The following is a 57,671-nucleotide window of genomic DNA, read 5'->3' as shown; positions in this document are numbered from 1 at the left end:
ATTGTTGGGCTGCTTTAACAGCTTCCGCTTTATAAGCCCCTTCTAAAGAAACAGGAACAGAACCACCTACAACAATATTGTATATTTGAACTAAAGCTTGTTTTTGATCAGATACAGTCATTGGAACACGCTTATCAGCTGCTGCTCCGGATAATGTCATGTTTGATTCAAACTGAAAATGACGAGACATTTTTCCATTTTGTGGAATACGTCCTTTTGCATATCCAGCATCATATCCTCCTCCTTGCCAGTCTCCTAAGAAATCAGCACCTACAGATACAATTAATGAAGCTTTTGAAAAATCATAATCAACTAATGCTCTTTCTCCATAAACTGTTTCAAAAGCATCCAAAGCATCAGATGAAGAAACTGCGTCATAAACAACATGCTTTGCATTTGGGTTTTTAGCAATAAATTCCCCGATCAACTTTTCAGTAGATGGGCTTGCTAAAGTATTTGTCAACAATACTACTTGTCCTCCTTTTACTTTGGCCTCTGCAAGACTTGATTTGATTTTCAAATCAACAGCAGACCAATTACTATTTTTTCCTTCCAATTTAGGCTCTTTCAAACGCATACTATCATATAAAGATAGAATAGATGCATGAATTCTAGCATTGGCTGAAAATTTAGCTCCAGAAATAGTATTGTTCTCAATTTTAATTGGACGACCCTCTCGAGTTTTTACTAATAAGTTAGCAAAATCAAAACCATCAAAAACAGTTGTTGCATAATAATCAGCAACACCAGGAATGATTTGTTCCGGTTGTAAAACATAAGGTATCGATTTGTGAACAGGACCTTCGCATGCAGCAAGTGTAACAGCTGCAGTACTAAACCCTACGTACTTTAAAAAGTCACGACGTGAAGTTCCAGATGAAGCTAAGACATCTGTATTTCCTAAAAACTCATCAGTAGGAATTTCTTCAACAAACTCGTTATTTCTAAGCGCCTCAACAATAGAACTATTTTCTAGTTCTTCAACACTTTTCCAGTATTTTTTGTTTGATGACATTGTATATAAATATTAAAATCTTAATAATTCGATTAATAGTGGCATTTACCGCATTCTAAACCTCCCATTTGCGCTGCAGTTAATTTCTCTACACCGTATTTTTTAGAAAGTTCAGCATGAATTTTATCATAGTATGCATTTCCTTCCATCTTAACATCCGTTTTTCTATGGCAATCAATACACCATCCCATTGTTAATTTAGAATATTGCTTCATGATTTCAAATTCCTGTACCGGACCGTGACAAGTCTGACATTCAACTCCAGCAACAGTAACGTGCTGTGAATGATTAAAATACACAAAATCAGGTAAATTATGAATACGAACCCATTTTACAGGCTTAGTTTTTCCTGTATATGATTGTTTACTTTTATCCCAACCTACAGCGTCATATAATTTTTGAATTTCACCATCATAAAATGCTTTGCTATGCTCAGGAGTAGCGGTAGCTTCAGCAACCTCAGAGATGTTTTTATGACAGTTCATACAAACATTTAAAGAAGGAATACCAGCTGTTTTACTTACACGTGCAGCAGAGTGACAATATTTACAATTGATCTCATTATCTCCAGCGTGAATTTTGTGAGAATAGTGAATTGGCTGAATTGGCTCATAATTTTGATCCACACCAACCTGCATTAAAAATCCATATACAAAATAACCACTCGCTAAAAGCAAAAATATAGAAGTAACTAATACTAAAAATTGGTTTTTAGCAAAAGCTTTCCAGATTGGAGTTCTAGCTTCTTTAGGAGCAACTACAATTCCGTTATTACTTGCAATTTTAGTCAAAACTTTGTTCACCATGAACAACATTACAACTAAAATAGCCATTACAAGAGCAAGTGCGGCTAAAATAATATTATTAGATATTCCACTTGTACCTTCCTGATGACCTATCGGCAAAGCATTAGCTCCAGTAACAGGCTCAGCTTTCACTTCAGAAGTATAAGCAATAATATCATCAATATCACCTTCAGATAATTGAGGAAAAGCAGTCATTACTGACTTATTGTTTTCTTCAAAAAGTTTAACAGCAACTGGGTCGCCTGATTTAATTACTTCAGAGCTATTGTGTACCCACTTATAGATCCAAGCCATATCATGTTTACCAGCAACACCTCTTAAGGCAGGACCAGTTGATTTAGCATCTAATTTGTGACATGCAGCACAATTTGCATTAAAAAGTTCTTTCCCTTTTGCCGGATCACCTCCTGCAGTTGCAGCCGGAGCAGCAGCTTCAGGGGCTGCGGGAGCAGCAGCAGCATCTTGAGCAAATGAAGTTAGGGAGAAAATCAGCGTTAGCGATAAGCTAAGCAGCAATTTTCTTGAGATCGAATTATGGTTACCCACCTTTTTCATATAGTATAATAATTATCTACTAATTTTTTGGTATGGTTTTTTCTATATTAAATAAGTTAAAACCGAATACCCTCTTTTAAAACTTGCACAAAAATACAATTTAAGTGCTATTCTCAAAACCTTAAAATAGTCTTAAATATCAATTTATATCAATTCTAAATAAAAAGAACATTTCACATATAAACTTTAAATACTACTTTTGTATAAAAACAATCACATTATGAGAATTTTAACCCCGTCAAAAAAGTTTTTAATATCATTATCCATGTTTGGTTTAGCATATAACATTAATGCACAAGATCAGAATATTACTTTGAACCAAGATCCGAAATTTGAGCAATTACTGAATGACAAACGTAAAATTAACACGTCAATTAGTACCAACGACACTTACAAAATTCAAATTTTTAGCGGTAAAAGTGAGGAGGCAAAAAAAACATTATCTAATTTTAAAAGAGAGTTTAATCCCATAGATGGAACTATAATTTTCAATACTCCAAATTACAAAGTTTTAGTTGGAAATTTTAAAAGCCGAATTGAAGCCGAACGAAATTTAGACGAAATTAAAAAAAAGTACAAAAGCGTTTTCCTTGTTAAACCAAGCAAATAAATTCAGGATAACAAATTCCAAAGACCACTTAAGAGTGGTCTTTTTTATACCCAGGATTAAGAAAAATCAAAATCACAAACATCACCCGTTATCTGCCAATTTAAATCAATTTCAGATGTTAAAATACTAAAAGCAAATATTTACTCCTATATAACGTTTAGATATCTTAGAAACGAAAAAAGTCCCAATTTTCATTGAGACTTTTAATTTTATCATAAAAGAATTATTTCAACTTCTTCTTGATTGCTACTTCATGATATGCTTCAATAACATCTCTTTCTTCGATGTCATTATACCCCTTAATTTGGATACCGCAATCATAACCTTTAGAAACTTCTTTAACGTCATCTTTAAAACGTTTTAAGGCAACAAGTTCACCTGTATGCACTACTACTCCATCTCTAATAACTCTAATTTTAGAAGTTCTCATGATTTTACCATCCATTACCATACAACCAGCGATTGAGCCTACTTTAGAAATTTTGAAAATCTCACGAATTTCTGCAGTTCCTAAAATTTCTTCTTTCATTTCAGGAGCTAACATTCCTTCCATCGCATCTTTCAAGTCATCAATAGCAGCGTAAATAATAGAATAATAACGAATATCGATTTCTTCTTTATCTGCAAGTTGTCTCGCATTTCCGGCCGGACGAACATTAAATCCGATAATGATCGCATCAGAAGCAGAAGCCAACATAACGTCAGTTTCAGTAATTGCCCCAACACCTTTATGAATAATATTAATTTGAATTTCTTCAGTAGAAAGTTTAGAGAACGAATCTGATAATGCCTCAACAGACCCATCTACGTCTCCTTTAAGGATTACGTTTAATTCTTTAAACTGACCAAGTGCAATACGACGACCGATTTCGTCAAGCGTAATATGACGTTGTGTACGTACAGATTGTTCACGCATTAATTGAGAACGTTTAGAGGCAATTTGTTTTGCTTCTTTTTCGTCTTCAAAAACATTAAATTTATCACCTGCAGTTGCTGCACCATCTAAACCTAACACCGATACCGGAGTCGAAGGACCTGCCTCTTTAACTATATGTCCACGTTCGTCATGCATAGCTTTAATTTTACCATGATGCTTTCCAGCCAGCATATAATCTCCAACTCTTAAAGTTCCGTGTTGAACTAAAATTGTAGAAACGTATCCTTTTCCTTTATCTAAGAAAGCCTCAACTACAGTTCCCTGTGCAGCTTTGTTTGGATTTGATTTCAAATCTAAAATCTCAGCCTCTAATAATACTTTCTCCAATAATTCTTTTACACCTGTTCCAACTTTTGCAGAAATATCATGTGATTGAATTTTTCCACCCCAGTCTTCAACAAGTAAATTCATGCTTGCTAAACGCTCTTTGATTTTCTCAACATTAGCATTTGGCTTATCAATTTTATTGATTGCAAATATGATTGGCACTCCCGCAGCTTGTGCGTGAGAAATTGCTTCTTTTGTTTGTGGCATGATATCATCATCCGCGGCTACAACAATAATAGCGATATCGGTAACCTGAGCTCCACGTGCACGCATCGCGGTAAACGCCTCGTGACCCGGCGTATCTAAGAATGCGATTTTTTGACCGTTATCTAATGTTACTCCGTAAGCTCCAATGTGCTGCGTAATACCTCCAGACTCACCAGCAATAACATTTTCTTTACGAATATAATCCAGTAAAGATGTTTTACCATGATCTACGTGTCCCATTACAGTAACAATTGGCGCTCTAACTACTAAGTCCTCTTCTTTATCTTCTACTACCTCAATAGCTTCTTCGATATCAACAGTGATAAACTCCACTTCGTAACCAAATTCATCTGCTACGATAGTTAATGTTTCAGCATCTAAACGCTGATTCATTGTTACCATGATACCAAGCGACATACACGTTCCAATTACTTTAGTAATCGGCACATCCATCATGATGGCAATTTCACCTACAGTAACAAATTCAGTAACTTTAATCGTTTTACTTCCTTCGTCAAGTGCTCTTTGCTCTTCATCAGATTTTTGACGGTGCGTATCTCTTTTATCTCTTCTGTATTTAGCAGCTTTAGATTTCCCTCCTTTACCCTGAAGTTTTTCAAGAGTCTCTCTAATTTGGTTTTTTACTTCTTCTTCAGTTGGCTCAACTTTAGCTACAATTGCAGGGCGATTTCCTTTGACAAAACCAGGTCTTGCACTTCTGTTAGCATTAAAACCTCCACCACCAGTATTTGGCGTAATTTTATTAGGATTTGGAGTTCCCGGAGCATTTCCTGTAGCAGTTCTTGGTGCGCCAGGAGTGCCTGGCTTAGGAGCAATTCTCTTACGCTTATTTTTGTTAGCGTTATTGTTTGCACCCGGAGCACCCGGTTTATTAGGAGTTATCTTTGGATCTTCTTTCTTTTTCTTAGGCTTATTAAATTGAGACAAATCAATTGTTTGTCCTGTAAGAGTCGTTCCAGATAATTTTTGATACTGTGTAGTGATAGTCTCTTCAGCAGTTTCAGGATCAGTTGCAACAACTGGTTCTTGTGCAGTTTTTGGACTTTCAGCTTTAACTTCTTTTTTCTCAGTAATAATAGGTTTTTCTACTTTGTCTTGAGTTACCGGCGCTTCAGATTTAACCTCAACTTTTTGGATTGGTTTTTCAACTTCCGCTTGACTGACAACTTTTGGTTCTTCAGTTTTGGCTTTAACCGGCTCCTCTGAAGGAGTAGGAACAGCAACAGGTTTTTTCGGATTTAAATCTATCTTACCTACCTGAACAGGTCCGGTCACAACAGCTTTCGCTTTTATAATTTCCTGTTGTTTTTGGCGCTCTTCGTCTTGCCTGCGTTTGTCCTCAATTTCTTTCTCACGCTCAACACGTAAAGCTTCCTTTTCTTTTCTTTTCTCTTCTCCTACCTCTTTAGAAGCTTCCTTATTCCCCTTATCGCCCGCAAATTGGCTTTGTAGGATATTAAATTCGCTATCAGAAATTTTTGCATTCGGATTTGCATCAATAGCAATTCCCTTATCTTTTAGATAATCAACAGCTCTTTCTAACGAAATGTTTAATTCCCTTAAAACCTTGTTTATTCTTATTACTCTCTCTTCAGACATATAACCTTTTTATTATTACCTTTTTCGTTGTGTTGTTAGAGTAGATAATTAGTTATCAAACTCTTCTTTTAGTATTTTCATAACGTCAAGAATAGTTTCCTCTTCTAAGTCCGTTCTTCTTACTAAATCTTCTACTTCTTGCTTTAAAATACTTTTTGCAGTATCCAAACCTATTTTAGCAAACTCTTCAATTACCCAGTCTTCGATTTCATCAGAAAATTCTGTTAATTCAACATCGTCTTCATCAGCCGTTGCACCTGCAACATCGCCTTCACGGATAACATCTAATTCGTAACCTGTTAACTGTCCCGCTAATTTAATATTGTGGCCTCCTCTACCAATTGCTTTAGAAACTTCTTCTAATTTCAAAAAAACTTCAGCTCTTTTATTCTCTTCATCAATTTTGATTGAAGAAACTTTTGCCGGGCTTAAAGCTCTTGTAATAAACAATTGAATATTGCTTGTATAGTTGATTACGTCGATATTTTCATTTCCTAACTCACGAACAATTCCGTGAATACGAGATCCTTTCATACCAACACAAGCTCCAACAGGATCAATTCTATCATCATAAGAATCTACCGCTACTTTTGCTTTTTCACCCGGAATACGAACTACATTTTTAACTGTAATTAAACCGTCAAATACTTCAGGAATTTCTTGTTCAAACAATTTCTCTAAAAACTTCTCAGAAGTTCTAGACATAATAATTTGCGGTTTGTTTCCTTTTAATTCAACGCTTTCAATAATTCCGCGAACATTGTCTCCTTTACGGAAAAAATCAGATGGAATTTGTTTTTCTTTCGGAAGTACAATTTCGTTTCCTTCATCATCCACTAAGATAACTACTCTAGGACGAACGTGATGTACCTCTGCCGTATAAATATCACCAATAATATCTTTAAATTGTTTGTAAAGATTTGTATTATCATGTTCGTGAATTTTAGAAATTAAGTTTTGACGCAATGCCAAAATAGCCCTTCTTCCTAAGTCGATCAATTTAACTTCTTCAGAAACTTCTTCTCCAATTTCAAAATCTGCTTCAATCATTCTTGCTTCAGTCAAGGTAATCTCTTCGTTCTCAAAATCAAGATCTTCGTCAGCAACGATTACTCTTCTTCTCCATATTTCCATATCTCCTTTATCAGGATTTATAATAATGTCGAAGTTGTCATCAGAACCGTATTTTTTCTTTAATGCATTTCTAAACACGTCCTCTAAAATTGCCATAAGCGTTACACGATCAATAAGTTTATTATCTTTAAACTCTGAGAATGAATCGATTAATGCTAAATTTTCCATGCGAATTCTTTAATTAAAATGTTACTGTAACAATTGCCTCTTTAATTTCTGTATAAGGTATTTGTTGCTCTTTTTGAACTGTTTCTTTTCCTTTTCCTACTTTTTTCGGTTCTCTTGCTTCCCAAGACAAAATTATAAAAACATCGTTAGCTTCTACTAATTCTGCCTCAATTTTTTCATTATTTGTAGTAACAATCAATGTTCTACCTATATTTTTTATATATTGCCTTGTAAATTTCAATGGTGAACCTACTCCTACAGATGCCACTTCAAGCGAAAAATCCTGTTCTTCACGATCCAAATTGTTCTCGATTGCACGACTGATATCAATACAATCCTGAAGCGCTACTCCATTATCCCCATCTAAACCTACACTAATTTTAAAAGAATCAGAAATACTCAAATCAATCAAAAAGATTGATGGCTTTTCCAGAAGTGCCTCTGTGATTAGTTCGTTTACTTTTTCTTTAAATGTCATAATTTTATAAAAAGAGGGGACACTTAGTCCCCTCATTATTTAGATTTTAATAAATAACGGTGCAAATATAGTGTTTTTTTTATAAATCAAAATAATTAGATTGCCCTAATAACATTTCTTATCTTTATGAGCGCATCAAAATACAGGATGATTCAAATTTTAACCTCAAAAACAATTGAACAAATTCACCCCACCTACTTCATCTAATACCCATAAAGACACATTGAAAGTCAATGCTTAATATCTCAAAAATGTTAATATAGAAATCGCTTCGCTTTACATTTGTGAATACAAAATCACAGAATTATTGCCGGACCAGGCATCACTTAAGCAAGATATGACTTAAAAAAGAAATCCATTTTAAGATTAAAAATGGATTTCCTTTTTTACATTGATTTTCTGGTTGACTCTCGTTCTTTTAATTTTGTTTTAATAACGATTGTCTCATAATCAGAAGTCTCGTCTTCACCTTCCTCCAATCTTGAAATTAATCGCTTAGCCGCAACTTCTCCAATTTCAATTCCATGCTGACTTACAGTTGTCAAACTTGGAGACAAACGTCTTGATGCTAAAATACCATCAGCAAAACCTATAATTGAAATATCTTCCGGAACTTTAAAACCTTTCTTTAAACTAACCCTTAATGCTGCGACTGAATCATTTTCATCCAATGCAAAGATTCCGTCGATTTTATGATCAAAAATTGCTTCAATTTTACTTTTCATATCATCTTCTGAATCAGTACGAAGGATGATTTTTTCGTTTACCGAAATATTATTATCCTTTAAAGCTTTCAAATAACCATCAGCTCTCAATTTTCCAACACTTAAGTTATCTACTGAAGAAATCAAGGCAATATTTTTGCATCCTAAATTAATTAAATGCTGTGTTGAATTCAAAGCTGAATCGAAATCATCAACCACAACTTTATCACATTCAACTCCATCAGCAATTCGGTCAAACATTACAATTGGAGTCCCGTCATTGATAATCTCAGAAAAATGACTGTATTCCTGCAATTTCTGAGCTTCTTGTGAAACCGAAAGAATAAAACCATCAATTGTTCCGTTGCTCAGCATTTCAAGGGTGTGAATTTCCTTCTCTAATGATTCATTTGAAATACACGTAATTACATTATATCCTTTTTTATCGGCCACTTTTTCTATACCGCTAAAAACCTTAGCAAAAAAGGAGTTCAAAATATTAGGTATAATTACACCAATTGTTTTGGTTTTACGATTCTTTAAATTTAGACCAATAACATTTGGCTTGTAATTTTTGAGTTTAGCATACTCCTTAATTTTCACCTTAGTTTGCTCACTAATTTCCGGACTATCATTAAGCGCTTTAGAAACTGTTGATACAGAAACATTTAGTTCTTTCGCGATTTGTTTTAAAGTTGCTTTAGCTTTCATTCTATCATTATTTATTGAATTAATACAAATATAGTAGAATTACTGAAATTAAAACAAAAATTACCCAACACTACATTAAAATTTTATCATGTCCTCCTGCCTGCCAGAAGGATTATAAAAAAATAAATACCAAATTTTACAACTGCTTTTTTATATTTACCTTAATATATTAGGTTATACAATAAATATAATAACCAAGTCAGATTTATTAACAGCAACATTACCAATTCAGTCTGCAGAATCACATCACACATTAGAAGTACAACGATTACGCAGATAAAAAGATAGATTTCTGATAATGTAAGAGGTCCCGGAACCCCAAACTACTCAACCAGTTTGCCCAGGCAAAGGAGTTACTATAAAGAAAGACTATATCACTACCTCTTTATTTGGAGCTGCCTCATAATTAGAAGATTATGACGAACCACCTGAAACAGCAAGTACGTATATATTGCCAATTCGTTTATTATAACAAAACAATTCTAAATATTTGAACCACCTTCACATAATTTGTGAAGGTGGTTTTTTTATTGTTTTAAATAAAAAACTGAAGCCCTGATTTTCAGCATATAAAATAATCTTTTCAGGTATTTGGTTTTAAAATAATTAATTGTACTTTTGCATCCCCTTTATTGGGGATGGAATGTTTAATTAAAATAATATTATGGACGCATTAAGCTACAAGACAATTTCAGCTAGCAAAGCCACTGTAACAAAAGAGTGGATTGTTGTAGACGCTGAAGGTCATAACTTAGGTCGTCTTGCTTCAAAGGTTGCAATGATCTTAAGAGGTAAGTACAAACCAAGTTACACACCGCACGTTGACTGTGGAGATAACGTAATTGTTATCAACTCAGAAAAAATTAACCTTACAGGTACAAAAATGAATGACAAAATTTACATGCGTCATACAGGTTACCCAGGAGGACAAAGAACTTTAACTGCTAAAGTATTGCAATCTAAAAACCCTGCATTATTAGTAGAAAAAGCTGTAAAAGGAATGTTACCTAAAAATAAATTAGGCGCTGAACTTTTTAGAAATCTAAATGTTGTTGTAGGATCTGAGCACAAACAAGGCGCTCAAAAACCTAGAACTGTTAACCTAAACGATCTTAAGTAATGGGAGTTATTCACAAAATCGGTAGAAGAAAAACCGCTGTTGCACGTGTATATGTTTCTGAAGGAACAGGAGTTATCACTGTAAACAAAAAAGAATTCGCAACTTACTTTCCAACTGCAACTTTACAATATAAAGTATTACAACCATTATCTATGACAGAAAATGCTAGTAACTTTGATGTAAAAGTAAATGTTTACGGAGGTGGTTCAACTGGTCAGGCAGAAGCTGTAAGAATGGCATTAGCACGCGTAATGTGTGAAGTAAATGCTGAAAACAGAGCTATACTTAAACCAGAAGGTTTATTAACAAGAGATCCAAGAATGGTTGAACGTAAGAAATTCGGTCAGAAGAAAGCTCGTAAGAGATTCCAATTCTCTAAACGTTAATATTACCTGTCTTGTATATATGGTACAAGACATCATCAATTTATTGAAATTAAAAAACACAGTTGTTGTTGCTCTCCTGTCGAGGCAGGAAATAGTTTAGCATCTAAATGTATAAAGCCTGGGAAACCGCCATTTATACATTGCTAATCAACAGAACGTAAACTAGTACAAAAATGGCAAACAAAATAGAAGTTAAAGACTTACTAGAAGCAGGTGTTCACTTTGGACACATGACTAGAAAATGGGATCCAAACATGGCTCCTTACATCTATATGGAACGTAATGGTATACACATTATCAATCTATATAAAACTGCAGCAAAAATTGAAGAAGCTAACGAAGCTTTGAAAAAAATCGCTGCATCAGGTAGAAAAATATTATTCGTTGCTACCAAAAAACAAGCAAAAGACATCGTTGCTGAAAAAGCAAAAGCTGCAAACATGCCGTACATCACTGAAAGATGGCCTGGTGGAATGTTAACAAACTTTGTTACTATCCGTAAAGCAGTTAAAAAAATGTCTTCTATTGACAAAATGAAGAAAGATGGTACTTTCATGACGTTATCTAAAAAAGAGCGTTTACAAGTAGATCGTCTTCGTGCTAAATTAGAAAAAAACTTAGGTTCAATCGCTGACATGTCTAGACTACCAGCTGCATTGTTCGTAGTAGATATTAAAGCTGAACATATCGCAATAAAAGAAGCACAAAAATTAAACATTCCAGTTTTCGCAATGGTTGATACGAATTCTGACCCAAGAGAGGTTGATTACGTTATTCCTGCAAATGATGATGCTTCTAAATCAATTGACAAAATTTTATCTTTAGTTACTGCTGCTGTAATAGACGGTCTTTCTGACAGAGGCTCTGAAAAAGAAACTGAAGCTTCTACAGAAGAAACTCCAGCTGCTCCTGCTGTTGAAGCTGCACCGGCTGTTGAAGCTGCTGCTCCAGCAACTGAAGAATAAATCAAATTTTAAATTCCAAATTTTAAATTCTAAAATCCATACACAAATTAAAAACGTTATGTTGATAATTTAATAAAATTGGAGCTTAGAATTTAAAAGATGGAATTTTTACTTTTAACATTAAAATTCAAAATATTATGGCAACAATTACTGCTGCAGACGTAAATAAATTAAGACAAACTACAGGTGCCGGAATGATGGACTGTAAAAAAGCTTTAGTTGAAGCTGATGGAGATTTCGATAAAGCTATACAAAATCTTAGAGAAAAAGGACAAAAAGTTGCTGCTAACCGTTCTGATCGTGAGTCTTCTGAAGGAGCTGCTGTTTCTTTTGTTAATGCTGACAAAACTAAAGGAGCTATCATCACTTTAAACTGCGAAACAGATTTCGTAGGTAAAAATGAAGCATTCGTAACTTTAGCTAAAGAATTAGTAGAAAGAGCTATTAACTTCTCTTCTAAAGAAGAATTTTTAGCTTCAGATTTCAACGGAATTACTGTTGCCGAAAAACTAATCGAGCAAACTGGTGTTATCGGTGAAAAAATTGAAATCGGTGGTTTTGAAATTTTAGAAGGCGCTTTTGTTGGATCTTATGTTCACGTTAACAAAATTGCTGCATTAACTGCAATTTCTGCTGCAATTCCTAACGCTGACGTTTTAACTAAAGATGTTTCTATGCAAGTTGCTTCTATGGGGGCTGATACATTATCTTACAAAGATTTTGATCCTGCTTTCGTTGAATCTGAACTTGCTGCCCGTATTGCTGTAATCGAAAAAGATAATGAAGAAGCAAAACGTTTAGGAAAAACTTTAAAAAATGTTCCTAAATATATTTCATACTCTCAATTAACTGAAGAAGTTTTAAAACAAGCTGAAGAAGATGCTAAAGCTGAATTAAAAGCGGAAGGTAAACCAGAACAAATTTGGGATAAAATTATTCCTGGAAAAGTACAACGTTTCATTTCTGACAATACTACTTTAGACCAAGAAAAAGCTTTACTAGATCAAAACTTTATCAAAGATGACAGTAAAAAAGTGGGGGATTATGTTAAAGGATTCAACGTTGAAATTACAGGATTCAAAAGAGTTACTTTAGGTTAATATATTTCAATAAAAAAAAGCCCGAATATTAATTTATTCGGGCTTTTTTTTATTGAAGCATTTTGTATTTTATTATTTCTTTTTTTCTATAATCGGAAAATTTCTCGCACGCATTAAAGCTTCAGATTTAGGTGCTCTACCTCTGAAATTTTCATACGCTTTCTCCTGATCAATAGTATTACCTACAGTAAACACATTATCGTAAAGACGTTTTGCTACTTCTTTATCATAAGGCCCTTTCCCTTCTGTAAAAGCTTCCCAGGCATCTGCATTTATTACATCTGCCCATAAATAACTATAATAACCGGCAGCGTAACCGTCACTTGAAAAAATATGCGCAAACTGCGGAATTCTGTGGCGCATTACAATTTCTGATGGCATATGGAGCGCATCTAAAGTTTCTTTCTCAAATTTATGCGGATCAATAGTTTCTGTAGCCAGATGAAGTTTCATATCAACTAATGAACTTGAAATAGTTTCTACAGTCGCAAAGCCTTCACCAAAATTGGCTGCTTTTTCAATTCTATCTACTAATGTTTTTGGTAGTGGCTGATTTGTTTTATAATGCAAAGCAAACTTATTCAACACTTCCGGAGTTGCCAGCCAATGTTCTAATAATTGCGACGGAAATTCAACATAATCCCTGGCAACCGCAGTTCCTGCCAAACTCGGATAAGTTACATTAGAGCATAAACCGTGCAATGCATGACCAAATTCATGAAACAAAGTCGTAGCATCATCCCAGGAAATTAAAACAGGCTCATTTTCTGCTGCTTTTATAAAATTACAATTATTAGAAACAATTGTAAGTACATCTCCGTCAAGTTTTTGTTGGTCACGATGAGAATTCATCCATGCACCGGAACGTTTGCCTGTGCGTGCGTAAGGATCAAAATACCAAAGACCGACGGCTTTTCCGGTAATCTTGTTACTTACTTCCCAAACCCGAACATCCGGATGATATAAGGGAACATTCGTAATTTGTTTAAAACTTAAATTAAACAACTCACCGGCAACCCAAAACATTCCTTCACGCAAATTTTCTAATTGCAAATAAGGCTTTATTTCATTTTGATCTAAGTCATATTTTGCTTTTCTAACTTTTTCAGCATAATAGCGATAATCCCACGGCTGAATTTTAAAATTACCTCCTTCAGCATCTGCTATTTTTTGCATTTCAGCAACATCCTGATGTACTTTTCCTATAGCTGGCTCCCAAACTGACATCATTAAATCTAATGTTTTTTGAGGCTTTTTTGCCATTTTATTAGACAAACTCCAGTCTGCAAAAGTAGGAAATCCTAATAATTTTGCTTTTTGTGTACGCAATTGCAGTATAGAAATTAATGTCGAATTATTGTCATTTGCATTACCGTTATCACCTCGCTTAACAAAAACATCAAAAGCTTTTTCTCTTAAATCCCTGCGATTTGAGAATGTCAAAAAAGGCTCTATCGACGAACGCGTATTGGCGACACAACCTAAAGCATCAATTTTTCTCTCTTTTGCTTCTGCAATTGCAGCATTCTTAAATTCAAGAGGTAATCCATCAAAATCACTTTCTGTTTTTAATTCTATATATTGATTGTGCTCCTCTGCCAATAAGTTTTGACTAAAACGTGTAAAAAGTGATGCTAATTCCTGATTTATTTTAGTTACGCTTTCTTTATCTTTTTCATTTAGTTTAGCTCCTTCACGAACAAAATTCGTATAATACAACCATATTAATCGTTGTTGCTCATCAGTTAGTTTTTTACTTTCTTTTGAATTATATAATGTTTCAATTCTTGTAAACAGTTTTTTATTCTGATTGATTTTATCTTTAAATTCAGAAAACTTTGGAGACATTTCTCTGTCAACAACATTAAATTCCGGAGTACTCAAATTAGATCTGTAAATTCCGTAAACGGTATTAACACGTGAAATTGTCTTGCCGGAAAGCTCCAGAGCAGCAATTGTATTATCAAAAGTTGGCGCTTTTGGATTGTTTGCAATGGCATCAATTTCATTAAGTTTTTCCTGAATCGCAAATTCTATCGCAGGTTTAAAGTCAGAAACTTTATACTCATTAAAAGCAGGAACTCCTCCGTAAGGACCTGTCCATTTTTTTAGTAATTGATTTTCAGAATTAGTTTGTGCGTTGGCCGTAAAAATTGTTGTACTCATGATAAAAATTGACATTAATTTTTTCATTCTCATTGGATTTAGATAATAAAAATGGTTACATCCAAAAGTAACCAAAAATCATTAACCAAAATGAACTTTAACGTTGAGATTCTTTATTAGAAATCGTAAATTTTAAAAGGATAATCCATTATTAAATTATACATAAATAGCTTAAATTTGAATTATCAATTAGCAGACCACAATGTTTAAGACCAGAAAGGAAATTGTTTTTGTAATTCTAGCCGGAATTTTTATAACCAATGCTGTTGTAGCCGAATTGATTGGTGGAAAACTGATTCAGGTTGGCCCATTTGTGATGAGTATCGGTATTTTGCCCTGGCCCATTGTCTTTCTTACTACAGATTTAATCAATGAATATTTTGGCGAAAAAGGCGTAAAAAAATTATCATTTATTACAGCTTGTTTAATTGCGTATGCTTTTCTAATATTGTTTATGGCAATAGCAATTCCGGCAGCAAAAGGAATTAGTCCGGTTAATGATGAACAGTTTCAGGCAGTTTTTGGACAAAGTATGTGGATTATTGTTGGAAGCATTATAGCTTTTATGGTTTCACAGCTTATTGATGTCAGCATATTTTGGTTCTTTAAAAACCGGACAGGAGACAAAAAAATATGGCTTAGAACTACCGGATCAACAGTAATTTCACAATTATTTGATTCGTTTATCGTACTGGGAATTGCATTCTGGCTTCCCGGAAAAATAGATTTCGATACCTTCCTTTCTTCAGCGTTAATTGGCTATACATTTAAATTATTAATCGCTATTTTATTGACACCATTAATTTATGCCGGACATCATTTGATTAAAAAATATCTGGAAAATGAATCTAAAAATTGAAAATAAGGACACAAAACAATGACAACACAGGAACCCATTCGTTGCAACTGGTGTACTTCCAGCGATTTATACAAAAAATACCATGACGAAGAATGGGGTGTCCCCGTTTATGATGACCCCACTCTATTCGAATTTTTGATTCTCGAAACTTTTCAGGCGGGATTAAGCTGGATCACCATTTTAAACAAAAGAGAAAATTTCAGAATCGCTTTTGACCATTTTGACTATAAAAAAATTGCTGGATATTCTGAAGAAAAAATCGAAGAATTGATGCAAAATACCGGAATCATCCGAAATCAACTGAAGATAAAAGCAGCCGTTTCAAACGCACAGGCATTTATGAAAATTCAGGAAGAGTTTGGAAGTTTCTCCGATTACATCTGGAAATTCACCAACGGAAAACCGATCATAAACCATCCCAAAACCTCAAAAGATGTTCCGGCCACCACTCCGCTTTCCGACGAAATCAGTAAAGATTTAAAAAAAAGAGGCTTTAAATTTGTGGGTTCAACTGTAATTTACGCACACATGCAAGCCACCGGAATGGTCAATGATCACGCCGAAAATTGCTGGATAAAAACAAAATAAAATCAGTTTTTTAGTCTTAGATTTAACATCATTTTCAGTTTTTTTCACAACTTGAAACCTGAAACCTGAAACTTTTAAGCAAAATTATCTATATTTGCTTCACACTTTAGGGGTGTCTGCTAATAAGCAGGCTGAGATTTTACCCTCTGAACCTGATCTAGTTCATACTAGCGTAGGGAAAAGTAAGATGACTTCTGCGCGCATTTATGCGTTTTTGTAGCCATTCCTAAAGTATAACTCTATAGTAAATTTCAAAGGAATGGAACTAAAAATCAACCAGCAAATCAAACAATTCAATGCCGAATCGCTGAGCGTTCAGTCATTGCTTGATCTCGAAATTCCCAACAAACAAAACGGAATCGCCGTTGCCATTAACAATACCGTTGTTCCAAAATCCAACTGGAGCCAACACTACTTATCCGAAACCGACGAAATTCTAATTATTTCTGCCACACAAGGAGGGTAATCCGGCTGCACGAACGGGCTATCCGTTACAAGTCCGCAGTCGTCAACCACAAAAACATAGTCATAACAAAGCTTCCGCTGGTCGCTTTTTTATTCCTTGTTTTTTCTACAGTTTCCTTCTTTACGGGCTTTACACTGTTATCCCTGGCAGAAACCAGTTAACGAGAAATTTAAAATTTCAATAAAACAACAATAACAAACTTCAAAATATATCTGTTATGAACAACGAAGAACAAATCTCAAGAACTCCTTTTCCGAATTCCAAAAAAATATACGTCAACGGAGAAATTCACCCGATAAAAGTAGCCATGCGCAAAGTAATCCTTAGCGATACCAAATTATCAAACGGAGGAATAGAAAAAAATCCACCCGTAACCGTTTACGATACTTCGGGACCTTACACAGATCCCAATATCGAGATCGACATTAGAAAAGGCCTTCCCCGCCTTCGTGAAAATTGGATTTTAGAACGAAACGATGTCGAGATTTTATCTGAAATAAGTTCAGATTACGGACAAACGCGTCTTAAAGATGAAAGCCTGAACCATCTTCGTTTTGAATATTTACATCAGCCAAAACGTGCTAAAAAAGGCGCAAATGTAACGCAGTTGTATTACGCCAAACAAGGCATCATCACACCCGAAATGGAATATATTGCCATTCGTGAAAATCAAAGAATCGAACTCTTAAACGAACAAACCAAAGCCATGCAATGCCAGCACGGTGGACAAAGTTTTGGAGCCAATACTCCAAAAAGCAAAATCACTCCTGAGTTTGTACGAAGCGAAGTTGCATGCGGAAGAGCCATAATACCCAACAATATCAATCATCCAGAAAGCGAACCTATGATCGTGGGTCGAAACTTTTTGGTAAAAATAAATGCCAATATAGGGAACAGCGCCGTGACTTCAAGCATCGAAGAAGAGGTCGAAAAAGCCGTTTGGGCTTGCCGTTGGGGCGCCGACACAATTATGGATTTATCCACCGGAAAAAACATCCACGAAACCAGAGAATGGATCATCCGTAATTCTCCTGTACCAATCGGAACTGTACCAATTTATCAGGCTTTGGAAAAAGTAAAAGGTGTTGCCGAGGATTTAACCTGGGAGGTATTCCGCGATACCTTAATTGAACAAGCCGAACAGGGTGTTTCGTATTTTACGATTCACGCAGGAGTGTTACTTCGTTACATTCATTTAACCGCCGATCGTGTTACCGGAATTGTTTCCCGTGGAGGATCAATTATGGCGAAATGGTGTCTGTTTCATCATAAAGAAAACTTCTTGTACACCCATTTTGAGGAGATTTGCGAAATCCTAAAACAATATGATGTTGCTTTTTCTCTTGGAGATGGTTTACGTCCAGGCTCGATTGCAGATGCAAACGATGCGGCTCAATTCGCCGAATTGGAAACTTTAGGCGAACTGACAAAAATTGCCTGGAAACATGATGTTCAGGTTTTTATTGAAGGCCCAGGTCACGTGCCAATGCATATGATCAAGGAGAATATGGACAAGCAATTGGAACATTGCCATGAAGCACCGTTTTACACTCTTGGACCATTGACAACTGATATTGCACCAGGTTACGACCACATCACCTCAGCAATTGGTGCTGCCATGATTGGCTGGTACGGTTGTGCGATGTTATGTTATGTTACACCTAAAGAGCATCTTGGCTTGCCCAACAAAAAAGACGTTAAAGATGGTGTTATCACTTATAAAATTTCTGCACATGCCGCTGATTTGGCAAAAGGGCATCCAGGGGCACAATATCGCGATAATGCGTTAAGTAAAGCGCGTTTTGAATTCCGCTGGGAAGATCAGTTTAATTTATCACTTGATCCAGATACGGCAAGAGAATTCCACGATGAAACACTTCCTGCCGATGGTGCAAAAGTCGCTCACTTCTGTTCGATGTGTGGTCCGAAATTCTGCTCTATGAAAATATCTCAGGAAATTCGTGATGTGGCTGCTGCCGAAAAAGGCATGCAGAAAAAATCAGAAGAGTTTATTGAGCAAGGGAAAGAGATTTATATTTAGAAAGTGAATAGAAGAAAGAGCAAAGAAAAAAGAGATGATTGTAATTACAAATCCTTCTGCTATTGCAAATGAAATCAGCGTAATTGATTCCTTATTTGAGGAAGGATTGTCTTTGCTTCACATTCGGAAACCGGGTTTCTCAGAAGTAGAAATAGCAAAATTTATTCATGAGATAAAACAGGAACATAGGGCGAATTTAGTTCTGCATAACCACCATGAAATTGCAGCTGATTTTGGTGTTAACAGAATTCATTTTTCAGAAACAGAAAGGGAAAAAAATGATTTTACTATTTCTGAAAATAGTATTTTATCAACTTCGACCCATTCAATTGAAGACTTTAACGCTTTGGAAAATTGCTTTGAATATGCTTTTTTAAGCCCCGTTTTTACCAGTATTTCGAAAGAAAATTATAGTCCAAAAACCAATCTTTTTGAAGATTTAATGCAAAGAATAAATTTTAATACCAAGGTGGTTGCATTAGGCGGAATTCATTCAGCCAATATTGAAAAATCACTTCAAAATGGTTTTAATGATGTCGCTCTTTTAGGTACAATCTGGAATAGTCCAAATCCAATTAAAAATTTTAAACTATGTCAAAAAATCGCCCTTTCGCTCTTAGCATAGCGGGTTTAGATCCTTCAGGAGGTGCCGGAGTTTTAGCTGACATAAAAACTTTTGAACAGCATCATGTAAATGGTTTTGCCATTACAACAGCCAATACAATACAAACCGAGAATATGTTTTATGAAATGCAATGGACAGATCTGAATTTTGTAATCCGTTCGATTGAAACCTTATTTCTAAGTTATGAAATCAGCACAGTAAAAATTGGAATTTTACCAAGTTTGCATTACTTAAATAGAATTCTTTCATCAGTAAAATTATTATCCCCCAAAACAAAAATCGTTTGGGATCCGGTTATAAAATCGTCAACGAAATTCGAATTCATTAAAATAAATAATGATTTGATTCTAAATGAAGTCCTATCTAAGATTGATCTGATAACGCCAAATTATGATGAAATAATGATGCTTTTTCCAGATTTCATATATGATAAGCCTTGGGTAAAAGAGGAACTTAAAACTGCCATTTTACTAAAAGGAGGTCATAATGAATCAGCGTTAGGTACAGATTATCTGTTTCTGAAAGGTACGGTTACAGAATTCTTACCATCAAGCAGCAACTTTAGGCCCAAACATGGATCCGGTTGTGTAATGTCCTCAGCAATCGCAGCAAATTTAGCATTAGGTTATGATTTAAAAACTGCCTGTTTAGAAGCTAAAATATATATCGAAAAATACTTAAGTTCTACATCATCATTAATTGGTCATCATTATGTTTAACAAATTACAATATATTTCACAAGGTGAAACAGTCGAAAAGCAACTGTACAATATTCATCAGGCTGTTGATGCTGGTTGTGATTGGATACAAATGCGATTTAAAAATCAAACTCCTGAAAAAAGATTTGTTTTGGCTGAAGCTATTAAAATTTTATGCGAAGAATATTTGGCAAATTTCATTGTGAATGATGATGTTTTACTCGCTCAGCAAATTGGTGCAGACGGTGTGCATTTAGGTTTAACCGATATGAGCATCACAGAAGCAAGAGTCATTTTGGGAGACCGAAAAATTATTGGGGCAACCGCAAATACTTTTGAAGATGTTCTTTTTCAGTCCAAATTCGGCTGTGATTATATTGGTTTAGGACCTTTTCAATTTACTGAAACCAAAGAAAAATTAAGCCCCATTTTAGGTGCTGAAGGGTATTTTTCTATTCTGAATAAAATGAGAACCGAAAATATTTTTACACCTGTTTTCGCTATTGGTGGAATCACTTTAGAAAACATAGAAAGTCTTGTAAAAACAGGAATTCATGGCATTGCTGTTTCCGGAATGATTACCAAAAGCAATGAAAAACAAAAATTGATTCAACAACTAAACGAAAAATTATATGCAAACGTCATTATTTAAAATTGGAGATAAAATCCTTACTTCCCGTTTATTTTTGGGAACAGGAAAATTCGGTTCTAACCTGCAGATGGAAGAAGCCATTTTAGCTTCAGAAAGCGAATTGGTAACGGTGGCACTAAAACGCATCGATCTCGAAACCGATACAGATGCCATTTTATCACATTTACAACATCCAAATATTAATTTATTACCCAATACATCAGGCGCCAGAAATGCAAAAGAAGCTGTTTTTGCTTCGCAATTAGCACGTGAAGCTCTTGAAACCAATTGGGTTAAACTTGAAATTCATCCGGATCCAAAATATTTGATGCCCGACCCGATAGAAACCTTAAAAGCTACCGAAGAGCTTGCAAAACTCGGTTTTTTTGTTTTGCCTTATATTCATGCCGATCCTGTTTTATGCAAACATTTAGAAAATGCAGGAACAGCAGCTGTCATGCCTTTAGGTTCGCCAATTGGCAGTAATAAAGGTTTAAAAACTATTGATTTTTTAGAAATTATTATCGAACAGAGCAATGTTCCTGTAATTGTCGACGCCGGAATTGGATCTCCATCAGACGCTTCAAAAGCAATGGAAATGGGTGCTGATGCTGTTTTAGTTAATACTGCAATTGCTGTTTCCGGAAATCCCAAATTAATGGCAGAAGCTTTTAAAGAAGCTGTTATTGCTGGTCGCAAAGCTTTTGAAGCTAAAATCGCTAATCAACAAAATTATGCTGTGGCTTCCAGTCCTTTGACATCTTTTTTATATGAATGATTTAAATCTCACACAGATTTTGGAGATTGAGCAAATTTATTTTAATAAAATATTTATGGCTGAAAATATTTAATCTGCTAAATCTGCGTGAGAAATATTTTCTTAAAAAGTAAGAAATTTCATTTGAATTTGATTACTAAATAACTCAAATTAATATTATGTCAGAAATTGAAATTTCATATAAAATCAGAGGTGCCATTTTTAAAGTATACAACACGTTAGGTCCGGGATTATTTGAATCTGTTTACGAAGTGCATTACATTATCAATTAGAAAAAGATAACTTGAAAGTTCATAAACAAGTCGAAATACCAGTTAGTTATGATAATACATTTCTTGACATCGCTTTTAAACTTGACTTATTAGTTGAAGACAAAGTAATCATAGAATTAAAATCAGTTGAAGAATTAAGAGCAATTCATTATAAAAAACTAACAACCTATTTAAAGTTAACTAATAAAAACTTGGATTATTAGTCAATTTAATTGTAAAAATATCCTAGACAATATTACTAGAGTCGTCAATAAAATATAATCAAATGAAAACATTCAAATCTGTTTTTGAAAACTATGATTGGGATACTATTCAATCTAAAATATATCAAACTACACCAAAAGACGTTGCATATTCTTTGGCTAAAACCAAACGAAATCTCGATGATTTTTTAGTTTTGATTTCTCCTGCCGCTCAAAATTATTTAGAGCAAATGGCACAGGACTGCCATGAAATCACTAAAAACCGTTTTGGCAAAACCATTCAAATGTATGCACCGCTTTATTTAAGCAATGAATGCCAAAATATCTGCACTTATTGTGGTTTTAGTCTGGATAATAAAATCAAAAGAAAAACACTTTTAGATTCTGAGATAAAACTCGAAGTTGAGGCTTTGAAAAAACTTGGGTATGATCATGTTTTATTGGTTACCGGCGAAGCCAATTATACCGTAAACATTAATTATTTCCTGAATGCTATTAATTTAATCAGGGAACAATTTTCTATTATTTCTGTTGAAGTTCAGCCACTTTCTACCGAGGAATATCAACGTTTGCATCAAGCAGGGGTTTATTCTGTTTTGGTTTATCAGGAAACCTATCATCAGGAAGTCTACAAAAAGTATCATACGAAAGGCAAAAAATCCAATTTTGATTATCGTTTGGAAACTCCTGACCGAATTGGAACCGCCGGAATTCATAAAATAGGTTTGGGTGTTTTGTTAGGTTTAGAAGACTGGCGTACCGACAGTTTTTTTAATGCTTTACATCTTGATTATCTTCAAAGGAAATACTGGCAGACGAAATATTCTGTTTCTTTTCCGAGACTTCGTCCTGCAGAAGGCATTATCGAGCCAAATTTTATTATGGATGATAAAGATCTGACGCAGCTAATATGCGCTTATCGTTTATGGAATGAAGATCTGGAAATCTCCATTTCGACTCGTGAAAACGAAAAATTCAGAAACAATATTATCCCGATTGGCATAACGAGTATGAGTGCCGGTTCTAAAACTAATCCCGGTGGTTATGTTGTTGATCCGCAATCACTGGAACAATTTGAAATTAGTGACGAACGGTCACCTGGAGAAATTGCAAAAATCATTAGCCAAAAAGGGTATGAGCCTGTTTGGAAGGATTGGGATAGAACATTTAGTCTAAAGTCATAAAGTCCAATACTTAACTTTACAAGCGACTTAACTTTCTCTATAATTTTTACTTTATGACTTTTGACTTTCCAACTTATGACTTCATAACTTTCAAACTTTAACACTTAAATTAAATGAGCATTATAAAAGAATTTTTACGTTATAACAGACAGACCATTTTACCGGAAATTGGCGATGAAGGCCAGGAAAAACTTAAAAAAGTAAAAGTTTTGGTAATTGGAGCTGGAGGCTTGGGATGCCCGATTTTACAATATATTGCTACAGCTGGTGTTGGTTTTATTGGAATAATGGATTTTGATACCATCGAAATTCACAATTTACATCGACAGATTTTATATACTGAAAATGAAATTGGCCAAGAAAAAGCAATTGTAGCCAAAAATGTTCTTTCGAAACTTAATCCTTTAATAAAAGTTGAAGCAATTCGAGAAAAGTTAACAGCTGAAAATGCAATTAAAATCATCCAGCAATATGACATTGTAGTGGACGGTTCTGATAATTTTACGACTCGTTATTTGGTAAATGATACTTGTGTTGAGCTTCACAAACCTTTAATTTATGGAAGTATCTTAAAATTTGAAGGACAAATTGCCGTTTTTAATCATAATGGAAGTAAGAACCTGCGTGATTTGTTTCCTGAAATGCCAAATCCAAAAGAGGTTCCTAATTGTAGCCTCAACGGAGTTTTAGGAACTTTACCAGGAATTATCGGTACGATGATGGCACATGAAACATTAAAATTAATTTTAGAACTACCAACTTTAAAAAATGAACTAATCCTTTTTAGCACTTTAGATTGGAACTTTACAAAATTGAATTTCTAAAAACTTATTTTATCTTCAACCTTAATAATACCCGAATTGAGACTCACAATATTGATTCCAAATAAAACTGAATTATTAACTACCCGATATTTGCTCAAGGTTTTTAGAGGTTCTTTTTTTACAGTCCCGTTTTGAGGGTCATTGTTAATCATGATGCATCTTCCACAGGGTTTTACATTTTTAAACTGAACTTCTCCAATTTTAAAAGTATCAAAATCATCTTCTTCATGAGCTTCTTCAGTATGTAAAACGATGTTCGGTCTAAATCTTTTGATTGAGATTTTTTCTTCTAATTTTTCATTCAGATTATCAAGGCTTTTACTGCCAATCAGTAAATAAGGATATCCATCAGCTAAACTTACATTGAAAGTTTCTCTTAATCTGGAACTTTCGTGCTTTCGATCTCCAGTCTCAAGAATTTTTACCAATTTACATTCAAACCCTAAACGATCACTAAACCATTTTGAAGTGGTTTTATTTACTTCAAAAACAAAACTTTTATCATCCCACACTTTTGCATAAATCTTATCGCCTAAATGTTCACTTATTGAAAATTCATGTATATCATCCTGAAAAGTAATCATGATTTTTTCATTTGAGATTTGAGTATAAAACTGACTCAAAACAGGATATTCTCTTTGGGTTATAAGTTGATTATCTGTGTCAAGGAGCATCCATCTGCGATCATTTTCAAAACCCATTTCTTCAGCAAAAGCCTTCTGACAGTTAATTCCCGCCAGACTTTTTATTGGATAAATATAAATTTCTTTTACAGTACAAACAGCACTCATTTTACTTGCTTTTTAAAATAGACATAAATGCATCACGGTCAATCTCGCGACAGCCTAAACTTTCTAAATGCGGATTATAAACCTGACAATCTAATAGTTTATAATCCTCTTTTTTTAAATAATTTACCAAAGCAATAAAAGCTACTTTGGAAGCATTCGAAACTTTCGAAAACATACTTTCTCCACAAAAAACATGACCTAAATCAATTCCGTATAAACCACCAACCAAAACCTCATCATGCCATACTTCAACCGATTTTGCAATTCCTTCTGTATGTAATTTGTAATAGGCATCAATCATTTCGTTTGAAATCCAGGTTCCGTCCTGACCATCACGTTTTATTTTTTGGCAATTTGAAATTACGTCTTTAAAACTCTGATTAAAGGTAACTTTAAACTGGTTTCGGTTCAAAATATTCCGCATGCTTTTTGAGACAATCAGTTCCTCCAAAAATAAAACCATCCTCGGATCTGGCGACCACCACAGAATAGGTTCTCCTTCATTGAACCATGGAAAAATTCCGCTTTTATAAGCTAACTGCAATCTTTCTGAACTTAAATCACCGCCAATGGCCAGAATACCATCTTCATCTGCTTCTGAAACTGGAGGGAAAAATATTTTTTTGGATATATAATACATTTTTTAATTCCGATAAGATTTAACTCCAAATTCCAATTCTTTCAAAGTTTCATTTAAACAGAGAAGAAATCACAAAAACTACTTTCAAAAAACAAAATTCCAAATCCCAAATACACACTAATGATTTGGAATTTGGAATTTTGTTTTTTGGAATTTAGTCTTTTTAGAAAGGTAAATCGTCCGGTTCGTCTTCGTTTAAATTTGTTGCCGGAGCAAAAGCTTCTGCAGCTGGCATTGGTGGTGTTTGTGAAGAACCTTCAGGAGCTAATCTTTCGATTCTCCAACCTTGAATACTATTGAAATATCTGGTTTCTCCTTGCGGATTAACCCATTCTCTTCCTCTTAAATTGATAGAAACTTTTACAGCTTCACCTTGTTTGTAGTTGCTTAATAAATCGCATTTATCTTGTGTAAATTCAACCAAAATATGTTGCGGATACTGCTCATCAGTAGTAACGACTAATTCTCTTTTTTTGAATGACGCACTAACTTGCTGTTCCGGATTAATCACTTTTACTTTTCCTATAACTTCCATCTTCTTCTATATTAATTATTATTTCGTTTCTTATTTCTTTGCTAAAAGCACTTTCCAAGCCGATGTAACATCATCTTTATCTAAGTAGTTTTTGGCTTCTAAATGTATTTTTTCCTGATCGTCTGAACTTAAAACGCCTTTAACGGAAAAGTTTTCTTTCACAAATATACTAACTTCTTCTGTTGTGGGCAAGGCTTCAATGTTTCCTAATTTTCCAAGATCATTTCCATTGAAAACGTTGCTCTCCCTGACAAAATTCGGAATAACATCTACTCCAACTCCTAAAGTCGTCAGTGGTTTTTGGACCTCAAAAAGTCCCTGATTAGATCTTGAATACCAATTATTTCCCAGTCTTGAAACCAAATCAATTTTATGCTGATCAATGGCTCCTTTTTCGTCTAAAATCGATTCATGTATGTGAATTTTTACCACCTCACAAAGAATGAGATTTCCTGCACCGCCTTCTTCTCCTAACGGAATAATTTGTGTGACTTTGCACTCAAACTGAACAGGAGATTCCTTTACGCGATAGGGTTTTACTAAATCTGACGGAATTTGTGTCAATCCTGCCTTTATGAATTCGTTTACTCCTTCGCCATATTCGGTACTGGCTAATGAGGTTTGCTGTACCAAATCATAATTTACCACATTAATTACGACTTCACGAGTTGCTTCGGCATTGATCAAAGTGTGTTTAATCGTATTATCACGAACACGTCTTGAAGGCGAAAAAACCAAAATTGGCGGATTAGCACTAAACACATTAAAGAAACTAAAAGGTGAAAGATTTGGAATTCCTTTTGCACTAATTGTACTGGCAAAAGCAATAGGTCTTGGTCCAATGGCACTTTGCAGATAGCCTTGTAATTTTGCTGTTGCTATTTCTTTTGGATTAATACTAATCATATCTTTTTCTTTTTAACTGAATCTCATTTCAGCAACTACAAAAGTATAGAAATGGTTTTAGCCAAAGAAATAGTTTCAGGCTTAAAAACAAAAATCTTTAAACATTCGCAAAATATTAAATGTGTTTATTTCGTTATATTTATACCTCAAAAATTACGCTATGCATTTTTCTGAAAGCAGAAATACAACACGTTGGATTATTATTTTTATTTCCTTTTCAATTATTTCGCTAATACTTTGGAATACCTATACTTTTTTTCAAATATTCAAAAATGAAGAGCGATTGAAAATGAATATTTTAGCGAATGCACAAAAAACCATTATTAATGCCGATGAATATACTGATCTTGATTTGCCTCTGGAAATCACAAACAGCAACAATTCAGTTCCCGTAGTGCTGGTGATGTACGATAAAATCATCAATTCTAAAAATGTACCTGACGAAATACTTCATGACAAAAAGAAATTTAAAGCATTGCTCAAAAAACTGAAAAATGAAAATGAGCCTATAATTTTTGAATACGCCCCCGGAAAACATCAACAGTTGTATTACGGAAACTCCGAATTACTGAATAAACTTAAATATTATCCTGTTGCCCTATTATTGATTATTTTTTTGTTTGCTGCTTTGATTTACAATTTTTACAAAAGTACTAAAATGGCTACTCAAAATAAACTTTGGGCAGGGATGGCAAAAGAAACGGCGCACCAAATTGGAACCCCTCTTTCGTCTTTAATTGGATGGATTGAAATTCTAAAAACCGAAGAAATTGACCAATCAATAACATCTGAAATAGAAAAAGATATTGAGAGATTACAAACCATAACTGATCGATTCTCTAAAATTGGTTCTGTGCCTGTTCTGGAAAATCATGATGTAGTTGCAGAAACTCTAAACACTTTTGAGTATTTACAATCGCGTTTTTCAAAGCAGGTTGCCTTTTCGTATCAAACTCCGGACAAACCTATTTTAGCGTTGATAAATCCAACACTTCATAGCTGGACTATTGAAAATTTGGTAAAAAATGCCATTGATGCAATGAAAGGAAAAGGGATTTTAGCTCTTCAAATCGAGGAGGATCATCATCACATAAAAATAAATATAAAAGATTCCGGAACCGGAATTTCTAAAAACCAATTCAAAACCATTTTCGAACCTGGCTTTACAACCAAAAAACGTGGCTGGGGATTAGGGCTTTCTTTAACCAAAAGAATCGTTGAAGAATATCACAGCGGTAAAATTAAGGTTCTCCATTCTGAAATTGGCAAAGGAACTACCTTTCAAATTTCACTAAATAAAAAAGAGCCGTAAAAATCAATTACAGCACTTTTTTATTTTATTTTGTCAAATTGCTCGGCTTCAATATGTTTTGAATTCAAAAAAGGTTTCGAATTCGCTCAGCCTGAAAACTATTAATATACTTCTGGAATTTTACAAATTCATCTGAATGTTTTTCGCTAAGGCTTCAAATTCTTCTTTCGAAAGTGATACTTTATTCTGGAAACGCATTTCGTCCATTTCATTTAACGGGATCAAATGTACGTGTGCATGAGGAACTTCTAGACCAACCACTGCCATTCCCACTCTTTTACAGGGAACGGTTTTTTCTATAGCAATTGCAATCTTTTTAGAAAATTCCATCAATCCCAGATATAACTTATCATCCATATCAAAAATCTTATCGATTTCTTGTTTTGGAATACAAAGGGTATGCCCTTTTGCATTTGGATTTACATCTAAGAAAGCCAAAAAATTATCATCTTCGGCAATTTTATACGCTGGAATTTCTCCGTTTACTATTTTGACAAATATGCTCATTGTTTATTTGTTTAATCGTTTTCCGTTTAACCGATTAAATTAGTAAACGGTTAAGCTTTTTAAAAAATTAGTCACGTGAAATTTCAAGAATCTCAAATTTCAAAACTCCGTTTGGCACTGTAATTTCAGCTACTTCGCCAACAGATTTTCCAAGTAAACCTTTTCCAATAGGAGAAGTTACTGATATTTTCCCTGTTTTTAAATCTGCTTCACTTTCTGCAACAAGCGTGTATGTCATTTCCATTCCGTTGCTTTGGTTTTTAATTTTCACATTAGATAATACCAATGCTTTCGAAACATCTAATTGTGATTCATCAATTAATCTGGCATTAGAATATACTTCTTCGAGTTTAGAAATTCTCATTTCCAACAAACCTTGTGCTTCTTTTGCAGCATCATATTCCGCATTTTCAGATAAATCTCCTTTATCTCTTGCTTCTGCTATATCCTGAGATGCCTTTGGGCGCATTACACTTTTTAAATGCTCCAATTCCTCTTTTAATTTTTTTAATCCTTCTGCTGTATAATAAGATACTTTACTCATAACTTCATCGTTTATATAAATACAAAAAATCCCATCGGGACGGGATTTTCTTATTACAAATATACTATTATTTTTTACAGTACATAATTATATGTTAATGATATAGATTTCAAAAGCAAATAAATTATTTTTGTTTCACCAATTCCCTTTAAAACAATGAAAAAAATCTGGCTTTTACTACTGTTTATTTCTATACTTTTTTCATGCAGTGATAATGAAATAAATAACAAAAACCCTTATGTTCCAAAATATCCTATGAATTTTACAATAGATATGAATTTACCATCTTACTCTAATTTAAAATATGTAAGTAATGGTGTAATTATTTCTGGTTATGGTGCAAAAGGTATTATTATTTTTAATGCTGGAAGCGGTTATAATGCTTTTGATGCTGCATGCCCTAATCAGGCTTTAACTTCTTGTACCGCCATGACTATTAGCGGAATTAATGCTGTTTGTTCTTGTGATGATTCGGAATACAGCTTGTTTACAGGTTTAGGTGGAAAAGAATATCCTCTGATACAGTATCGTGTTGAAGTAAGCGGAACCATGATTCACGTTTATAATTAAAATATAAAAGCCTGAAAGTTTTAAATTTCAGGCTTTTATATTTTTTTGAATATTTAAAATTTCAATGTCAGTCCGATTAAGAAATTAGTTCCTGCCTGTGGATAATAACCCACACCCTCAACAGTTGTAACCGCTGGAGGATTAGAGTAATTATCATCATAAGTGTAGAAAAATCCATTGCTTTCGTACTTTAAATCGAAAATATTATTGACCAATCCTGATATCATAATAGATTTGAAAACTTTATCTGTTTTAATTTCATAAGAAACATTCAAATCATTTACAAAATAGCTATCTAGTTTTGAAAGATTTGAATCTATATTTCCCATAAATTGCTCGCCTACAAATTTAGATAATAACGATAATTGAAGATTTTTAAGTGGCATAAAGGTCAAACGATTTCCTGCAATGATTTCTGGTGAAAAAGCTATGTTGGTCTCACCCAGATTTTGCAAAATACCATCTCTTGTAAAATAAAAATCTTCATTTTTGTTTTGGCTCAAGGTAATATTCGGTTGTAGAAACCATTTTTCAGAAAGCTGAATAGTGGCATCAATTTCGATTCCTAATCTATAACTATCACCACTATTAGCACGCATTGGCGAACCAACATCGTTTAATTCTCCCGTTAAGACCAATTGATCTTTATACTTCATAAAATAAATATTAGTGTTCAATTGTGTTTTATCGGTTTTAAACCTCCAGCCTAACTCAAAATCATTTAATTTTTCAGGTTTTACATTTCCACCTTCATAATCGGTTCTGTTTGGCTCACGATTCGCTCTGGCGTATGAAAAATAAAGTGTGTTTTTTTGATTGATTTCAAAATTCAAACCTGCTTTGGGATTAAAAAAATTAAAATTATCATCAACCAAACCGGTTTCAAAACTATTGGCTTTATAAGTGACATTTCGATATTGCAAATCGCCATAAAAGCTTAATTTTTCTGTTAACTGATAATTTGCTTTTGAGAAAATATTTCCATCCCTTTTTGTTGAAAAATCATCATAATAATGATCTCCTAATTCGGATTGGGAGGCATATCTTGCCCAGATTACTTTTCCGAAATGGTCACCTTCGTATTTATTCCAGCCTCCGCCAACGATAACATCTAATTTTTCTTCTTTATATTTTACAGAAAAGGTGGTTCCGTAAAAATCGTTGTCTAACCACTTTTGGCGTACTAAATCAGTAGTTGTTACGGCATCGACTGGCAATAAACCATAATCTGCCATATCTGCATCTTCCTTATAGTTTTCGTAATAACCTTTTCCCTTTGTATAATGAAATGCTAAATTAGTACTCCATTTATCAGTGAATGATTCGCTCCAATGCAGCTGATAATGATCTTGTTTATAATTGTCGGTTTCATTATCGTAATAGCGAGTATTTCCTTCTTCATCTGTAAACATTCCGGCTGAGTTAAACCTGCGGTACTCGTTTAGAGTTACAGCATCAATTCCGTTCCAGGATTGGTATGTTTTTTCAGTTCCTCCAAAAACCAATGCTTTAATTAAAGTTGTTTTACCCACATAACTTCCCTGAAGAAAATAAGACTTTAAATCAGAACTCGCCCTGTCGATATAACCATCAGATTTAAGAGAAGATAACCGTCCGGCCAATTCAAAATGATCGTTTAACAAACCTGTACTGAATTTTACAGTATGTTTACGCGAATTGTAACTTCCGAAAGAGTTCGAGATTTCACCATTTGCTTTTGCAGCGTAATTATCCGTCAGCATGTTTAAACTGGCGCCAAAAGCTCCAGAACCATTAGTTGATGTTCCAACGCCGCGCTGCAACTGCAAACTCTCTACCGAAGAAGCAAAATCAGGCATGTTTACCCAAAAAGTTCCCTGGCTTTCCGCATCATTATATGGAATTCCGTTTATGGTAACATTCACTCTTGTAGCATCGCTTCCACGCACACGAATTCCTGTGTACCCCATTCCGTTTCCGGCATCAGAAGTAGTTACTACCGACGGCAGATAATTCATCAGAATTGGAATATCCTGACCTAAATTTCTGGTTTTAATATCTTTTTTATCCAGATTACTAAAACTAACCGGCGTTTTTGTAGTGACACGAACGGCCGAAACCAGTACATTGTCAAGTTGGTTGACTTTTACAGAATCCTGCTCTTGCTGAGCGAAAGAAGTTAGAGAACAGAAAATAGAAAATAGAGTAGAGAAAATAGATTTTCGGTTCAACTTAGAACCTTTGCAACTTAGTACCTCAGTACCTTTAAAAATAGTTTTCATCCGTAAAGAATTACGAATAAAAGGGGGAATTATTCTTTTGGTTAAATTAATAAATGTGTTCCCGACAAAATACAGTTTACACTGAAATATTTGTCGTTCTTTCCCTTAGCAACATTACTTGCCCAGGTTCGTTGGGTATGATCTCAGCTCGTTATTTAGAGCACCCCTTTGAGACAGTGCAAAAGTAGTGTTAAAAAATGCAAAAATCAATATCAATTGCAAAAATCAAAAATTTCAATTTAATTGAACTATTCAATCAGCAATAGCATTTGGTTTTTTTAGATTTTTAATTTGAAAATAAACGGCAAAAACCAATCCTAACAATCCGCCAAAGTATCCGAAATTATGAATTGAACCCACATTTATAAAATTCTGAATATTAATCGTTTCATCGGGAATATACCAATTTAGATTTTCTGTACTTAAAAATAAACCTCCCCATATAAATCCTAAAAAGCCAAAAATCACAGTAATTCCAATATTTAAGAAAATGGATTGTAAAGTGGCTTTTAAAACTTTTTTAGAATTGAAAAATAAAGAAATTAAAGCATATATAATCCCAAGGATTAGTCCAACCCACCAAGTTGCTAAAAAACCTACAATCCCGACTTTTACTCTTTCACTCGAAATTCCCCATTCATTTATTGCGAATTGCTTGAATTTGAAAAGTGTATAATATTCAGATGAAATTGTATATGAAATTGTATATGTAATCTGATCATGAATGATCCCGTAAATTCCTGCAATAAAAATACACGCAAAAGCTATTAGAAAGAAATTAAAGATTTTACGTATTTAAACTCATATTATAATTAACTAAGGAAAAACAAGTTAAAGCTATAGTTCATTTAGAATACTTCTGTTGCTTTTAAAAATCTCCTAATCTATATCAGGCTTTCTACGAGATTGCTTTCTCTCAGAAATATTTTTCTTATCCTTAATTCGTTTTTTAATTACTGATTTAGGAATCTTAGTGGCTTTTCGAATTTTTGGGACAAACAATCCTTTTTGGATGATTTCTAAAAACCGTTTTACTACAATCTCTTTATTTTTAAGCTGGCTCCTGTCTTCGTCGCAATTTAAAATAAATATATTTTCAGAAGTTAAACGTGAGGCTAAATTCGTTTGTAGCAATAATTTTTGTTCTTCAGATAGAGCCTGAGAAGCATTCAGATCAAAAGTAAGCACTACTTTCGAAGATACTTTGTTTACGTTTTGTCCTCCTGCACCACTGCTTCTAACAGCCTTGAAACTTAATTCTGATATGATTTTTTCTGAATCCATTATTTTGGCTGGTGTGCCGGTTTTAGTAAATCGTTTACGGTTTTAACCGGATTAAAAGTAATCAATGGAACGGCAACGAAAATGGTAAGCCAATTTGACATTCCGCCGTTCCATAATCCAGGTAATTCGTAATTTTTAACTGTTTTTCCTTCGGCGCTTTTTTCAACAATAAATCCGGTGTTATGATCTATAAACTCTTCCAGATTAAACTGTTCTCCTTTATAATTTTTAGTACCGCAAACCAAATCAACCGGATTAAAATGGGTAGCGTCTTCTAAAATTGATTTTTGTTTTTTATTGGTCAAATCAACTTGCGAACTCTCTACTATTTGCAGAGAAATTTCCCCTTTTTCATTTTTGACCCAAAAAGGACCTCCTCCTGCTTCTCCTTCGTTTTTAACCATTCCACAAACACGAATTGGTCTGTCCAGAAGTTCTTTTATTTTGCTTATTTTATGTTCAACAGTAAACTTATTAAAGTCACCTGTCATTTTGATATTAAGCTTTTGAATTAAAAACGTAACTATTTCCTCAATATCCTCCTCTTCAATCTGATGTTTTTCTATAGCATCCAAATAGGCAAAAACTTTTTGCTGCGATTCTATTAAAATTCCGGCTAATGCTTTTTTATATAAAGTAGTTTTATCAATATTGTTCTGAATCACATTGTCGATGTTTTTTATAAAAATAATATCGGCATCAATGTTATTAAGATTTTCAATCAATGCTCCGTGTCCTCCAGGCCTAAAAATAAATGATCCTTTTTTATTTCTGAAAATATTATCTTTTATATCTACAGCAATAGAATCCGTTCTTTTGTTTTGGCAGGAGAAACTAATATTTATTTGAGTCCCTGACTCAGATTCAACTTTTTCTTTGATTTCATCAATAGCTTTTTCAAACAATTCCTGATGTGCCTCGGAAACTGTAAAATGCAGGTTTGCAATTTTATTTGTAGCGCCATAACGCACACATTCGTTTAAATGTTCTTCTATTGGATTTGTGATATGCGTTTGATATTTATGAAAAGGCAAAACAGCCTTTGGCTTATTGGCAAAATCAAAATAATCTGAAGAGAGTAATAATTTTATAAAATAATAGTTTTTATGATCCCTGTCTAAAGTATCAAAATCTGGATAAATTACTTTTAGTTGATTATAAACCGATTTATAAAAAGGAAATTTGTCCATTCCAACAATAAAAACAGCTAAATCATTGTCTTTTTTTCTATTGATATAAGAATTAATTGTTTCTTGATTAATATCATAATCATTCAGAAAAGCAATTAAAAACTTAAACATTCTGGTTGCTGCACCAGAAGCGGGAATAAATTTACATATTTTAAATTTTTCCTTATGATCATAAAAAAACCTGGCTTTTTCTTCAAATTCATCAGTTGATAAACTTAAAATTCCGTTGCTAACAGTTGCTGGACTTATTAAATTACATTTGGAAATTCCTTTTTTAAAAATTTTAAGCTGTTTCAGTATATTCCCGAAAGAAATGCCATGATTATAAATTTCGACAAAATCAGCCGATGAGAAACCCTTTTTTTTAGCGATAGCCAAATCATCAATAATAGCAATAGCTTTTGCTAAACGGCTTTCTTTATCACCGGAAATAGTAATAAAAGGCTTTTTGTTATCGATTAAAGTTTGTTTAAAAACAGAAAAAACAGTTTCTCTTTTATTCGGATTGTCTCTAATATCATCCTTTTCCCAGGGAACATCAATATCAGTCAGAAAAAAAAGATCGTATTCATGTGCTAATGCGGATTCATTCAAAAGTGGGTTACAAAAACCATAATACACATCAGAAAAAACTTTGGTCACCATTAAATTGGTATCACAAAATAAATATTCATTAGCAGTATACAACTTTTCATTTTCCAATGCTAGTTGACCATAAGCAATTGGCATCATATCTTCTTCAGTACAAATTTGCTTATTTTCTTCCCATTTCAGTTGCAAATAATCACGTGCGAACTCAGGAACCCATTCCGTTTTGTAGTGATCGGCAAGTTGTTTTGCTAAAGTAGTTTTTCCTGTGCTTTCAGGTCCAAATAAAGCAATTTTTATAATGCTTGTTTTTTGCTGTCTAAGATTTTTCTCCATTCTAAATAAGCTGAAATAGCCAAAATTGTAAAAATTAAATACTGCAGTGATAACATCCCCAAACCTCTGTAGGCATAAAGAGGAACAACAATAATATCACCAATAATCCAAAGTGTCCAGTTTTCTATTTTTTTCTTTGCCATATACCACATTCCTGCAAAAAATATTCCTGACGAAATCATATCAACATAATTATCCGGATGAATGGTATAATCAAAAAACTTATAGATACCTAAAACTACAAAAATCGTTACTATAAACAATAAAATTCCTATAATTTTTTCATTAAAATTTGTTCGCGTTATGGGTAAATTATCTTCAACGGTTCCTCCTTTTGCCCAAATATACCAGCCATAAATACTCATTACGGAGAAATAAGCATTAATAATCATATCGCCTATGTAACCTGCAACATATAAAAGATAAACTGATATTACCGTAGCAATTAGTCCTGTTGGATAGACCCAGATATTTTCTTTTTTTGCAAACCAAACGCTCATTATACCACAGACAAAAACCAAAGACTCTAAAATGATATGCCATAAAGGAGCATTTTTATAACTGTCTAGAAAAAAATCAATCATTTTGGTTACTGTTTGGTTTATTTATGAGTCAAAAAAATGACTGTTATTTTCAAAAGCGGTTCCAATTACTACTAAATCTGCACCTGCATCATAAGCCTTTTGAATTCCTTTTAAGTCTGTAATTCCTCCTCCAACAATTATAGGTATATTGATGTTTTGAGCAATTAGCTGAATCATTTTCAGAGGCACTGCATTTTTGGCTCCGCTTCCGGCTTCTAAATACATTAATTTATTTCCTAACATTTCACCCGCCTGAGCCGTGGCTAAAACCAAATCCAGATTTTCTCGATTAAGTGGTTTTGTCTTGCTTACGCGAGCTACTGCTGTTTCATTACCGCTCTCAATTAAAATATAACCTGTTGAAATTACTTCAAGTTTCATTTTTTTAAGAATTGGTGCCGCCTGAACCTGATATTCTATCAAATAATCAGGATTTCTTCCAGACAATAGTGATAAAAATAAAATAGCATCGGCCAGTGGTGAAATCTGTGAAGGATCACCCGGAAATATAACAACGGGTAAGTTTGTTTTTTGTTTTAGCTGTGCAATTAAATCTTCTAAAATTGTAGCCTGAACAATGCTTCCTCCCACAAAAATATGCGTTGCAGGAGACTGGTTTATTTTATCTAATAAATGATCTAAATTTCTCCAAACAATTTTATCCGGATCTAAAAGTATGGCCAATAATTTTTGACCCTCTTTTTTAGACTCCAAAATCTGCTGGTGTATATTGAGTAATTTTTGCTGCATAACGGCCGTAAAAGTAAAAGTTTTTTAATGTAGAAGAACTATTTGAATGAATTATATTTGTGTAATAAGGTTAGTTGAACCAAAGAAACAATTATGATTGTGACTGAATTATTAGAAAAATATGGAGCTTTAAAGAAATTCTTTAATAAAAACGAAGTTGTTTTTAAAGAAGGGAATTTACCTACTTATTATTACCAAATTATTTCAGGCGAAATAAAAATGAGCAATTATAATGATGACGGGAGGGAATTTATTCAGGGAATATTTTATAAAGCACAGTCTTTTGGAGAACCTCCTTTGTTCTTAAACCAAAATTATCCTGCCAATGCCATAGCTGTTGAGGATTCAGAAATTCTTGTTCTTGCAAAAAAAAGTTTTATGAAACTGTTGGAAGAAAATCCAACAGTAAGCATTACTATAATCGAAAATTTAGCGCAGCGTTTGTTTTATAAATCAGTGATGGCTGCAGAAATATCTACACAGGAACCAGAACACAGGATTTTAAAACTAATTGATCATGGAATCGCTTATTTTAATTTTAAAAAAGATACAAATGGGTACCTTATTAATTTTACACGCCAGCAAATTGGAGATTTAACCGGCCTTCGCGTTGAAACGGTGATTAGAACTATTAAATCTTTAGAAAAAAAAGGTCTTTTGAAGATTATAAACCGAAAAGTATACCGATAAAACAGTTCTTGTTTTATGATTTAAGTCATAAAATGAAGCAGTATAGTACATGTACCTTTGTAGTATAAAAATCTTAATATCATGACACTATATCAAACAACATTCGAAAATTTTAATAAAAGTTATATGGGATCTGCTGCAATGGCGGTAATTGGTCAAAGCTGTTTAGGCGGCACAGCTGCAATGTATATTCTTTCACACGGAACCTCTATAGGCCAAATGATTCAACTGGCAATTATTGTGTTAGCCTGTGTTTTTGCCAACACTTCAATTTTAGCGCAAATGAAACATAAAGTGATTTTTAATCTTATTCTTTTAAGTGCTTTTTTAAGCGTTTTATTTATATTTCTGAATAGTTTTGTAATATGAAAAAACAAATAAATAACAGAGCTGATGTTGAACTTCTAGTACATCAGTTCTATACTAAAATAAGAGCTGATGAAGAAATTTGCTTTTACTTTAATACAATTATTAAAGACTGGGAGGCACATTTGGAAAAGCTGACTGATTTTTGGGAGATGAATTTATTTGGTGTAAAAAAATACAATGGCAATCCGCTTGCAGTTCACAATCAAGTTGATGCTCATTTTGATGGTAAAATCACTTCAGCCGAATTTGGAATCTGGCTCAATCATTGGGCGCAGACTTTAGATGAACATTTTGAAGGAGAAAATGTTGAAATACTAAAAAGACGTGCTCGAAAAATGAGTACTTTTTTGTATGCAAGCATGTTTCAGCACAGACAAAAAGAAAGTGAGGTTTAAAATTCTGTCGTCATTGAGAGAAGGAAGCAACCTCACTATGATTGATTTAGCAAATGTGATTGCTTCGTTCCTAGCAATGACTAAAAAAACTACTTCTCAAAAGCATAAACCAAAGTAAAAGTTCCCTCAAAATTATCCGATTTGATTTCCTGATAATGCACATCAAAATCTTTTATCAAATCATCAAAATGAAGACTTGCCTGCGTTTGGGTTTTCTCTAAAGAAAAATCGTCAACCAGAATATGATCTTTAAAACTGATTCCTTTTTCGTTTCTGATTTTAAAAATCGCTTCTTTGGCGCCCCAGATTACGGTAAGTTTTTTAATGTAATCTTTAGAAACAGTTGGGTTTAAGTATTCAAATTCAGTGTCTACAAATTTATCTGCAATTTTCTGGATCTTTTCACGCTGTAATTCCATATCAATTCCAACAGTTTCATGACTGATAATGATGGCCGCAAAATGATATGAATGTGTAATTGAAATATGATTATGACAATCAAAATAAGGTTTTCCAAACTCATCGTAATGCAGGTCTTTATCTGTAAAGCCCATTTCCTGAATCAGCATGCGGACACTCAAAAAAGCACGCTGATGCATTTGAGACTTCATTCCGTCAAGTCTGCGTTGTGTTTTTTCCTTTAAAACTACTTTGCTTAATAACTCCTCAAAAGATTCTGTTATTTCCCAAATTAAAATTTTGGTGGTATCGCTGCAGTGTATAGTTTTAAATAAAGGCATTACTTTTTTAATTATGAATTATTTTTCTTTTGAAAATGAAACTTCTAATTTAATATCTGGTGTTTTTAGCCCTGATGGGAACGGCATCCTTTTGTGGCGGGGTTCGCCGCAAAAGATATAGTGAACAGCAGGATTAGCTTCTTATTTCGACTACAATCAACATAACAACTATGGTAATCGACTAATATTCTAAAGATTAAGAAATTAAACATTTCACAAATCTTATATTAATAGTATAAATTAAAAAGCTATTCCGTAAATTTGCAAAAATTTTACAATTACAAATATACTATAAATGAGTACTACAACTACGCCTTTTGTGGCTTTCAAAGTAAAAGACATTTCTCTAGCGGCTTGGGGAAGAAAAGAAATTGAATTGGCTGAAGCTGAAATGCCAGGTTTAATGGCGCTTCGTGCTGAATATAAAGACGAACAGCCTCTTAAAGGTGCTCGTATTGCTGGATGTTTGCACATGACAATCCAAACTGCTGTTTTGATCGAAACTTTAATCGCTCTTGGTGCAGAGGTTACTTGGTCTTCTTGTAACATTTTCTCTACACAAGATCAGGCTGCTGCTGCTATTGCTGCTGCAGGAATTCAGGTGTATGCCTGGAAAGGTCTTGACGAAGAATCATTTGACTGGTGTATAGAGCAGACTCTTTTCTTTGGAGAAGACAGAAAACCATTGAACATGATTCTTGATGATGGTGGAGATTTAACAAACATGGTTATTGACCGTTTCCCTGAATTGGTTCCTGGAATTAAAGGATTGTCTGAAGAAACTACAACTGGTGTTCACAGACTTTATGAAAGAGTAAAAGCGGGAACATTACCAATGCCTGCTATTAACATTAATGACTCGGTTACTAAATCTAAATTTGATAACAAATACGGTTGTAAAGAATCTGCTGTAGATGCAGTTCGTCGTGCAACTGACTTAATGTTGGCTGGAAAAAGAGTTATTGTTTGCGGATACGGTGATGTTGGAAAAGGAACTGCTGCTTCTTTTAGAGGTGCTGGATCTATTGTAACTGTTACAGAAATAGACCCAATTTGTGCTTTACAAGCTGCAATGGACGGTTATGAAGTTAAAAAATTAAACACTGTAATTGCTACTGCTGATATCATCATTACTACTACAGGAAATAAAGATATTGTTCTTGGTTCTCACTTCGAGCAAATGAAAGACAAAACTGTTGTTTGTAACATTGGTCACTTTGATAACGAAATTGATATGGCCTGGTTGAACAAAAATCACGGTGCATCTAAAATCGAAATCAAACCTCAGGTTGACAAATATACAATAGCCGGAAAAGATATCATCATTTTGGCTGAAGGTCGTTTGGTAAACCTTGGTTGTGCTACAGGTCACCCAAGTTTTGTAATGAGTAACTCATTCACCAACCAAACTTTGGCACAAATCGAATTATGGAATAACAGTGCTGCTTACAACAATGACGTTTATATGTTACCAAAACATTTAGATGAAAAAGTGGCTGCTTTGCACTTAGCTAAATTAGGCGTTGAGTTAGAAACTTTACGTGACGATCAGGCTGCTTATATTGGAGTTCCGGTTGAAGGTCCATTCAAACCGGAATATTACAGATACTAGATAAGTGAATAGTGATTAGAAAATCATCAAAATAATTCAAAACCCTTGCAGCAATGTGAGGGTTTTTTATTGGGGCGTGCCACCCTCACGCACACGTAAACCAAGAAACCTAATTTAATCAGATACTATATACTATTCTTAAAATTTAAGTTTTACATTTGAAATTCAAATGCCCAATATCTAAAAACCAAATTATGAGAACACGCCTGATTTTAATAATACTAATGCTCTTGCCTTTTTTTACCAAAGCTCAATCCAGCATGCAGAGACAAATGCAATCCAGCAATGCGATGTTTAGACAGCAAAATCAAATGTTCATGCAACAGCAGCAACAGCAGCGCGATATGATGCGTAATCTTAACAGCATTCAAACGGCAGAAGATAAACTGGCAAATGAAGAAAAAAAACTAAAAAAACTACAAACCAAATCAGCAGAAAAAGAAGCCAATTTAAAAGCTAATCAAGAAGAACTCGCCAGTCTTGAAAAAAATACAAACGATACTACCGATCTTAAAAAAGACATTGAAAAATCGAAAAAGAAAGTTCAAAAATCTGAAGCAAAACTAAATAAGTCAAAAACCGATATAGAAAAAAGTTCAAATAAAATTCAGGATCTGCAAAACAAAATTCAGGCTGCAAAAATTCAAAAAGAAGAACTTACAAAAAAAAACGAAGAAGAAAAAAAGCTTAAAGAAGAAGAAAAAGTAAAAAAAGAGAAAGAAAAGCAAGACAAGGAAAAATAACTTCCCCTCCTTTTCTCAATTTCAGAATAATAGAAACATGGTTGAAAAAGTTTTATGCGACCTGCACGGTTCAAAGGAAATGTCTCATGCCTGCATTCATATTGCAATGGCAATAGACTTAAAAGAGAAAGTCGGTTTTTACTATTCAGAAGCTGAAGAAGATCTTCCGCAAATTGCCTGGTGTGGAACATGCGAGCAATATCTTCTTGATAATGAAGAAGAATGGACAGAAATTTTTCAAGCCAAAGCCGATTTTAAAATGTTATGCTCCGATTGTTTTGATGAAGCAAAAAACAACGAAACAGAAACTCATCTGCGATAAATAAATTTTCATGAAAAAGATTGTCATTCTATATATTTTTCTCTTTAGCTGTACTGTATTTGCGCAAAGCAACGACATCTGGAATGCATTTTGGAACAAGGACACAACAAAAATTGGATTTAAAGACAAAAAAGGTGTTATAAAAATCGAACCAAAATTTACCGGATTTACCATTGCCCGAAAATTTGAAAATATTATTGCCGTTACAGAAGAAGAAAATAACAATTGGAAGAGCTATTATATTACTAAAGAAGGAAAAATAGTGGGACGTGATAGTTTATATACTTTTGATAATAGTACAGATTGCGAAAATGAAGGTTTTATTAGATTCAGAGATCCGAAAACAGATAAAATGGGAATTTTTAACAGCAAAGGAAAGATTGCTGTTCCAGCCGATTACAATGCTTTGTCGAATGTTAGAAACGGAATGCTTACCGTTCTTAAAGATGCCAAAAAAGAAAGAGAGCCAGGCGATGAACATTTTTTCTGGACCGGCGGGAAAGAATTTATAATAGGCACCAATAACAAAATCCTCATTGAAAATTTCAAAGACGGCAACAATTTAAATTTCTACTCTTTAGAAAAATCTAAAGAGCCCAGCAAAGATCCAGCAAGAGAAAACTTTCTGGGTATTGACGGACAATATTACTCTTTCATAAATTTTGATAAAGAATTTGAAATATGGCTAAAAAACATTTTACTTTCTGATCTTTCAAAAGAAAATTTACTTAAAAATTCTTTCGACAAAATCACCTATTGGAAAGAGCCCGATGGCTGGATAAGTGAATCAAAAACTAAATTTATCAATCAAAACTTCACTTATCTAAAATTAAAACTTCAGGAACTCAAAAATTCAAAAACAGATTATTTTATATCGACTGATGGACTAAATCAGTTCATTTTTGAATCTAGTGAATATGATATATATTTTAATAACTGTAATGAATCAAAAGATTGGCAATACCCAGTTAAAAACATCATAATCAACCCCAAAAACAAAGCCGATTTTAAACAGGATCATATCAAGTTTTTGCGAACTGAAAATAGCTTTAAACTTATATCTGTTTCGGATGCAAAAGAAAATTTGAAATAATTTTATCTTTTACATTAAAATTAAGACTCATATGAACTTCAGAAAAGCTACTCTTTCAGATATAACAGAAATGCAGAAATTGTATATCGAAACCATTCGAACAATTTGTAAAAACGATTATAATCCGGAACAAATTGAAGCTTGGGTTTCCGGAGTTTCAAATACTGAACGCTGGATTGAAGTAATTGATACACAATTTGTTTTATTGTCCATTATTAATAATCAAATTGCTGGTTTTGGAACCTTGAAAAATGGAAAACATATTGATTTCTTTTACATTCATAAAGATTTTCAACGACAGGGAATTGCTGATAAAATCTTAAGCGAATTAGAACTTGAGGCCAAAAAACAAGATTCAAGAATTATAACTTCAGACATCAGTATAGCTGCAAAACCTTTTTTTGAAAAGAAAGGATACATAGTAAAAGCGAAACAAAAAAATATTAGAGTAGGAGTTGAATTGATCAATTACAAAATGGAAAAAGAAATTGATTAATAGTTTCAAATTGCAGGTTTCACATTATGCGAGAACCCGAAAACAAACAAAAAACATTTCCGCAAGTTTCGGATTTTATTAGCAAGAAAACCAATCGATATTTGTATTATAAAATTGAATGAAATGAATACACAGGAAAACATCAATTATAATCGTATCGCTGCAGCTATAGAATATATCAAAGCTAATTTTAAAGATCAGCCCAATCTTGATGAGGTCGCCGAAAAAGTGCATTTAAGTCCTTTTCACTTTCAGCGTTTGTTTACCGAATGGGCAGGCACAAGTCCGAAGAAGTTTTTACAATATATCAGTGTCCAGCATGCAAAAAAGATCCTGAAAAAACATAATCAGTCAACCCTATTTGAAGTAGCTTTCGATACTGGTCTTTCCAGTACAAGTCGCCTGCATGATTTATTTGTGAAAATTGAAGGAATGACTCCGGCAGAATATAAAAATGGCGGAAAAAATCTAGAAATTAATTTCAGTTTTGCAGAAAGTCCGTTTGGGAATATTATTGTGGCTTCTACTCAAAAAGGAGTTTGTTTTATGGCTTTCGCCGAAGATGAAATAATTGGATTTCAGGATTTAAAAAGCAAATTTCCCAATGCTGCATTCTCAAGAAAGCTGGATTTTGCACAGCAAAATGCCTTATTTATTTTCCAAAACGACTGGAGCAAATTATCTGAAATCAAACTGCATTTAAAAGGAACCGATTTTCAATTGAAAGTTTGGGAAACCTTGCTTAAAATTCCGATGGGACAATTATCTACTTATGGTTCGATTGCGCAAAAAATCGAAAAACCAAATGCTTCAAGAGCAGTTGGAACTGCAATTGGCAGTAATCCTGTAGCTTTTTTAATCCCTTGTCATCGTGTGATTCAATCTTCAGGGACATTTGGCGGTTATATGTGGGGAAACATACGTAAAACAGCTATTATTGGCTGGGAAGGCGCGCAAATAAATTCGGATCTATAAAAACTAATTCCATGGAAAATATACAGTCAAAAATTGCCTCTCTTAATTGGGAAAGCATTACTGAATCTATGCACGAAAACGGATTTACAATCATTCCTAATTTACTTAATGACAAACAATGCGAAGATTTAAAATTAAATTATGAAAATCCCAATTTATACCGAAAAACGGTTTCAATGGAACGTTATCGCTTTGGTTTAGGCGAATACAAATACTTTAATTACCCGTTGCCGGATTTAATTCAGAACATTCGCTCATCTATTTATCCCAAATTGGCACCAATTGCAAATGCGTGGATGAAAGTTTTAAATATCAACACTGTTTTTCCTGAAACTCATGAAAAATTACTAAAAGAATGTCACGCCAATAATCAGCTAAAAGCAACTGTTTTAATTTTAAAATATGGTAAAAGCGGTTTTAATACTTTGCATCAGGATTTATACGGAGATGTTTATTTTCCTATTCAAATAGTCCTTTTTCTCAACGAACCAGATGAAGATTTTACCGGAGGCGAATTTGTATTAACTCAGCAAACGGCCAGAGCACAATCAAAAGCAATTGTACTGAAACCAAAAAAAGGTGATATTTTGGTTTTTACAACCAATTTCAGACCTGTAAAAGGCACAAAAGGGTATTATAGAGTAAATATGAAACACGGTGTAAGCGAAATTCATTCTGGCGAGCGTCATACCTTAGGAATTGTTTTTCATGATGCATTAAATTAATGTTCAAAGAGATATTCTAAGTCAAAAATCTCTGAATCCTTACCTCGCCGAATTCTCTAACTATAAAAAAATGATTCAACATAATGAAATTTCTGATTCAGATCTCCGCAATAAAATTAAAAATGTAGAAATTTGCTTTGGTGGAAACCGAAAATTAAAAATCTACGGAACTTTAAAATGTTCTTACGGAAAAAGAATGAAACGGGAAAGTCGTGTTTTCTTTTTATCTGAAAACGAAGCCAAAGAAAATAGTTTTAGACCTTGCGGACATTGCATGAAAACCGAATATCAAAACTGGAAAAATGGACTTATTTAATCCTTGTACAGACGAAAACACAAACCTGCTTCCTAAAAATGGAACTGTAAATTATTATGGAAAATTATTCTCCAGAGAAAATTCAAATCATTATTTAGAAATGCTTTTGAATTCCATAGAATGGAAAAATGATGAAGCCATAATCTTCGGGAAATTAATTATCACAAAGCGAAAAGTTGCCTGGTATGGCGATTCGGGTTTTGAATATACGTATTCGAATACCACAAAAAAAGCAATTCCGTGGACAAAGGAACTCTTAGAATTAAAAACTATTATTGAAGAGAAAACAGGTGAAACTTTCAACTCCTGTCTTCTAAATTTATATCATTCCGGCGATGAAGGAATGGCGTGGCATAGTGATGCCGAAAAAGATTTAAAGAAAAATGGCGCAATTGGTTCAGTTAGTTTTGGCGCTGAAAGAAAATTTTATTTTAAGCATAAAGTATCAAAAGAAACGATCTCTTTAACTCTCGAACACGGCAGTTTATTGATTATGAAAGACGAAACTCAAACACATTGGCTACACCGGCTACCCCCAACTAAGATCACTAAAAAACCACGGATTAATTTGACTTTCAGAACTATTGTTATTTAAAAAAGCCTAACTATTTTTTAGAAATTGTTAGGCCTTATACTATTGTTATAAATAATCCAGAGTCCTTTCTAAAGCCATACCACGTGATCCCTTAATCAATATAGTACTTTGCTTTTTGAATTTATTTTCTTTTAAATATTCAGCAAAATCTTCGAAAGTTTCAAAAAAATGAAGCTTTTCATTAGCTACGGAATTCCCAAAAAAAGATTTCCCAATCAGATAAACTGTTGACGACTTCTGATTTGTCAAAGAATCCACAATAATTTTATGCTCTTGCTGACTTTCATTACCAAGCTCGAACATATCTCCTAAAATCATGATTTTATTTGAATTATCTAATTGCAAAAAATTAGTAATAGCAACAGCCATACTACTTGGATTTGCATTATAAGCATCAAGGATAATTTGAAATGAATCTTTTTTTAATAACTGAGATCTGTTATTTGTTGGAACATAGTTTTCAATTGCAGCCTTAATATTATCATTATCAACATTAAAGCGAATTCCAATCGCAGCAGCAGCGTTAATATTGTTAGCGTTATAAAGACCTATTAAATTAGAGTTTACAATAAAATCATTATAAGTAATTACTACAAATGGATTCGCTTCTGTTTTTTGGACATTTAAATCTGCAAAACTATTGTGTATCCCAAATGTAAAAGATTTTATGTTTTTTGATTTTTCAACCTGAATAGGGTCATCTAAATTAATAAAAACTAATTTATTATTTTCAAGTAAGTATTTATACATTTCACTTTTTCCTTCTATTACTCCTTCAACACCCCCAAAACCTTCTAAGTGTGCTTTTCCGAAATTAGTAATGTAACCATAATCAGGTTGTGCTATTTCACATAAAAATTCAATTTCTTTTTTATGATTAGCACCCATTTCTACTATTCCAATTTCTGTTTCGTTGGTAAATGATAATAAAGTTAGCGGGACGCCAATATGATTGTTTAAGTTCCCAACAGTAGCCTTTGTATTGTATTTTTGCGATAAAACAACATTTATAAGTTCTTTTGTAGTTGTTTTGCCATTACTGCCCGTTAATGCAACTATAGGAATTTTCAAATATCTCCTATGAAATTTTGCTAATTCCTGTAACGTTTTTAAACTATTCTCAACCAAAATTGTCCTATGGTCAATCAAATATGATGGATTATCAATTACTACAAATAAAGCTCCCCGTTGCAGTGCTTCCTGAGCAAATGTATTCGCATCAAAATTTTCTCCTTTAATGGCAAAAAATATGGAATCTTTTTCAATTTTACGCGTATCAATTGAAAGAGATTTACATTTTAAAAACAAGTCATGAATTTCTTTAATATTCATTTTATAGCATTTAATAGATTATAAAAATAGAAAAACAATAAAAAAAATTCCAAATCCCTTACTGAAAAACAGTTTTGGAATTTGGAATTTTTTATTGGAATTTCTAAAATTTAATTCCTTGGTGATTTTCTTCTTTCAGTTTTAGCACCTACTCTAGACATTGCACATCTAAATCCGATGTAGTCAGTAGCCATATCCTGAGGAAAATATCTTCTTTGAGCCGGATCTAACCAGTAAGCTCTGTCTCTCCAAGAACCTCCTTTATAAACTCTTGCATTATCGTTTATTAAAGTTGTTCTTTTGCTAGAACTGTCATATTTTCTTACCATGTTACCTAAACTATCTGTAGTAACATTATGGATTGGAGAATTGTACATTGCTTCTTTTTTAGCATCATCAGCTGATTCTGAATCTCCAAAATCATAATATCTTGATGATTGTTTATCTCCATCTCTATAATTTATGTTATCGCTTTTATTGAAATTTTGTCTCAAATAAGTTTCATTTTCATCAACCGGAACCTGAGCAATTTCTCCCGGTAAATTTGTAGCAATAACTTTACCATTACTTAGAGTTTGGTACTTAATATTATCTTTTGTGATAATTTCCAACTTACCATCTTTACCAATTTTGTTTTTAGCATATTGATTTCCTCTATAATAGTTAAAATCATTTGCTTCATTATCGATTATTGGTCTGTATACATCAGCAACCCATTCTGCTACATTACCTGCCATATCATATAATCCAAAATCATTTGCTGGATAACTTTTTACATTATTTGTGATATCAGCACCATCATCTGACCAACCAGCAATTCCACCGTAATCACCGTTTCCTTGTTTGAAGTTAGCCAATTGGTCACCTCTGTTTTTGCGTTTTGTTGAACGTGTATAATCTCCTGACCAAGGATATTTCTTTTGACCTTTGTAAATATTGTACTCTCTTTGTCCAACATCTGCTGCGGCTGCATATTCCCACTCAGCTTCCGTAGGTAGTCTATATTCAGGCAAAATAATACCAGAGGAACGTTGTGCGTAAACATTTTTCTGCTCTTCTACAGTACCATCTTTTCCTTTTTTAGGTCTTCTGCCATTAGGACTTTTCTTTAATACAATTTCTTCATTACCTCCGTAAGAAGTAGAAGGTGAAGCAATATAAGCTTCTGTACTAAATAAACTTTCTGCAGTAACATCGTCTTTTTTAGCACCTCTTTTTACATATCCATTTTTTTCTAAAACAGCTTCGTTCACACGATCCGTTCTCCATTTGCTGAATTCAACTGCCTGAATCCAATTTACACCAACTACCGGATAGTTAGCATATGCAGGGTGTCTTAAATAGTTATTTGTCATCGTTTCATTATATCCTAAACGATTTCTCCATACTAAAGTATCAGGTGATGCTCCGGCATAAATATTTTTATAACTTTCCTCTGTTGGAGGAAAAACTTTTTTCAGCCATTCCAGGTATTCTAAATACATACCATTGGTAACTTCCGTTTCATCCATGTAAAACGATTGAACGTGTTGTTGAGTTGGTGTGTTATTCCAATCGTGCATAACATCATCCTGTACCTTACCCATAGTAAATGTACCTCCTTCAACGAAAACTAAACCAGGTCCAGCCTGTTGTTTTTTCCCTGCATTTCTAGCAGCCGTTCCATTCTGACTATCAACGTCCCAACCTGTTGCTCTTGAAGCGCGGCTAGAACTTGATTTTTTGCTACAACTAGCCGTGCCTAACATCAATACTATTGACATCATTACTTGCAAGGCTACAATTTTGTTTACTTTCATACTCATTCTTAGGTGATAAATTTAGGTGCTGCAATATAATAATTAACATTTAATTAGCAACATGTGTTCTAATAATTTTATTTAGCTGTTTTTTACCAGAAAATAACCTATAGTTTCGAACGCAAAAATATACTTTTTATTATTACAATTACATTAAATGCTATATTTTTACTTACTAAAATATTTTAAAATTAATTTCGTTTTCTTTAACTATGAAACAAGCTGTACTTTTATTTCTTTTTTTAACTCCATTTTTCTTATTTTCCCAGAAAAACGGCACCTTTACAATAGATTGGCAAAACAAAAAAGAAATGAATTTCGGTGAATTCAAAACGAACATCCCTTACTTTACTGGTGATAATTTTCGTTATGATATTACTAAAAAAACCATAACATTATTATTTAGACCAGATTATTCCGGTTATTCAAACAACAGTGACGTTCAAATTACCAATGTTATATACGAAACTGTTTCTGCTGCAGATCTGGGTGATTTATTATTGAAAAACATCCCCAACCAACCAAACGAAACACTCCAAATAGCTACTTCAAGAGATCAAAAACAAGGTTTTATTTCTTTATCTCCAATAGTATATGAAGGAAATAGTTTTAAAAGAATTAAATCTTTTTCTTACTCAATAAATAGTAACACTTCAAAAAACAACAATTCAGCTTCCTCTTTAAAGTCAAATAGTATTTCAAATTCGGTTTTATCCTCTGGAGATTGGTATCGCTTTTATGTCGAAAAATCAGGCGTTTATAAACTTTCAAAATCTTTTTTACAAAGTCTTGGCTTTGATACTGCCAAAAGTAATCCTAAAAAAATCAAAATTTACGGAAATGGAGGAAGAATGCTTCCTTTAGCTAACAACATCTACTATCCTGATGACTTAATTGAAAATGCCATTCAGGTGATTGGGGAAAACGATGGAAGTTTTAACAATGAAGATTATATTCTTTTTTACGCAGAAGGAATTAACAATTGGAATACTGAAAGCAAAACCAATATTAACTTATACGATAGTAAATCTTATTATTATATTACCACACAAGGAGGTGACGGAAAAAGGATTTCAAATATAAACCAGCCTAATGGAAACTCTACTTTAGAATTATCTACCTTTGACGACCATCAATTTCACGAAATCGATTTGACTAACATAGCACATTCGGGACGTCAATGGTTTGGAGAATCTTTTGAGATCAATCAGGAACAAGAGTTTGAATTCAATTTCCCAAACCTTGAAGCTTCAACTCCAATAAAAATAGAAACTGTTGCAGCATCTGCTGCATACACAAATACTTCATTTGTTATTTCAGCTAACGGACAGAATATTGGAAATATTTTTTTTAGTCAACTCAGCAGCAGTTCTGACATAAAATTTTATAGCGGGAATCTGCCCGGCAATACAAGTTTTACAGGATCTGAAAATGTAAAAATAAAACTCACTTATAACAACAATGGAGTACCTGGCTCTAAAGGATATCTGGATTATATTAACTTAACAGCTAAAAGAAAGCTAAAAGGAACAGGAAAACAATTTCAATTTCAGTATGATCTTGCTGGTTCCACCTCAGGAATTGTTAATTACACTATCTCGAGCGCTTCGGGTATTTCACAAATTTGGGACATTACAGACTTATATAATGTGTCAAAAATTGAAAACAGCAATTTGGACAATCTAAGTTTCAAAGCTTCTTTAGGTGAAATTAGAAAATATATAGCCATTGACCCAACAGACTACTACACTCCTTTAAAAGAGAATCAATCAAAAATTGTCACTCAAAACTTAAAAGGCACTCTTTTTAAAAATGCTCAGAATAATTTTCAGGATATTGATTATTTAATTATTACTCCGAAGGTTTTGCTTTCGCAAGCTGAAAAACTGGCTAATTTTCATAAAACCTATTCTAATTTAAATGTGAAAGTTGTAACACTTGAAAACATTTATCAGGAGTTTTCTTCAGGAAAGCAAGATATTGCAGCAATCAGAAATTGTATTAGGTATGTATACAAAAATGCCTCGTCATCTGACAAGAGAGTAAAATATCTTAATCTATTTGGTGATGCCTCATTCGATTATAAAAACCGCATTTCCAACAACACTAATATTGTACCTATATATCATTCTTTAAACAGTAACACCATTGGAGAATCTTCATTTGCATCTGATGATTTCTACGGTTTAATGGATGATAATGAAGGAAATGTAATATCATTTTTTGGAGGAATAGATATCGCTACAGGAAGAATGTTGGTTTCTGACAATGTACAGGCAGAAGAAATGGTTAATAAAGTTTTAGAATACCACAATACTAAATCTTACGGAAACTGGCGAAATAATTTTGTTTTAATTAGTGATGATTCTGACAAAGCTTCAGACGCCACATTACAATCTCGTCAAAACACTTTAGCAGACAAAATCGCTGCCGAGAAACCTTTTTTAAATATTGACAAAATCATTCTGGATTCCTATACACAAGAAGCATCTGCGGGCGGCTCCAGATATCCGAAAGCAAGAACAGACCTTTTTGACGCTTTCGAAAAAGGCGCTTTAGTCTTTAACTACTTAGGCCATGGAGGAGAAGATGGATTATCGGGTGAACGAATTTGGGAAAAATCAGATGGTCAAAATTTAAGTAATCAATATAAATATCCATTATTTATCACTATAACCTGTGAGTTTTCTCGCTTTGATGACCCAACTCACCCTACAGCTGGCGAATACACTTTTTGGAATCCAAAAGGAGGAGCCATTGCAATGCTGACGACGATTCGCTCAATCGGACAATACAATGCTGAAAATTTTAATGACAACTTAACAAAAAACCTTTTATCTTTCGGATCCAATCAATACACAACGATTGCTGAAGCGCTTCGAATCTCCAAAAATGAAAATCCAAGCTCTTCGAGTAATGTTGTTTTTTATTTAGGGGATCCTGCAATAATGTTAGCCGTCCCTAAACCCCGAATTAACTTAACAAAAGTAAATGACGCAGCTATTTCAGGAGTAATTGAAGATTTTAAATCTTTGGCTAAAATTAAAATATCAGGAGAAATCACAGATGAAAACAACAATATCTTAAGCAATTATAATGGCAAACTTTCAACAGCTGTTTTTGATAAATTAATTACTAACACAACACTAAACAACGACGGTTTTAGCCCTGCAATGCAATTCAAAACTTTAGGAGAAACTATTTTTAGAGGAAATGCTTCTATAACCAATGGTCAATTTGAATTTAGTTTTGTAGTACCCCGGGATATTCGCATCCCTGTTAACAATGGCAGAATTAGTTTTTATTCTAAAAAGAATGAAGTTTTAGAAAACCAGTCAGGCTATAGTGACATTATAAAAATAGGAGGAATTAACGAAAATGCACCTCAGGACAATATTAGTCCAAAAGTGCAGTTATATATGAACGATGAAACTTTTGTGTCTGGAGGAATTACAAATGACTCCCCGTTTCTTTTAGCGCTTCTTGAAGACGAAAACGGAATTAACACAGCAAGCGGAATTGGTCATGATATTATTGCTGTTTTAGATGGGGATGTTAGCAATCCTTATATTTTGAATGATTATTATCAAACAAAATTGGATGATTACACAAATGGAAATTTACGTTTTCCATTACGTAATTTAAGTGTAGGAATGCACACGATAAGTTTTACTGCCTGGGATGTTTATAATAATCCGGTAACAAGTGAAATACAATTTATAGTCACTGGCGATGAATCGCTAACATTGACTCACGTTCTTAATTACCCTAATCCTTTTTCTACCTACACTCAATTTTGGTTTTCTCATAATAAACCTTACGAACCTTTAAATGTGCAGGTGCAGGTAATGACAATAACAGGAAAGGTTGTCTGGACAAAAAACCAAATTATCACTACCGAAGGATTCTTATCCAGAGAAATTACCTGGGACGGCAAAGATGATTTTGGAGACAGGATAGGAAAAGGGGTTTACATTTATAAACTTACTGTCAAATCCAATTTAACAAACAAAAAAGCAGAAAAGTATGAAAAACTTGTTATTCTATAATATATATTTGTACCACTAACATATGAACTAACACTTTACTTAATATAAATGAAAAAAATATCGCTCTTACTATTTTATTTTATTATTATATCTTTTGCTGAAGCACAAGAAAGACCAATTACAACGGGAGTTCCTTTTTTACAAGTTGCTGCTGACGCAAGAGCTGCCGGTCTTGGTGATCAGGGAGTTGCAACATCTGCAGACGTATTCTCTCAACAATGGAACCCTGCGAAATATGCTTTTTCGATCGACAAACAAGGATTCTCTGTGAGTTATACTCCTTATTTAACTGATTTAGTAAATGACATTTCATTAAGCCAGGTAACTTACTACAATAAAATTAACGAACGAAGTGCTTTTGCCGGTAGCATACGCTATTTCAGCATTGGTGATATTGAGTTAAGAAATAATGCTAATGATGTTCCAAATACAGTTAAACCATCAGAATTTGCAATCGACGGATCTTATTCATTAAAGTTAAGTGAAATGTTCTCGATGGCAGTTGGAGCGAGATTTATTAGTTCCAATCTAGGAATTACAACCGAAGGACAAAGTTTATCTGCAGCGAGATCATTTGCATTTGATGTTGCCGGATTTTATCAGTCTGAAGAAGTTGCCTACAGAGATTTCAACGGAAGATGGAGAGCGGGTTTTAACTTTCAGAATCTTGGTCCAAAAATCAATTATGACTTAAGCGGAATAAAGGATGGATCTGGATCAAACTTCCTTCCTGCCAACTTAAGATTAGGTGGGGGTTTTGATTTTATATTAGATGATTATAATAAAGTAGCTGTAGGTTTAGAATTCACAAAACTACTTGTTCCTACTCCACAAATACCTGTTCCTATTGATTTAAATAACGATGGAGACACTGAAGACCCAGGAGAAAGCAATGGTGTTCAGGAAGCCAACAACGAATACAATTCTATCGGTTGGGTCCCGGGTATTTTTAAATCTTTTGGTGATGCACCGGATGGTTTTAGTGAAGAATTAAAAGAAATTACTTATAGCCTTTCCGGAGAATATACCTATCAGGATTCCTTTTCGATGCGTGCAGGATATTACCACCAAAGTCCTGAAAAAGGAGCTGTACAATTTTTCTCATTAGGAGCCGGATTCAAATACAACATTGTAAAAGTGGATGTTTCGTACTTATTCTCTGCATCAAAAGTTAAAAATCCTTTAGAAAACACACTTCGCTTCTCTTTAACCTTTAATTTTGGTGATAAATACGAAGAATATTAATCAAACAACAAATAAAAAACAATATCAAATCCAAATTTCTATTTCTAGGAATTTGGATTTTTTTTCCCTTAAAAACAATGAAAGAAATAAGTGTAACATCATCATTTTTGGTTTTCGATAGCTTAAAAGAACTACCAAACGATATTCAGAATTTAATGGATCAGGCTGTAGAAGTTCGTAAAAAAGCCTATGCCCCTTACTCACAATTTAGGGTTGGTGCAGCATTATTATTAGATAACGGAAAAATTATTTTAGGATCAAACCAGGAAAACGCAGCTTATCCATCAGGATTGTGTGCAGAACGCGTAGCAATTTTTCATGCAGGAAGCATTTATCCGGAAGCTAAAATTTTAAAAATGGCTATTACAGCAGCTTCTGATACGAATCAAACTCAAGCTCCTATTCCGCCATGCGGTTCCTGCAGGCAATCAATTGCAGAATACGAAATTAAACAAGATATCCCTATAGAAATCTATTTTATGGGGGAAATAGGTGCAATTTATCAATCTTCATCCCTTAAAAACCTACTCCCTTTCATGTTTGACAAAAAGTTTTTATAAAAAAGCCAAAAAAAGCCAAAAAGTAGCTTTTAAATTTTAGTTCTTAAATCTAATGTCTTATTTTTGCATCCCGACCCTTCGGGCGCAAATTTGTGGGAGGAAACTATTTTTGCGTTATAGGTAACAATTGATAACACAAAAAACAACTTTAGCAAAAGAAAGAATTCAGATGAAAGAAGTTACAAAAGAGGTTTACTTAAAGTGGTATGAAGACATGCTGCTTTGGAGAAAGTTTGAAGACAAACTTGCAGCATTATACATCCAACAAAAAGTTAGAGGATTTCTTCACCTCTACAATGGTCAGGAAGCGGTATTAGCGGGAGCTTTACACGCCATGGATTTGACTAAAGATAAAATGATTACTGCTTACAGAAATCACGTACAGCCAATTGGCATGGGAGTTGATCCCAGACGTGTTATGGCTGAACTTTTAGGAAAAGCAACAGGAACTTCTAAAGGTATGGGAGGATCAATGCACATTTTCTCTAAGGAACACCGTTTTTACGGAGGTCACGGGATTGTTGGTGGACAAATTCCTGTAGGAGCCGGATTAGCTTTTGCTGATAAATATTTTGAAACTGGCGGTGTAACTATGACTTACTTTGGTGATGGAGCTGCAAGACAAGGTTCCTTACACGAAGCTTTCAACATGGCAATGCTATGGAAACTACCGGTTGTATTTATTGTTGAAAACAACGGTTACGCAATGGGAACTTCTGTTGAAAGAACTGCAAATCACACTGACATCTGGAAACTTGGTTTAGGATACGAAATGCCATGTGGACCAGTTGACGGAATGAATCCTGTAAAAGTTGCTGAAGCAATGACAGAAGCAATCGAAAGAGCTCGTCGTGGTGACGGACCAACTTTTCTTGAAATGAAAACGTACCGTTACAGAGGACACTCAATGTCTGATGCACAATTATACCGCTCTAAAGAAGAGATCGAAGAATACAAAAAAATTGACCCTATTACTCAGGTTTTAGATGTAATTATGGATCAAAAATATGCTACAGAAGCAGAAATTGAAGTAATCGACCAAAGAGTGAAAGACCTGGTTGAAGAATGTGTGAAATTCGCTGAAGAATCTCCATATCCTGAATTACAACAGTTATACGATGTAGTATACGCACAAGAAGACTATCCATTTACACCTCATAAACTATAATTAATTATGGCTATTAAAGTAACAATGCCTCGTTTGAGCGATACTATGACGGAAGGAACGGTAGCGACTTGGTTAAAGAAAGTAGGCGACAAAATTAGCGAGGGAGATATCCTTGCAGAGATTGAAACAGATAAAGCAACAATGGAGTTCGAATCTTTTAACGAAGGAACTCTTTTACATATTGGTATTCAGGCTGGAGAAACTGCTCCGGTTGATTCATTATTAGCAATTATTGGTAAAGAAGGAGAAGATATTTCAGCTTTATTAGCTGGTGGCGATGCTCCTGCTGCAGAAACACCAAAAGCAGAAACTAAGGAAGCTCCTGCTGCTGAAGCTAAAACTGAAACTGCTGCTCCTGCAAAAGCTGCAACTGAATTACCAAAAGGTGTTGTAGTAGTAACTATGCCTCGTTTGAGTGATACCATGACTGAGGGAACTGTAGCTACCTGGTTGAAAAAAGTAGGTGATGCTGTTGCTGAAGGTGATATTTTGGCAGAAATTGAAACAGACAAAGCTACTATGGAGTTTGAGTCTTTCAATGCCGGAACATTATTATACATCGGAATTCAGGAAGGAAACACAGCTCCAGTTGACAGCTTATTAGCGATCATAGGACCTGCAGGAACCGACATTTCAGGAATTGCTGACAATTATACAGCCGGAGGCGCTGCAACTGCAAGTATTCCTGCTGCAGATGAAACAAAAGCTGCTCCTGTTGCTGAAAAAGCAACTGAAACTATAGCTGAAACTTCAAACGGAGGAAGAATTTTAGCTTCACCTTTAGCTAAAAAAATCGCTTCTGATAAAGGAATTCAATTAAATCAGGTTAAAGGTTCTGGAGAAAACGGGCGTATCATAAGAAGTGATATTGAAAACTTTACTCCATCTGCTCAACCTCCAGCAAAAGCATCTTCTGAGGCTAAACCTCAAGAATCAGCTGCTGCAAAAGTATTTGTTCCTGCCGGAGAAGTTTACACAGAAGAGATCAAAAACTCTCAAATGCGTAAAATTATCGCAAAACGTTTGGCAGAATCTTTATTTACAGCTCCTCACTACAACTTAGTGATCGAAGTAAGTATGGATGAAGCAATGGGCGCAAGAGCAACAATCAATACGGTTCCGGATACAAAAGTATCTTTCAACGATATGGTAATTAAAGCATGTGCTTTAGCCTTGAAAAAGCATCCAAAAATTAACTCTCAGTGGAAAGAAGATGCCATCATCATCAACCACCACGTAAATATTGGAGTTGCTGTAGCGGTAGAAGACGGATTAGTAGTTCCTGTATTGAAATTTACTGATGCTATGAGTTTATCTCAAATTGGTGCTTCAGTAAGAGATCTTGCCGGAAGAGCTAAAAATAAAAAATTGGGACCACAGGAAATGGAAGGAACTACGTTTACAGTATCTAACCTTGGAATGTTTGGTATTACTGAATTTAATTCAATTATCAACCAGCCAAACTCTGCGA

General features: G+C 33.8%; 56 protein-coding genes, 1 pseudogene and 1 riboswitch (1 of these 58 running past the window's edge). Of the genes and pseudogenes, 35 read left to right on the top strand and 22 right to left on the bottom strand.

Annotated features, from left to right (window positions below; genetic code table 11):
- Both ACEN2I_RS10560 and ACEN2I_RS10555 read right to left on the bottom strand, forming a co-directional pair.
- Positions 1 to 1,015, bottom strand: partial view of a TAT-variant-translocated molybdopterin oxidoreductase gene (locus ACEN2I_RS10560; protein ID WP_441766069.1) — the 5' portion only. The gene continues 2,039 nt to the left of window position 1, outside the view; the window shows 1,015 of its 3,054 coding nt (coding positions 1-1,015); the start codon lies at positions 1,013 to 1,015; the stop codon falls past the left edge of the window.
- 32 nt (positions 1,016 to 1,047) lie between these two features.
- Positions 1,048 to 2,376: a c-type cytochrome gene (locus tag ACEN2I_RS10555; RefSeq protein ID WP_441766068.1), complete on the bottom strand. Its 1,329-nt coding sequence runs from the start codon at positions 2,374 to 2,376 to the stop codon at positions 1,048 to 1,050.
- 220 nt (positions 2,377 to 2,596) lie between these two features.
- On the opposite strand from ACEN2I_RS10555, the gene ACEN2I_RS10550 reads away from it, so the two are divergent.
- Entirely contained in the window at positions 2,597 to 2,986 is a 390-nt protein-coding gene (locus ACEN2I_RS10550) for an SPOR domain-containing protein (protein ID WP_441766067.1), read from the top strand.
- A gap of 223 nt (positions 2,987 to 3,209) precedes the next feature.
- Here the strand turns inward: ACEN2I_RS10550 and infB are convergent, their stop codons facing one another.
- The 4 genes from infB to ACEN2I_RS10530 form a co-directional block, all read right to left on the bottom strand.
- Positions 3,210 to 6,077, bottom strand: coding sequence for a translation initiation factor IF-2 (gene infB, locus ACEN2I_RS10545; protein WP_441766066.1), 2,868 nt, complete (start codon positions 6,075 to 6,077; stop codon positions 3,210 to 3,212).
- Between the two features lie 48 nt (positions 6,078 to 6,125).
- On the bottom strand, positions 6,126 to 7,379 hold the full coding sequence (gene nusA, locus ACEN2I_RS10540) for a transcription termination factor NusA (RefSeq protein ID WP_056190461.1): 1,254 nt from the start codon (positions 7,377 to 7,379) through the stop codon (positions 6,126 to 6,128).
- 13 nt (positions 7,380 to 7,392) lie between these two features.
- Positions 7,393 to 7,857 carry a ribosome assembly cofactor RimP gene (gene rimP, locus ACEN2I_RS10535; RefSeq protein WP_441766065.1) on the bottom strand — a complete coding sequence of 155 codons (465 nt, stop codon included), beginning with the start codon at positions 7,855 to 7,857 and terminating at the stop codon, positions 7,393 to 7,395.
- Between the two features lie 386 nt (positions 7,858 to 8,243).
- On the bottom strand, positions 8,244 to 9,272 hold the full coding sequence (locus tag ACEN2I_RS10530; RefSeq protein ID WP_441766064.1) for a LacI family DNA-binding transcriptional regulator: 1,029 nt from the start codon (positions 9,270 to 9,272) through the stop codon (positions 8,244 to 8,246).
- Positions 9,273 to 9,936: 664 nt separating this feature from the next.
- Here ACEN2I_RS10530 and rplM point away from each other — a divergent pair.
- The 4 genes from rplM (at position 9,937) to tsf (ending at position 12,843) form a co-directional block, all read left to right on the top strand.
- Positions 9,937 to 10,392 (top strand): 50S ribosomal protein L13, encoded by a 456-nt coding sequence (rplM, locus tag ACEN2I_RS10525; RefSeq protein WP_007808911.1) that lies wholly within the window; start codon positions 9,937 to 9,939, stop codon positions 10,390 to 10,392.
- Positions 10,392 to 10,778: a 30S ribosomal protein S9 gene (gene rpsI / locus ACEN2I_RS10520; protein WP_441766063.1), complete on the top strand. Its 387-nt coding sequence runs from the start codon at positions 10,392 to 10,394 to the stop codon at positions 10,776 to 10,778. The genes rplM and rpsI overlap by 1 nt, the downstream gene beginning before the upstream one ends.
- A gap of 173 nt (positions 10,779 to 10,951) precedes the next feature.
- Positions 10,952 to 11,743, top strand: coding sequence for a 30S ribosomal protein S2 (rpsB, locus tag ACEN2I_RS10515; protein ID WP_441766062.1), 792 nt, complete (start codon positions 10,952 to 10,954; stop codon positions 11,741 to 11,743).
- A 137-nt stretch (positions 11,744 to 11,880) separates the two neighbouring features.
- On the top strand, positions 11,881 to 12,843 hold the full coding sequence (tsf, locus tag ACEN2I_RS10510) for a translation elongation factor Ts (protein ID WP_029271946.1): 963 nt from the start codon (positions 11,881 to 11,883) through the stop codon (positions 12,841 to 12,843).
- Between the two features lie 72 nt (positions 12,844 to 12,915).
- Here the strand turns inward: tsf and ACEN2I_RS10505 are convergent, their stop codons facing one another.
- A complete protein-coding gene (locus ACEN2I_RS10505; RefSeq protein WP_441766061.1) occupies positions 12,916 to 15,036 on the bottom strand; it encodes a M3 family metallopeptidase in 2,121 nt (706 codons plus the stop codon).
- Positions 15,037 to 15,211: 175 nt separating this feature from the next.
- On the opposite strand from ACEN2I_RS10505, the gene ACEN2I_RS10500 reads away from it, so the two are divergent.
- The 11 genes and pseudogenes from ACEN2I_RS10500 (at position 15,212) to ACEN2I_RS10450 (ending at position 24,178) form a co-directional block, all read left to right on the top strand.
- Positions 15,212 to 15,868, top strand: a complete 657-nt coding sequence (locus ACEN2I_RS10500) for a queuosine precursor transporter (RefSeq protein ID WP_441766060.1) — start codon at positions 15,212 to 15,214, stop codon at positions 15,866 to 15,868.
- 18 nt (positions 15,869 to 15,886) lie between these two features.
- Positions 15,887 to 16,456, top strand: a complete 570-nt coding sequence (locus ACEN2I_RS10495; RefSeq protein WP_441766059.1) for a DNA-3-methyladenine glycosylase I — start codon at positions 15,887 to 15,889, stop codon at positions 16,454 to 16,456.
- A gap of 98 nt (positions 16,457 to 16,554) precedes the next feature.
- Positions 16,555 to 16,652, top strand: a riboswitch (TPP riboswitch).
- Positions 16,653 to 16,715: 63 nt separating this feature from the next.
- Positions 16,716 to 16,922: a sulfur carrier protein ThiS gene (gene thiS / locus ACEN2I_RS10490; RefSeq protein ID WP_441766058.1), complete on the top strand. Its 207-nt coding sequence runs from the start codon at positions 16,716 to 16,718 to the stop codon at positions 16,920 to 16,922.
- Between the two features lie 217 nt (positions 16,923 to 17,139).
- Complete coding sequence (gene thiC / locus ACEN2I_RS10485; protein ID WP_441766057.1) at positions 17,140 to 18,963, top strand: phosphomethylpyrimidine synthase ThiC; 1,824 nt, start codon at positions 17,140 to 17,142, stop codon at positions 18,961 to 18,963.
- Positions 18,964 to 18,997: 34 nt separating this feature from the next.
- Positions 18,998 to 19,588, top strand: coding sequence for a thiamine phosphate synthase (locus tag ACEN2I_RS10480; RefSeq protein WP_441766056.1), 591 nt, complete (start codon positions 18,998 to 19,000; stop codon positions 19,586 to 19,588).
- Positions 19,555 to 20,307, top strand: coding sequence for a hydroxymethylpyrimidine/phosphomethylpyrimidine kinase (locus ACEN2I_RS10475; protein ID WP_441766055.1), 753 nt, complete (start codon positions 19,555 to 19,557; stop codon positions 20,305 to 20,307). The genes ACEN2I_RS10480 and ACEN2I_RS10475 overlap by 34 nt, the downstream gene beginning before the upstream one ends.
- The gene (locus tag ACEN2I_RS10470) at positions 20,300 to 20,938 is read left to right on the top strand and encodes a thiamine phosphate synthase (protein WP_441766054.1); all 639 of its coding nucleotides are present in this window, start codon (positions 20,300 to 20,302) and stop codon (positions 20,936 to 20,938) included. Before ACEN2I_RS10475 ends, ACEN2I_RS10470 begins: the two co-directional genes overlap by 8 nt.
- Positions 20,919 to 21,695, top strand: coding sequence for a thiazole synthase (locus tag ACEN2I_RS10465; protein ID WP_441766053.1), 777 nt, complete (start codon positions 20,919 to 20,921; stop codon positions 21,693 to 21,695). The genes ACEN2I_RS10470 and ACEN2I_RS10465 overlap by 20 nt, the downstream gene beginning before the upstream one ends.
- A gap of 158 nt (positions 21,696 to 21,853) precedes the next feature.
- A pseudogene (locus ACEN2I_RS10460) lies at positions 21,854 to 22,170 on the top strand (GxxExxY protein).
- Between the two features lie 62 nt (positions 22,171 to 22,232).
- Entirely contained in the window at positions 22,233 to 23,354 is a 1,122-nt protein-coding gene (gene thiH, locus ACEN2I_RS10455) for a 2-iminoacetate synthase ThiH (protein WP_441766052.1), read from the top strand.
- A 113-nt stretch (positions 23,355 to 23,467) separates the two neighbouring features.
- Positions 23,468 to 24,178, top strand: coding sequence for a HesA/MoeB/ThiF family protein (locus tag ACEN2I_RS10450; protein ID WP_441766051.1), 711 nt, complete (start codon positions 23,468 to 23,470; stop codon positions 24,176 to 24,178).
- On the opposite strand, the gene ACEN2I_RS10445 is transcribed toward ACEN2I_RS10450, so the two are convergent.
- The 4 genes from ACEN2I_RS10445 to ACEN2I_RS10430 all read right to left on the bottom strand — a co-directional run bounded on the left by ACEN2I_RS10445 (position 24,175) and on the right by ACEN2I_RS10430 (position 27,050).
- Positions 24,175 to 24,969: an MOSC domain-containing protein gene (locus ACEN2I_RS10445; RefSeq protein ID WP_441766050.1), complete on the bottom strand. Its 795-nt coding sequence runs from the start codon at positions 24,967 to 24,969 to the stop codon at positions 24,175 to 24,177. The genes ACEN2I_RS10450 and ACEN2I_RS10445 overlap by 4 nt on opposite strands.
- A gap of 1 nt (position 24,970) precedes the next feature.
- Positions 24,971 to 25,609 carry a leucyl/phenylalanyl-tRNA--protein transferase gene (gene aat, locus ACEN2I_RS10440; RefSeq protein ID WP_441766049.1) on the bottom strand — a complete coding sequence of 213 codons (639 nt, stop codon included), beginning with the start codon at positions 25,607 to 25,609 and terminating at the stop codon, positions 24,971 to 24,973.
- Positions 25,610 to 25,772: 163 nt separating this feature from the next.
- Positions 25,773 to 26,144, bottom strand: a complete 372-nt coding sequence (locus tag ACEN2I_RS10435) for a DUF3127 domain-containing protein (RefSeq protein ID WP_441766048.1) — start codon at positions 26,142 to 26,144, stop codon at positions 25,773 to 25,775.
- A gap of 30 nt (positions 26,145 to 26,174) precedes the next feature.
- The gene (locus tag ACEN2I_RS10430; protein WP_441766047.1) at positions 26,175 to 27,050 is read right to left on the bottom strand and encodes a flavin reductase family protein; all 876 of its coding nucleotides are present in this window, start codon (positions 27,048 to 27,050) and stop codon (positions 26,175 to 26,177) included.
- Between the two features lie 160 nt (positions 27,051 to 27,210).
- Here ACEN2I_RS10430 and ACEN2I_RS10425 point away from each other — a divergent pair, with 160 nt between their 5' ends.
- On the top strand, positions 27,211 to 28,362 hold the full coding sequence (locus tag ACEN2I_RS10425) for a sensor histidine kinase (protein ID WP_441766046.1): 1,152 nt from the start codon (positions 27,211 to 27,213) through the stop codon (positions 28,360 to 28,362).
- A gap of 120 nt (positions 28,363 to 28,482) precedes the next feature.
- On the opposite strand, the gene ACEN2I_RS10420 is transcribed toward ACEN2I_RS10425, so the two are convergent.
- Both ACEN2I_RS10420 and greA read right to left on the bottom strand, forming a co-directional pair.
- A complete protein-coding gene (locus ACEN2I_RS10420; protein ID WP_441766045.1) occupies positions 28,483 to 28,869 on the bottom strand; it encodes an HIT family protein in 387 nt (128 codons plus the stop codon).
- Between the two features lie 67 nt (positions 28,870 to 28,936).
- Positions 28,937 to 29,413 (bottom strand): transcription elongation factor GreA, encoded by a 477-nt coding sequence (greA, locus tag ACEN2I_RS10415; RefSeq protein ID WP_441766044.1) that lies wholly within the window; start codon positions 29,411 to 29,413, stop codon positions 28,937 to 28,939.
- Positions 29,414 to 29,569: 156 nt separating this feature from the next.
- Between greA and ACEN2I_RS10410 the strand changes: the two genes are divergently transcribed.
- Complete coding sequence (locus tag ACEN2I_RS10410; protein WP_441766043.1) at positions 29,570 to 29,983, top strand: hypothetical protein; 414 nt, start codon at positions 29,570 to 29,572, stop codon at positions 29,981 to 29,983.
- Positions 29,984 to 30,036: 53 nt separating this feature from the next.
- Here ACEN2I_RS10410 and ACEN2I_RS10405 read toward each other — a convergent pair whose 3' ends face one another.
- The 6 genes from ACEN2I_RS10405 to ACEN2I_RS10380 all read right to left on the bottom strand — a co-directional run bounded on the left by ACEN2I_RS10405 (position 30,037) and on the right by ACEN2I_RS10380 (position 36,976).
- Positions 30,037 to 32,244, bottom strand: a complete 2,208-nt coding sequence (locus ACEN2I_RS10405; protein ID WP_441766042.1) for a TonB-dependent receptor — start codon at positions 32,242 to 32,244, stop codon at positions 30,037 to 30,039.
- 252 nt (positions 32,245 to 32,496) lie between these two features.
- Entirely contained in the window at positions 32,497 to 32,712 is a 216-nt protein-coding gene (locus ACEN2I_RS10400; RefSeq protein WP_441766041.1) for a hypothetical protein, read from the bottom strand.
- Positions 32,713 to 33,123: 411 nt separating this feature from the next.
- Positions 33,124 to 33,528 carry an alternative ribosome rescue aminoacyl-tRNA hydrolase ArfB gene (arfB, locus tag ACEN2I_RS10395; RefSeq protein WP_441766040.1) on the bottom strand — a complete coding sequence of 135 codons (405 nt, stop codon included), beginning with the start codon at positions 33,526 to 33,528 and terminating at the stop codon, positions 33,124 to 33,126.
- Complete coding sequence (locus ACEN2I_RS10390; RefSeq protein ID WP_441766039.1) at positions 33,528 to 35,642, bottom strand: DUF4301 family protein; 2,115 nt, start codon at positions 35,640 to 35,642, stop codon at positions 33,528 to 33,530. Before ACEN2I_RS10390 ends, arfB begins: the two co-directional genes overlap by 1 nt.
- A complete protein-coding gene (pnuC, locus tag ACEN2I_RS10385; protein WP_441766038.1) occupies positions 35,603 to 36,226 on the bottom strand; it encodes a nicotinamide riboside transporter PnuC in 624 nt (207 codons plus the stop codon). Before pnuC ends, ACEN2I_RS10390 begins: the two co-directional genes overlap by 40 nt.
- Before the next feature lie 21 nt (positions 36,227 to 36,247).
- Complete coding sequence (locus ACEN2I_RS10380; protein ID WP_441766037.1) at positions 36,248 to 36,976, bottom strand: geranylgeranylglyceryl/heptaprenylglyceryl phosphate synthase; 729 nt, start codon at positions 36,974 to 36,976, stop codon at positions 36,248 to 36,250.
- A gap of 93 nt (positions 36,977 to 37,069) precedes the next feature.
- On the opposite strand from ACEN2I_RS10380, the gene ACEN2I_RS10375 reads away from it, so the two are divergent.
- The 3 genes from ACEN2I_RS10375 (at position 37,070) to ACEN2I_RS10365 (ending at position 38,430) form a co-directional block, all read left to right on the top strand.
- Entirely contained in the window at positions 37,070 to 37,666 is a 597-nt protein-coding gene (locus ACEN2I_RS10375; protein ID WP_441766036.1) for a Crp/Fnr family transcriptional regulator, read from the top strand.
- 81 nt (positions 37,667 to 37,747) lie between these two features.
- Entirely contained in the window at positions 37,748 to 38,035 is a 288-nt protein-coding gene (locus ACEN2I_RS10370) for a hypothetical protein (protein ID WP_441766035.1), read from the top strand.
- Positions 38,032 to 38,430: a group III truncated hemoglobin gene (locus tag ACEN2I_RS10365; RefSeq protein WP_441766034.1), complete on the top strand. Its 399-nt coding sequence runs from the start codon at positions 38,032 to 38,034 to the stop codon at positions 38,428 to 38,430. Before ACEN2I_RS10370 ends, ACEN2I_RS10365 begins: the two co-directional genes overlap by 4 nt.
- Before the next feature lie 89 nt (positions 38,431 to 38,519).
- Here the strand turns inward: ACEN2I_RS10365 and ACEN2I_RS10360 are convergent, their stop codons facing one another.
- A complete protein-coding gene (locus tag ACEN2I_RS10360) occupies positions 38,520 to 39,170 on the bottom strand; it encodes a 4'-phosphopantetheinyl transferase family protein (RefSeq protein ID WP_441766033.1) in 651 nt (216 codons plus the stop codon).
- A gap of 295 nt (positions 39,171 to 39,465) precedes the next feature.
- Between ACEN2I_RS10360 and ahcY the strand changes: the two genes are divergently transcribed.
- The 9 genes from ahcY to ACEN2I_RS10315 all read left to right on the top strand — a co-directional run bounded on the left by ahcY (position 39,466) and on the right by ACEN2I_RS10315 (position 46,047).
- Positions 39,466 to 40,782, top strand: a complete 1,317-nt coding sequence (gene ahcY, locus ACEN2I_RS10355; protein ID WP_441766032.1) for an adenosylhomocysteinase — start codon at positions 39,466 to 39,468, stop codon at positions 40,780 to 40,782.
- 194 nt (positions 40,783 to 40,976) lie between these two features.
- A complete protein-coding gene (locus ACEN2I_RS10350) occupies positions 40,977 to 41,525 on the top strand; it encodes a hypothetical protein (RefSeq protein WP_441766031.1) in 549 nt (182 codons plus the stop codon).
- Positions 41,526 to 41,562: 37 nt separating this feature from the next.
- Positions 41,563 to 41,847 (top strand): hypothetical protein, encoded by a 285-nt coding sequence (locus ACEN2I_RS10345; RefSeq protein WP_441766030.1) that lies wholly within the window; start codon positions 41,563 to 41,565, stop codon positions 41,845 to 41,847.
- A 10-nt stretch (positions 41,848 to 41,857) separates the two neighbouring features.
- Positions 41,858 to 42,940, top strand: coding sequence for a hypothetical protein (locus ACEN2I_RS10340; protein WP_441766029.1), 1,083 nt, complete (start codon positions 41,858 to 41,860; stop codon positions 42,938 to 42,940).
- 31 nt (positions 42,941 to 42,971) lie between these two features.
- Positions 42,972 to 43,436, top strand: coding sequence for a GNAT family N-acetyltransferase (locus tag ACEN2I_RS10335; RefSeq protein ID WP_441766028.1), 465 nt, complete (start codon positions 42,972 to 42,974; stop codon positions 43,434 to 43,436).
- A 123-nt stretch (positions 43,437 to 43,559) separates the two neighbouring features.
- Positions 43,560 to 44,411, top strand: a complete 852-nt coding sequence (locus tag ACEN2I_RS10330) for a bifunctional helix-turn-helix domain-containing protein/methylated-DNA--[protein]-cysteine S-methyltransferase (RefSeq protein ID WP_441766027.1) — start codon at positions 43,560 to 43,562, stop codon at positions 44,409 to 44,411.
- An 11-nt stretch (positions 44,412 to 44,422) separates the two neighbouring features.
- The gene (locus tag ACEN2I_RS10325; RefSeq protein WP_441766026.1) at positions 44,423 to 45,136 is read left to right on the top strand and encodes a 2OG-Fe(II) oxygenase; all 714 of its coding nucleotides are present in this window, start codon (positions 44,423 to 44,425) and stop codon (positions 45,134 to 45,136) included.
- A gap of 70 nt (positions 45,137 to 45,206) precedes the next feature.
- A complete protein-coding gene (locus ACEN2I_RS10320) occupies positions 45,207 to 45,452 on the top strand; it encodes an Ada metal-binding domain-containing protein (RefSeq protein WP_441766025.1) in 246 nt (81 codons plus the stop codon).
- Entirely contained in the window at positions 45,439 to 46,047 is a 609-nt protein-coding gene (locus tag ACEN2I_RS10315; protein ID WP_441766024.1) for an alpha-ketoglutarate-dependent dioxygenase AlkB family protein, read from the top strand. The genes ACEN2I_RS10320 and ACEN2I_RS10315 overlap by 14 nt, the downstream gene beginning before the upstream one ends.
- Positions 46,048 to 46,092: 45 nt before the next feature.
- Here the strand turns inward: ACEN2I_RS10315 and ACEN2I_RS10310 are convergent, their stop codons facing one another.
- Both ACEN2I_RS10310 and gldJ read right to left on the bottom strand, forming a co-directional pair.
- A complete protein-coding gene (locus ACEN2I_RS10310) occupies positions 46,093 to 47,379 on the bottom strand; it encodes a UDP-N-acetylmuramoyl-tripeptide--D-alanyl-D-alanine ligase (RefSeq protein ID WP_441766023.1) in 1,287 nt (428 codons plus the stop codon).
- Between the two features lie 110 nt (positions 47,380 to 47,489).
- Positions 47,490 to 49,178, bottom strand: a complete 1,689-nt coding sequence (gene gldJ / locus ACEN2I_RS10305; protein ID WP_441766022.1) for a gliding motility lipoprotein GldJ — start codon at positions 49,176 to 49,178, stop codon at positions 47,490 to 47,492.
- 212 nt (positions 49,179 to 49,390) lie between these two features.
- On the opposite strand from gldJ, the gene porU reads away from it, so the two are divergent.
- From porU to ACEN2I_RS10280, 5 genes are all read left to right on the top strand, one after another.
- The gene (gene porU, locus ACEN2I_RS10300; protein WP_441766021.1) at positions 49,391 to 53,227 is read left to right on the top strand and encodes a type IX secretion system sortase PorU; all 3,837 of its coding nucleotides are present in this window, start codon (positions 49,391 to 49,393) and stop codon (positions 53,225 to 53,227) included.
- A 48-nt stretch (positions 53,228 to 53,275) separates the two neighbouring features.
- Entirely contained in the window at positions 53,276 to 54,472 is a 1,197-nt protein-coding gene (gene porV / locus ACEN2I_RS10295) for a type IX secretion system outer membrane channel protein PorV (protein ID WP_441766020.1), read from the top strand.
- Between the two features lie 77 nt (positions 54,473 to 54,549).
- Positions 54,550 to 55,032, top strand: a complete 483-nt coding sequence (gene cdd / locus ACEN2I_RS10290) for a cytidine deaminase (protein ID WP_441766019.1) — start codon at positions 54,550 to 54,552, stop codon at positions 55,030 to 55,032.
- A 169-nt stretch (positions 55,033 to 55,201) separates the two neighbouring features.
- Positions 55,202 to 56,200 carry a pyruvate dehydrogenase (acetyl-transferring) E1 component subunit alpha gene (gene pdhA, locus ACEN2I_RS10285; RefSeq protein ID WP_441766200.1) on the top strand — a complete coding sequence of 333 codons (999 nt, stop codon included), beginning with the start codon at positions 55,202 to 55,204 and terminating at the stop codon, positions 56,198 to 56,200.
- A gap of 6 nt (positions 56,201 to 56,206) precedes the next feature.
- Positions 56,207 to 57,671, top strand: a 1,465-nt coding sequence (locus ACEN2I_RS10280) for a 2-oxo acid dehydrogenase subunit E2 (protein ID WP_441766018.1), incomplete at its 3' end; no start/stop codon positions are given.

The sequence above is a fragment of the Flavobacterium sp. W22_SRS_FK3 genome (genome assembly GCF_052113665.1).
GTDB lineage: Bacteria > Bacteroidota > Bacteroidia > Flavobacteriales > Flavobacteriaceae > Flavobacterium.
This window is presented reverse-complemented; position numbering and strand designations above follow the sequence as displayed.

Excerpts from the sequence above, each read along its gene's own strand:
- ACEN2I_RS10445 (WP_441766050.1), bottom strand. The coding sequence starts at position 24,969 with ATGAGTGCTGTTTGTACTGTAAAAGAAATTTATATTTATCCAATAAAA.
- ACEN2I_RS10350 (WP_441766031.1), top strand. The coding sequence starts at position 40,977 with ATGAGAACACGCCTGATTTTAATAATACTAATGCTCTTGCCTTTTTTT.
- ACEN2I_RS10365 (WP_441766034.1), top strand. The coding sequence starts at position 38,032 with ATGAAAAAACAAATAAATAACAGAGCTGATGTTGAACTTCTAGTACAT.
- rimP (WP_441766065.1), bottom strand. The coding sequence starts at position 7,857 with ATGACATTTAAAGAAAAAGTAAACGAACTAATCACAGAGGCACTTCTG.
- ACEN2I_RS10430 (WP_441766047.1), bottom strand. The coding sequence starts at position 27,050 with ATGATTAGTATTAATCCAAAAGAAATAGCAACAGCAAAATTACAAGGC.
- ACEN2I_RS10325 (WP_441766026.1), top strand. The coding sequence starts at position 44,423 with ATGGAAAATATACAGTCAAAAATTGCCTCTCTTAATTGGGAAAGCATT.
- ACEN2I_RS10475 (WP_441766055.1), top strand. The coding sequence starts at position 19,555 with ATGTCAAAAAATCGCCCTTTCGCTCTTAGCATAGCGGGTTTAGATCCT.
- rpsB (WP_441766062.1), top strand. The coding sequence starts at position 10,952 with ATGGCAAACAAAATAGAAGTTAAAGACTTACTAGAAGCAGGTGTTCAC.
- gldJ (WP_441766022.1), bottom strand. The coding sequence starts at position 49,178 with ATGAAAGTAAACAAAATTGTAGCCTTGCAAGTAATGATGTCAATAGTA.
- ACEN2I_RS10420 (WP_441766045.1), bottom strand. The coding sequence starts at position 28,869 with ATGAGCATATTTGTCAAAATAGTAAACGGAGAAATTCCAGCGTATAAA.
- ACEN2I_RS10390 (WP_441766039.1), bottom strand. The coding sequence starts at position 35,642 with ATGGAGAAAAATCTTAGACAGCAAAAAACAAGCATTATAAAAATTGCT.
- ACEN2I_RS10380 (WP_441766037.1), bottom strand. The coding sequence starts at position 36,976 with ATGCAGCAAAAATTACTCAATATACACCAGCAGATTTTGGAGTCTAAA.
- tsf (WP_029271946.1), top strand. The coding sequence starts at position 11,881 with ATGGCAACAATTACTGCTGCAGACGTAAATAAATTAAGACAAACTACA.
- ACEN2I_RS10450 (WP_441766051.1), top strand. The coding sequence starts at position 23,468 with ATGAGCATTATAAAAGAATTTTTACGTTATAACAGACAGACCATTTTA.
- ACEN2I_RS10480 (WP_441766056.1), top strand. The coding sequence starts at position 18,998 with ATGATTGTAATTACAAATCCTTCTGCTATTGCAAATGAAATCAGCGTA.
- ACEN2I_RS10320 (WP_441766025.1), top strand. The coding sequence starts at position 45,207 with ATGATTCAACATAATGAAATTTCTGATTCAGATCTCCGCAATAAAATT.
- ACEN2I_RS10330 (WP_441766027.1), top strand. The coding sequence starts at position 43,560 with ATGAATACACAGGAAAACATCAATTATAATCGTATCGCTGCAGCTATA.
- ACEN2I_RS10465 (WP_441766053.1), top strand. The coding sequence starts at position 20,919 with ATGCAAACGTCATTATTTAAAATTGGAGATAAAATCCTTACTTCCCGT.
- ACEN2I_RS10375 (WP_441766036.1), top strand. The coding sequence starts at position 37,070 with ATGATTGTGACTGAATTATTAGAAAAATATGGAGCTTTAAAGAAATTC.
- pnuC (WP_441766038.1), bottom strand. The coding sequence starts at position 36,226 with ATGATTGATTTTTTTCTAGACAGTTATAAAAATGCTCCTTTATGGCAT.
- thiS (WP_441766058.1), top strand. The coding sequence starts at position 16,716 with ATGGAACTAAAAATCAACCAGCAAATCAAACAATTCAATGCCGAATCG.
- porU (WP_441766021.1), top strand. The coding sequence starts at position 49,391 with ATGAAACAAGCTGTACTTTTATTTCTTTTTTTAACTCCATTTTTCTTA.
- ACEN2I_RS10435 (WP_441766048.1), bottom strand. The coding sequence starts at position 26,144 with ATGGAAGTTATAGGAAAAGTAAAAGTGATTAATCCGGAACAGCAAGTT.
- ACEN2I_RS10405 (WP_441766042.1), bottom strand. The coding sequence starts at position 32,244 with ATGAAAACTATTTTTAAAGGTACTGAGGTACTAAGTTGCAAAGGTTCT.
- ACEN2I_RS10360 (WP_441766033.1), bottom strand. The coding sequence starts at position 39,170 with ATGCCTTTATTTAAAACTATACACTGCAGCGATACCACCAAAATTTTA.
- thiC (WP_441766057.1), top strand. The coding sequence starts at position 17,140 with ATGAACAACGAAGAACAAATCTCAAGAACTCCTTTTCCGAATTCCAAA.
- porV (WP_441766020.1), top strand. The coding sequence starts at position 53,276 with ATGAAAAAAATATCGCTCTTACTATTTTATTTTATTATTATATCTTTT.
- nusA (WP_056190461.1), bottom strand. The coding sequence starts at position 7,379 with ATGGAAAATTTAGCATTAATCGATTCATTCTCAGAGTTTAAAGATAAT.
- thiH (WP_441766052.1), top strand. The coding sequence starts at position 22,233 with ATGAAAACATTCAAATCTGTTTTTGAAAACTATGATTGGGATACTATT.
- infB (WP_441766066.1), bottom strand. The coding sequence starts at position 6,077 with ATGTCTGAAGAGAGAGTAATAAGAATAAACAAGGTTTTAAGGGAATTA.
- greA (WP_441766044.1), bottom strand. The coding sequence starts at position 29,413 with ATGAGTAAAGTATCTTATTATACAGCAGAAGGATTAAAAAAATTAAAA.
- aat (WP_441766049.1), bottom strand. The coding sequence starts at position 25,609 with ATGTATTATATATCCAAAAAAATATTTTTCCCTCCAGTTTCAGAAGCA.
- pdhA (WP_441766200.1), top strand. The coding sequence starts at position 55,202 with ATGAAAGAAGTTACAAAAGAGGTTTACTTAAAGTGGTATGAAGACATG.
- ACEN2I_RS10310 (WP_441766023.1), bottom strand. The coding sequence starts at position 47,379 with ATGAATATTAAAGAAATTCATGACTTGTTTTTAAAATGTAAATCTCTT.
- ACEN2I_RS10425 (WP_441766046.1), top strand. The coding sequence starts at position 27,211 with ATGCATTTTTCTGAAAGCAGAAATACAACACGTTGGATTATTATTTTT.
- ACEN2I_RS10500 (WP_441766060.1), top strand. The coding sequence starts at position 15,212 with ATGTTTAAGACCAGAAAGGAAATTGTTTTTGTAATTCTAGCCGGAATT.
- ACEN2I_RS10315 (WP_441766024.1), top strand. The coding sequence starts at position 45,439 with ATGGACTTATTTAATCCTTGTACAGACGAAAACACAAACCTGCTTCCT.
- cdd (WP_441766019.1), top strand. The coding sequence starts at position 54,550 with ATGAAAGAAATAAGTGTAACATCATCATTTTTGGTTTTCGATAGCTTA.
- ahcY (WP_441766032.1), top strand. The coding sequence starts at position 39,466 with ATGAGTACTACAACTACGCCTTTTGTGGCTTTCAAAGTAAAAGACATT.
- rplM (WP_007808911.1), top strand. The coding sequence starts at position 9,937 with ATGGACGCATTAAGCTACAAGACAATTTCAGCTAGCAAAGCCACTGTA.
- ACEN2I_RS10410 (WP_441766043.1), top strand. The coding sequence starts at position 29,570 with ATGAAAAAAATCTGGCTTTTACTACTGTTTATTTCTATACTTTTTTCA.
- ACEN2I_RS10495 (WP_441766059.1), top strand. The coding sequence starts at position 15,887 with ATGACAACACAGGAACCCATTCGTTGCAACTGGTGTACTTCCAGCGAT.
- ACEN2I_RS10345 (WP_441766030.1), top strand. The coding sequence starts at position 41,563 with ATGGTTGAAAAAGTTTTATGCGACCTGCACGGTTCAAAGGAAATGTCT.
- rpsI (WP_441766063.1), top strand. The coding sequence starts at position 10,392 with ATGGGAGTTATTCACAAAATCGGTAGAAGAAAAACCGCTGTTGCACGT.
- ACEN2I_RS10530 (WP_441766064.1), bottom strand. The coding sequence starts at position 9,272 with ATGAAAGCTAAAGCAACTTTAAAACAAATCGCGAAAGAACTAAATGTT.
- ACEN2I_RS10555 (WP_441766068.1), bottom strand. The coding sequence starts at position 2,376 with ATGAAAAAGGTGGGTAACCATAATTCGATCTCAAGAAAATTGCTGCTT.
- arfB (WP_441766040.1), bottom strand. The coding sequence starts at position 33,528 with ATGGATTCAGAAAAAATCATATCAGAATTAAGTTTCAAGGCTGTTAGA.
- ACEN2I_RS10550 (WP_441766067.1), top strand. The coding sequence starts at position 2,597 with ATGAGAATTTTAACCCCGTCAAAAAAGTTTTTAATATCATTATCCATG.
- ACEN2I_RS10470 (WP_441766054.1), top strand. The coding sequence starts at position 20,300 with ATGTTTAACAAATTACAATATATTTCACAAGGTGAAACAGTCGAAAAG.
- ACEN2I_RS10505 (WP_441766061.1), bottom strand. The coding sequence starts at position 15,036 with ATGAAAAAATTAATGTCAATTTTTATCATGAGTACAACAATTTTTACG.
- ACEN2I_RS10370 (WP_441766035.1), top strand. The coding sequence starts at position 37,748 with ATGACACTATATCAAACAACATTCGAAAATTTTAATAAAAGTTATATG.
- ACEN2I_RS10335 (WP_441766028.1), top strand. The coding sequence starts at position 42,972 with ATGAACTTCAGAAAAGCTACTCTTTCAGATATAACAGAAATGCAGAAA.
- ACEN2I_RS10340 (WP_441766029.1), top strand. The coding sequence starts at position 41,858 with ATGAAAAAGATTGTCATTCTATATATTTTTCTCTTTAGCTGTACTGTA.